The sequence below is a fragment of the Paenibacillus favisporus genome (assembly GCF_040545415.1).
Taxonomy (GTDB): Bacteria; Bacillota; Bacilli; order Paenibacillales; family Paenibacillaceae; genus Paenibacillus_AQ; species Paenibacillus_AQ favisporus.
The window spans coordinates 1-57,671 of the sequence record NZ_JBEPLV010000009.1 but is presented as its reverse complement, the minus strand read 5'-3'; the positions used below and the strand labels follow the sequence as shown (position 1 = coordinate 57,671).

45 protein-coding genes are annotated in these 57,671 nt (G+C 51.8%); 9 read left to right on the top strand and 36 right to left on the bottom strand.

Annotation, left to right across the window (positions count from 1 at the left end; translation table 11 throughout):
- Nucleotides 1–56: 56 nt before the first annotated feature.
- Nucleotides 57–1,763, bottom strand: coding sequence for an ABC transporter substrate-binding protein (locus ABID47_RS31260; RefSeq protein ID WP_354502860.1), 1,707 nt, complete (start codon nt 1,761–1,763; stop codon nt 57–59).
- A gap of 270 nt (nt 1,764–2,033) precedes the next feature.
- Here ABID47_RS31260 and ABID47_RS31255 point away from each other — a divergent pair, with 270 nt between their 5' ends.
- Nucleotides 2,034–2,903, top strand: a complete 870-nt coding sequence (locus tag ABID47_RS31255) for an AraC family transcriptional regulator (protein WP_354502858.1) — start codon at nt 2,034–2,036, stop codon at nt 2,901–2,903.
- Between the two features lie 17 nt (nt 2,904–2,920).
- Here the strand turns inward: ABID47_RS31255 and ABID47_RS31250 are convergent, their stop codons facing one another.
- The 5 genes from ABID47_RS31250 to ABID47_RS31230 form a co-directional block, all read right to left on the bottom strand.
- On the bottom strand, nt 2,921–4,432 hold the full coding sequence (locus ABID47_RS31250) for a glycoside hydrolase family 43 protein (protein ID WP_354502856.1): 1,512 nt from the start codon (nt 4,430–4,432) through the stop codon (nt 2,921–2,923).
- Between the two features lie 280 nt (nt 4,433–4,712).
- Nucleotides 4,713–5,711: a cation diffusion facilitator family transporter gene (locus tag ABID47_RS31245; protein WP_145945910.1), complete on the bottom strand. Its 999-nt coding sequence runs from the start codon at nt 5,709–5,711 to the stop codon at nt 4,713–4,715.
- Nucleotides 5,712–5,878: 167 nt separating this feature from the next.
- On the bottom strand, nt 5,879–6,541 hold the full coding sequence (locus ABID47_RS31240; protein ID WP_354502853.1) for a hypothetical protein: 663 nt from the start codon (nt 6,539–6,541) through the stop codon (nt 5,879–5,881).
- A 100-nt stretch (nt 6,542–6,641) separates the two neighbouring features.
- Nucleotides 6,642–7,784, bottom strand: a complete 1,143-nt coding sequence (locus tag ABID47_RS31235; protein WP_354502851.1) for an NAD(P)/FAD-dependent oxidoreductase — start codon at nt 7,782–7,784, stop codon at nt 6,642–6,644.
- A gap of 76 nt (nt 7,785–7,860) precedes the next feature.
- The gene (locus ABID47_RS31230; protein WP_354502849.1) at nt 7,861–8,010 is read right to left on the bottom strand and encodes a hypothetical protein; all 150 of its coding nucleotides are present in this window, start codon (nt 8,008–8,010) and stop codon (nt 7,861–7,863) included.
- 704 nt (nt 8,011–8,714) lie between these two features.
- Between ABID47_RS31230 and ABID47_RS31225 the strand changes: the two genes are divergently transcribed.
- Nucleotides 8,715–10,025 (top strand): catalase, encoded by a 1,311-nt coding sequence (locus ABID47_RS31225; RefSeq protein WP_354503106.1) that lies wholly within the window; start codon nt 8,715–8,717, stop codon nt 10,023–10,025.
- A gap of 237 nt (nt 10,026–10,262) precedes the next feature.
- On the opposite strand, the gene ABID47_RS31220 is transcribed toward ABID47_RS31225, so the two are convergent.
- The 9 genes from ABID47_RS31220 to ABID47_RS31180 form a co-directional block, all read right to left on the bottom strand.
- The gene (locus ABID47_RS31220) at nt 10,263–11,399 is read right to left on the bottom strand and encodes a glycoside hydrolase family 88 protein (protein ID WP_354502847.1); all 1,137 of its coding nucleotides are present in this window, start codon (nt 11,397–11,399) and stop codon (nt 10,263–10,265) included.
- Between the two features lie 112 nt (nt 11,400–11,511).
- Nucleotides 11,512–15,714 (bottom strand): glycoside hydrolase family 2 protein, encoded by a 4,203-nt coding sequence (locus ABID47_RS31215; RefSeq protein WP_354502845.1) that lies wholly within the window; start codon nt 15,712–15,714, stop codon nt 11,512–11,514.
- A complete protein-coding gene (locus ABID47_RS31210) occupies nt 15,707–16,387 on the bottom strand; it encodes a hypothetical protein (protein WP_354502843.1) in 681 nt (226 codons plus the stop codon). Before ABID47_RS31210 ends, ABID47_RS31215 begins: the two co-directional genes overlap by 8 nt.
- Before the next feature lie 251 nt (nt 16,388–16,638).
- Nucleotides 16,639–20,415 (bottom strand): Ig-like domain-containing protein, encoded by a 3,777-nt coding sequence (locus ABID47_RS31205; protein WP_354502841.1) that lies wholly within the window; start codon nt 20,413–20,415, stop codon nt 16,639–16,641.
- A gap of 137 nt (nt 20,416–20,552) precedes the next feature.
- Nucleotides 20,553–22,061, bottom strand: a complete 1,509-nt coding sequence (locus ABID47_RS31200; RefSeq protein ID WP_354502839.1) for an ABC transporter substrate-binding protein — start codon at nt 22,059–22,061, stop codon at nt 20,553–20,555.
- Between the two features lie 39 nt (nt 22,062–22,100).
- Nucleotides 22,101–22,985, bottom strand: coding sequence for a carbohydrate ABC transporter permease (locus ABID47_RS31195; protein ID WP_116230539.1), 885 nt, complete (start codon nt 22,983–22,985; stop codon nt 22,101–22,103).
- Between the two features lie 15 nt (nt 22,986–23,000).
- Entirely contained in the window at nt 23,001–24,035 is a 1,035-nt protein-coding gene (locus ABID47_RS31190) for an ABC transporter permease (protein ID WP_354502837.1), read from the bottom strand.
- Between the two features lie 221 nt (nt 24,036–24,256).
- Nucleotides 24,257–26,566 (bottom strand): helix-turn-helix transcriptional regulator, encoded by a 2,310-nt coding sequence (locus tag ABID47_RS31185; protein ID WP_354502835.1) that lies wholly within the window; start codon nt 26,564–26,566, stop codon nt 24,257–24,259.
- A gap of 62 nt (nt 26,567–26,628) precedes the next feature.
- Entirely contained in the window at nt 26,629–27,390 is a 762-nt protein-coding gene (locus ABID47_RS31180; RefSeq protein WP_354502833.1) for an SGNH/GDSL hydrolase family protein, read from the bottom strand.
- A 133-nt stretch (nt 27,391–27,523) separates the two neighbouring features.
- Here ABID47_RS31180 and ABID47_RS31175 point away from each other — a divergent pair, with 133 nt between their 5' ends.
- Nucleotides 27,524–28,390: an AraC family transcriptional regulator gene (locus tag ABID47_RS31175; protein WP_354502831.1), complete on the top strand. Its 867-nt coding sequence runs from the start codon at nt 27,524–27,526 to the stop codon at nt 28,388–28,390.
- A gap of 83 nt (nt 28,391–28,473) precedes the next feature.
- On the opposite strand, the gene ABID47_RS31170 is transcribed toward ABID47_RS31175, so the two are convergent.
- On the bottom strand, nt 28,474–28,857 hold the full coding sequence (locus tag ABID47_RS31170) for a YkvA family protein (protein ID WP_354502829.1): 384 nt from the start codon (nt 28,855–28,857) through the stop codon (nt 28,474–28,476).
- Between the two features lie 354 nt (nt 28,858–29,211).
- Here ABID47_RS31170 and ABID47_RS31165 point away from each other — a divergent pair, with 354 nt between their 5' ends.
- Nucleotides 29,212–30,564 (top strand): Rossmann-fold NAD(P)-binding domain-containing protein, encoded by a 1,353-nt coding sequence (locus ABID47_RS31165; protein WP_435530689.1) that lies wholly within the window; start codon nt 29,212–29,214, stop codon nt 30,562–30,564.
- On the opposite strand, the gene ABID47_RS31160 is transcribed toward ABID47_RS31165, so the two are convergent.
- Together ABID47_RS31160 and ABID47_RS31155 are read right to left on the bottom strand one after the other, a co-directional pair.
- Nucleotides 30,561–31,793: an RICIN domain-containing protein gene (locus tag ABID47_RS31160; RefSeq protein ID WP_354502827.1), complete on the bottom strand. Its 1,233-nt coding sequence runs from the start codon at nt 31,791–31,793 to the stop codon at nt 30,561–30,563. The genes ABID47_RS31165 and ABID47_RS31160 overlap by 4 nt on opposite strands.
- Nucleotides 31,794–32,045: 252 nt before the next feature.
- Nucleotides 32,046–32,246 carry a hypothetical protein gene (locus tag ABID47_RS31155; protein WP_354502825.1) on the bottom strand — a complete coding sequence of 67 codons (201 nt, stop codon included), beginning with the start codon at nt 32,244–32,246 and terminating at the stop codon, nt 32,046–32,048.
- A 239-nt stretch (nt 32,247–32,485) separates the two neighbouring features.
- On the opposite strand from ABID47_RS31155, the gene pdxR reads away from it, so the two are divergent.
- Complete coding sequence (gene pdxR / locus ABID47_RS31150; protein ID WP_354502823.1) at nt 32,486–33,922, top strand: MocR-like pyridoxine biosynthesis transcription factor PdxR; 1,437 nt, start codon at nt 32,486–32,488, stop codon at nt 33,920–33,922.
- 49 nt (nt 33,923–33,971) lie between these two features.
- Here pdxR and ABID47_RS31145 read toward each other — a convergent pair whose 3' ends face one another.
- Nucleotides 33,972–34,898, bottom strand: a complete 927-nt coding sequence (locus ABID47_RS31145; RefSeq protein WP_354503102.1) for a VanW family protein — start codon at nt 34,896–34,898, stop codon at nt 33,972–33,974.
- Nucleotides 34,899–35,082: 184 nt separating this feature from the next.
- Here ABID47_RS31145 and ABID47_RS31140 point away from each other — a divergent pair, with 184 nt between their 5' ends.
- Entirely contained in the window at nt 35,083–35,529 is a 447-nt protein-coding gene (locus ABID47_RS31140) for a MarR family winged helix-turn-helix transcriptional regulator (protein ID WP_354502821.1), read from the top strand.
- A gap of 66 nt (nt 35,530–35,595) precedes the next feature.
- Nucleotides 35,596–36,822: an epoxide hydrolase family protein gene (locus ABID47_RS31135; RefSeq protein ID WP_354502819.1), complete on the top strand. Its 1,227-nt coding sequence runs from the start codon at nt 35,596–35,598 to the stop codon at nt 36,820–36,822.
- 53 nt (nt 36,823–36,875) lie between these two features.
- Here the strand turns inward: ABID47_RS31135 and ABID47_RS31130 are convergent, their stop codons facing one another.
- The 6 genes from ABID47_RS31130 to ABID47_RS31105 form a co-directional block, all read right to left on the bottom strand.
- A complete protein-coding gene (locus ABID47_RS31130; protein ID WP_354502817.1) occupies nt 36,876–38,327 on the bottom strand; it encodes a sensor histidine kinase in 1,452 nt (483 codons plus the stop codon).
- Nucleotides 38,324–39,037, bottom strand: coding sequence for a response regulator transcription factor (locus ABID47_RS31125; RefSeq protein WP_354502815.1), 714 nt, complete (start codon nt 39,035–39,037; stop codon nt 38,324–38,326). The genes ABID47_RS31130 and ABID47_RS31125 overlap by 4 nt, the downstream gene beginning before the upstream one ends.
- A gap of 93 nt (nt 39,038–39,130) precedes the next feature.
- Nucleotides 39,131–39,253, bottom strand: a complete 123-nt coding sequence (locus ABID47_RS31120) for a hypothetical protein (RefSeq protein WP_354502813.1) — start codon at nt 39,251–39,253, stop codon at nt 39,131–39,133.
- 11 nt (nt 39,254–39,264) lie between these two features.
- Entirely contained in the window at nt 39,265–39,633 is a 369-nt protein-coding gene (locus tag ABID47_RS31115) for a YxeA family protein (RefSeq protein ID WP_354502811.1), read from the bottom strand.
- A 13-nt stretch (nt 39,634–39,646) separates the two neighbouring features.
- Nucleotides 39,647–41,578 (bottom strand): ABC transporter permease, encoded by a 1,932-nt coding sequence (locus ABID47_RS31110; protein WP_354502809.1) that lies wholly within the window; start codon nt 41,576–41,578, stop codon nt 39,647–39,649.
- A complete protein-coding gene (locus tag ABID47_RS31105) occupies nt 41,565–42,332 on the bottom strand; it encodes an ABC transporter ATP-binding protein (RefSeq protein ID WP_116230555.1) in 768 nt (255 codons plus the stop codon). Before ABID47_RS31105 ends, ABID47_RS31110 begins: the two co-directional genes overlap by 14 nt.
- A gap of 237 nt (nt 42,333–42,569) precedes the next feature.
- Here ABID47_RS31105 and ABID47_RS31100 point away from each other — a divergent pair, with 237 nt between their 5' ends.
- The gene (locus ABID47_RS31100; RefSeq protein ID WP_354502807.1) at nt 42,570–43,835 is read left to right on the top strand and encodes an AraC family transcriptional regulator; all 1,266 of its coding nucleotides are present in this window, start codon (nt 42,570–42,572) and stop codon (nt 43,833–43,835) included.
- 37 nt (nt 43,836–43,872) lie between these two features.
- Here the strand turns inward: ABID47_RS31100 and ABID47_RS31095 are convergent, their stop codons facing one another.
- From ABID47_RS31095 to ABID47_RS31060, 8 genes are all read right to left on the bottom strand, one after another.
- Nucleotides 43,873–45,288, bottom strand: coding sequence for an MFS transporter (locus ABID47_RS31095; RefSeq protein WP_354502805.1), 1,416 nt, complete (start codon nt 45,286–45,288; stop codon nt 43,873–43,875).
- A 75-nt stretch (nt 45,289–45,363) separates the two neighbouring features.
- The gene (gene uidA / locus ABID47_RS31090) at nt 45,364–47,169 is read right to left on the bottom strand and encodes a beta-glucuronidase (RefSeq protein WP_354502803.1); all 1,806 of its coding nucleotides are present in this window, start codon (nt 47,167–47,169) and stop codon (nt 45,364–45,366) included.
- A gap of 276 nt (nt 47,170–47,445) precedes the next feature.
- On the bottom strand, nt 47,446–48,669 hold the full coding sequence (locus ABID47_RS31085; RefSeq protein ID WP_354502801.1) for a cytochrome P450 family protein: 1,224 nt from the start codon (nt 48,667–48,669) through the stop codon (nt 47,446–47,448).
- Between the two features lie 14 nt (nt 48,670–48,683).
- Nucleotides 48,684–49,310 carry a TetR/AcrR family transcriptional regulator gene (locus ABID47_RS31080; RefSeq protein WP_354502799.1) on the bottom strand — a complete coding sequence of 209 codons (627 nt, stop codon included), beginning with the start codon at nt 49,308–49,310 and terminating at the stop codon, nt 48,684–48,686.
- A 160-nt stretch (nt 49,311–49,470) separates the two neighbouring features.
- Nucleotides 49,471–50,541 carry a glycine-rich domain-containing protein gene (locus tag ABID47_RS31075; protein ID WP_354502797.1) on the bottom strand — a complete coding sequence of 357 codons (1,071 nt, stop codon included), beginning with the start codon at nt 50,539–50,541 and terminating at the stop codon, nt 49,471–49,473.
- Between the two features lie 182 nt (nt 50,542–50,723).
- Complete coding sequence (locus tag ABID47_RS31070; protein ID WP_354502795.1) at nt 50,724–51,368, bottom strand: PspA/IM30 family protein; 645 nt, start codon at nt 51,366–51,368, stop codon at nt 50,724–50,726.
- Between the two features lie 3 nt (nt 51,369–51,371).
- Complete coding sequence (locus tag ABID47_RS31065; protein ID WP_354502793.1) at nt 51,372–51,875, bottom strand: hypothetical protein; 504 nt, start codon at nt 51,873–51,875, stop codon at nt 51,372–51,374.
- A gap of 293 nt (nt 51,876–52,168) precedes the next feature.
- Nucleotides 52,169–53,017, bottom strand: a complete 849-nt coding sequence (locus tag ABID47_RS31060; RefSeq protein ID WP_354502791.1) for a hypothetical protein — start codon at nt 53,015–53,017, stop codon at nt 52,169–52,171.
- 249 nt (nt 53,018–53,266) lie between these two features.
- Here ABID47_RS31060 and ABID47_RS31055 point away from each other — a divergent pair, with 249 nt between their 5' ends.
- The gene (locus ABID47_RS31055) at nt 53,267–53,794 is read left to right on the top strand and encodes a hypothetical protein (protein WP_354502789.1); all 528 of its coding nucleotides are present in this window, start codon (nt 53,267–53,269) and stop codon (nt 53,792–53,794) included.
- A gap of 99 nt (nt 53,795–53,893) precedes the next feature.
- Here the strand turns inward: ABID47_RS31055 and ABID47_RS31050 are convergent, their stop codons facing one another.
- The 3 genes from ABID47_RS31050 to helD all read right to left on the bottom strand — a co-directional run bounded on the left by ABID47_RS31050 (nt 53,894) and on the right by helD (nt 57,284).
- Nucleotides 53,894–54,373 (bottom strand): GNAT family N-acetyltransferase, encoded by a 480-nt coding sequence (locus tag ABID47_RS31050; protein ID WP_354502787.1) that lies wholly within the window; start codon nt 54,371–54,373, stop codon nt 53,894–53,896.
- 74 nt (nt 54,374–54,447) lie between these two features.
- Entirely contained in the window at nt 54,448–54,864 is a 417-nt protein-coding gene (locus tag ABID47_RS31045; protein ID WP_354502785.1) for an NUDIX hydrolase, read from the bottom strand.
- Between the two features lie 71 nt (nt 54,865–54,935).
- Complete coding sequence (gene helD, locus ABID47_RS31040) at nt 54,936–57,284, bottom strand: RNA polymerase recycling motor HelD (RefSeq protein WP_354502783.1); 2,349 nt, start codon at nt 57,282–57,284, stop codon at nt 54,936–54,938.
- Between the last annotated feature and the right edge of the window lie 387 nt (nt 57,285–57,671).

Below are 57,671 nucleotides of genomic sequence, written 5' to 3'. Positions count from 1 at the left end.
AAAGAAGATGCACAGAAGGAGTTCAAGACTCCTTTTGTGCATCTTTTTATGCGTGTTTATTTACCGCTCCACAGCTCCACTCTCGCTTTGACCAGCTCCGTATATTGCTTTTCCATCTCCACGGCGCCCGCGTCGTCGAGCTCCTTCAGCATACCGTCAAAAATTGCGTCGAACTGCTCGGGTTTCGCCAACACAGCTTCCGGAATTCGTTTGCGGATAATATCCTGCGTTTTCTGATAAATCACGTTATAATTGCCGTCCTGCGGAGCTGCAATATTCCAGGCAGCACCCCACGGCTTGACCGGAAATTCCTTGCTCGATGGGAACAGGTCTTTCCAGGTGGTTGCTCCGTATGCCTCAAGCGTTTCCTTTTCCGGCTTGGTGTATGAGGCGATAATTTGTTCCGGAAAATTCGTCGTGTAGTAGTTTCCTGTGGCGTCCTTGACACCGTCACCGTAGTGAGCCGACATGTTTCCGTACAAGCCGATACCGGTGGTTTTCGTAAAGTTGGCATTATCATTCACTTTCTTATCCAGCACTTCTTGGGGAATGACCCTTTTGCCATCCACCACATTATAGTGCTTGCCTTCAATCCCCCAGTTGATCAGGACCTGTCCTTCATCCGATGCAAGGAAGTCGAGGAACTTGATCGCCCGTACGGGATCTTTGCATGCAGTCGTAATGCCAACGCCCCAGCCGGACATAAATCCGGTATCCTGGAAGTTATGATCCTTGTACTCTTCCGACATGGTCACCGGAAAATGGGCGTAGGTGCGATCCGCCTTCCCACTGGACTTCAGGGCATTCTCGGCTTCCGCATATCCCCATTTGGCGTCAATCAGACCCAGGACGCGGCCGCTGGCGATTTTGGACTTATACTGATCGCTCTTTTGGACAAACGTCTCCTTATCCAGCAGCCCCACATTGTACATATGGTTCAGCCAGCGGAAGTATTCCTTTTCCTCCGGCCGCTTATAGTGCAGCTTGGCTTCAAAGGTGTCCGGATTAATGTAGTATTCACCGTCGTCCTTGAGTCCGGTAGCATACACTGCGGGGTTCGTGACCGTGATCATGATTCTCCAGTCATCGGCGTCCAAAGTTAACGGAATGGTCGGCTTGCCGTCAATTGTCGGATGCTTATCCTTATACTGCTGGAGAACGTTTTCAAAATCCTTGACGGTTCTGACTTTCGGATAACCCAGCTCCTTCAGCACCGCATTTTGGATTTCAAAGCCGCTGCCGGCGTCAAAGTCCTGCTGATCAACAGCCGCGTTACTTGGTATGACATAGATAGATTTGTCGTCGTTGCTGTATGGCAGGCGGTTCATATACTTGCCGTATACCTTTTTCAGATTCGGTGCATACTTGTCGATCAAATCGGTAAGATCGATCATGGCCCCGGCTTCCACCAATTTGTCGACATCGCCTTTGCCGTAAATCAGATCCGGATAATCACCGCTCGCCGCCATAAGCGATATTTTATCCGCTCCCGCGCCGGATACGGCGAATTCCGCATCCAGGGTCACCCCTGTCCTTTTGGTGATCTCTTGGCCAACCTCATCCTGCATTTTGTTCCAGTTCGAGCTCGCGTCCGCCCCAAAAAACGAAAATGTGATCGGGCTCGTATCGTCTGATTTGGAATCCTGCGTGCTGCCGGCCGAACCGGCTGGCTTGCCATCCCCTGAACTGCTGCACCCTGCCGAAATGAACAGCATGCCGGCAAGAAGAAGCAGCCCGAATTTTTTTCCAACTGTACCTGTCATGGTCATCGTTCCCCCTTATTTCTGTTAAGAATGCGTTTGCATTTTTGGGTTTAGCATAGCTGATTGATTTTAGCTCTCCCGGTTATCCTTCCGAATGTTCGTGAAGTAAAAACGTTTTCGGAAATATCCTCGAAAAACATCCCTCCTTTACAGGTTTCCGGTTTGATTAAAAGAATTGTAATTCGTAATCTGCTGGCAAACCTTGATTTTTAAGTCACGATTATAGGATGATATAGACATCAAACCATACTTTTTCGGGTGGGATCCTCCATGAGCATCAACGTGTATTTAAACTGGTTTACGACCGACGAGCAGTTTCCGTTTTTCATCCAGTATGGAGGTCATGACGAAGACATGCAGCTGCATAAGCACATCGACTTTTGCGAGCTGGTGATCGTACTGAACGGACATGCTACGCATATCGTCAACAACGAGGCTTCTTTCATCAAAAAAGGCAACGTGTTTGTTATTAATGGCGCCACGCAGCATGCCTATAAGGATCCGTACGATTTTAAAATTTGCAACATCATGTTCAAGCCCGATATGCTGAAATATGCCGGTCCGGATTTAAGGGCATCTCAAGGATTTCAGGCGCTTTTTATTTTGGAACCGCTTTATCGCCATCTGCATCCTTATGAAAGTAAACTCAATATTCCGCTGTCCAATCTCGAACATGTGGCTTCGGTCATTTCCGATATGATTGACGAATACCACCACCGGCACCAAGGTTACCAAACGATGCTGGCGTCACGGTTTATGGAGCTTGCCGTATACTTGTCCAGGCTGTATGAGCACCAGGATCAGGGCGTCGAGAGCAATCTGATGCATTTGGCAAATGCAGTATCCTATATCGAAGACCACTACCTCGAACCGGTGACCCTGGAAGAAATCGCGGATAAGTCCCGGATTTCCGTACGGCACCTGAACCGGATTTTTCGGGCATATTATCAGACGTCGCCGATGGCGTATCTTAAGCGGCTTCGCCTGGAACGGGCATGCATCCTGCTCAAGCAGACGAACCTTTCGATCACCGAAATCTCATATGAATGCGGCTATAACGACAGCAATTATTTGACACGCCAGTTTAGAAAAACTTACGGCATGACGCCCAAAGCATTCCGGAAAAGCGTGCAGCCGTAACGGGAGGAGCACTGGCGTCAGCCTGCCGGATCGTACTCGAACCAATCGAACGACGCAGGAGCGGGCTCCTCATAGGCAGATACCGCGTACATCGCGACGAATACCCCGGTGAATCCCCCGGCCACTTCCGTGGAAAGCAGGTGGGTCTCCCCCCAGCCGATTTCCGTCAGTTCTGCTCCCGCCTGCCCGTAATAAAACACGAACTTGTCAGGCTGCACTTCGATCTTCAACTCCAGCGGCCCTGCCGGACATGCATGTTCTTTCTCCACGCTTAAGGAACCGACGGTGCGCCGAAGCCGTATCTTCTTGACTCCATTTCTTGACGTAACGGCAAGATCATAGTGATACTTCTCATTCATATAAACGGTTAACCCGGATTCTTCCCCATCGCCGGCTGGTTCATATTCCATGGCTGCCGAAATATTGCAGGTAAAATGGCACAGACGGCGGCCAACAAACGCCGGAGCGCCGGTGTCGGACAGCGTCGTCCGATTTCCACGAAGTTCCAGGTGCCCTGGTCGTCGCTCCAAAGACCAGCTACCAGGAGCGGGATTACGTAAAAAGGTCCACTCCAACCGAAGCTGCGAGGCATCAAAGTCATCCCTGGCCGGATTCTCGTCCCAATGGACGGCAGGCAAATTCGGCGAGTCCATAACGGGTTCGATGTGTCCGTCTGCTCCGATGACCGGCCAACCGTCCGTCGTCCAGGTTACCGGCGCAAGCATCACTTCCCGGCCCAGGTGGTGGCGCATCGGATAGGACGGTGGCCGGATCCCCAAACAAACCGCCCACCAGCTTCCATCATGAGCTTGTACCAGATCGGCATGACCTGTCGCATGGATGGTGCTCTTCAGGCTCCGGTTCGACAGAATCGGATTATGTGGGCAAGAATCATAAGGTCCGTAAGGATCGTTGCTTCTGGCGATCGTCACCATATGTCCGAACTCCGTTCCGCCTTCGGCGATCATCAAGTAATAATACGCCCCTATTTTGTAGAGATGCGGCGCCTCCGGATGCGACCCTCCGGTTCCCTGCCAGATCAAGCGGCTTTCTGTGAGCATCTCACCGGTTTCCTTATCGATCTCGCATTGATAAATCCCGTCTCCCTCGTCTCCCATTCGGGTCGACTGGAAATACACACGGCCGTCCTCATCGAAAAACAAAGATGGATCGATCCCGCCCTGCGCAACGGGTATAGGATCGGACCAGGGTCCGGCTGCTTCAACACTGGTCACATAAAAATTCCCGATCCCGCTAACATTGGTCGTTATCATATAAAACATACCGTCATGGTAGCGAAGGGTTGGCGCATAAATGCCGCCTGAACTGCCTGCACCCGCCAGCGGCAGCTGCTGCTCGTTCGTCAGGCAATGCCCGATTTGCCGCCAATGCACCAAATCTTTGCTATGAAAAATAGGCACCCCCGGAAAATACTCGAATGTGCTGGTGACCAGATAATAATCGTCACCGACCCGGCAGATGCTGGGATCCGGATGAAACCCGGGAATGACGGGGTTGGTATACTGCATCAATACTCAGCTCCTAATCGTGATGATTCCACATTTGACTCTATGAGAGCGGTTACGCCACATTGTTCTGGGTTCAACCGACTCTGTCCCATATTCTAAACGGTTACCTTAAGTCAAACCTTGATGATCAAGTCAGGAAAATAGCATGATCTAGACATTCAAGCTACAAGAAAGCTACAAGATATGCACATTTGACACCCAGCCATCAATCCGGATTCGTGCAGCCCAACACAAAAAAGCCCGCACTCTGCGGACTTTTCAAATATCTTAATGCTAGCGATTACGAAAACTCATTCAAATGTTCCGGCGTCCAATTTTTCACACCGTTATCTTCGATGATGCCTAATACGACATCCGATATATCCGGATCCGAGCTGAGCTGGTCCTGAACACGGAACTTAATATCATCGGCATCGGCAAGCGACAGACCGCTCCGAAGTTCGATCATCGTATCCACATGATAGTATCTGCCTTCCTGAATAATCCGCAGTCCATTGATGTCGGTAACGTCCTGATCGGACAAGATGATGGAAGACACCTTCTCTGCCACGTCGCGCGGCGCAGCCACACCGATTAGTCCGACCATATTATCATAGCCTACACGAAAAGCCACGGCCACCATCAACACACCGATGATAACGGTCACGATGCCGTCCAGCGCTTTAAAGGCTGTAAATGTCGTGACAACAACAGCGACAAGAGCCAGAAACGCACCGGTGACCGCTACCAAATCCTCATAAAAGACCAGCCGCGTCGGAGGTGCTGAGCGTGATACATGCTTGAAGGCCATAGGGATGAGCGAGATCCCGGAGGCCTCGATCCTTGCTTCTCGGGCGATTTCCTTCATCACCTTAAATAAAATCGCGCCATCGATTACCAGGTTCAGAATGAGCGCACCCACGTTAATCCAAAAAGCTCCGCCCGCTTTGGCCGGATGATGAATCAAATGCCATCCTTCCCGAATTGTTTCATAAGCCATAATCGTCACTACAATGACGGCGACCATGCAGAAAATGTTGATCACGCGGCCGAATCCGGTCGGAAATTTACGGTTGGGCTTTCTTTCCGCAAGCACGCTTCCGGCAAACACAAACCCTTGGTTTACACAGTCCGCAAGCGAGTGCATCGCCGATGCAAACATCGCCCCGCTGCCGCTCAAAGCGGCCCCCACCCCTTTGGCTGCAGCGATGACCGCATTGCCGAGCATGGCGATCGCCGATGATTTGTTTCCCTTTTTGATGAGTGCCAGCCAATGCTCCCGTTCCTGCTGCTGTGCCATCTTTTGCCTCCTGCTTAAGAATCCGACATGTTTGAATATGTTCTTACGATGGGAAAAATAGCCGGATTTTATGCAGTTTAATGGGAAATAGACGTTGTATATTGGTTGCCGGGCAAACGATAAACCAAGAAAAAAAGCCCGCTATCAAGCGAGCTTTCAAATAATCCCTAATTCGAGCCGATCATGAGCCCGGTATCTCCTGGATCTTTCAGCCAAATGGATGAGATCGCCCATTGGTCATCAGCAGGTCCAAATCCCTTCTCAATCGTGAGCATGGCTTTGCCTGTACCTTCCACGCCTGCGGAAGTCACCAGCGGGTAATCGAAGGAGATTTGCACTTTGCCGTCCGACAATGTCTTGGTAGTCATGTTGGTGACCGTGCCCATATGAGGACTGGAACCCCCGGTAACCCAGAAATTGTCCTCAAACTGCTGTTTGGTTTTGGCCTGCAGCGCGGGAGTCATCACCGCGTACTGCATTGGTCCGCTACGCTTCTGGACACCGCGGATCCAGGTCTTGGCGGCATCTTCCGGCGTATCGGCCTGCAGGGCGTTCATGAAGCCGCTCACCTGCTGGGAGAGCTTGCTCGCCTCGGGCAAAGACACATGAATGCCGTCGCTCTTGTACTCCACTTCGCCTTTCAGCTGCTCCACGATGGCCCGCAGCGAGACCATGGCGGTTCCGTTTTCGATTTTCAATTTCATAAAAGTATTGGCGAATTCCGCCCCATTGATAAAAATCCGCGGCCCGGCCGACACCGCCAGCGCAGAGCCCGACAGAATGACAAATGCCGAACTCGCCGCAATGAACACCTTCAACCGTTTCTTCATGGATCATTCTCCTTTGTATACGCCATTGGAGACGTAATTATATGTATAGATGTCATTTCTATTGTAGAAGAATGGCGATCCATGAAGGGTTACGTTCGGGTTACGATTCGGTTAACGAACCCTCATCAATGGCTTTGCGGATATCGTAATCGTGTATGTCGATATCAAGCTCCACGCCTTGCGCCAGCTTAGCCAACTGATAGCCGATAAAAGGCCCCATCGTCAAGCCGGATGCACCGAGCCCGTTCGCAGCGAACAGGCCGCTCCAGCCCGGAACAGCACCGAGTACCGGCAAAAAGTCGGATGTAAACGGGCGGAATCCGACTCTGACCTCTTGAAAGGTACCGTCCGCCAATCCGGGCGCCAAGGTTAATCCTTTATTCAGAATTTCCTGCATACCACCTGCCGTCGTTCTTGTATCGTAGCCTTCCACGTCATTTTCATGCGTTGCACCGATCACGATCTTCTGCTCGTCGAAAGCCAGCAAATACTGATCCGAAGGCGGCATGACGACTGGCCATGTGCCTGTATCCTCATGATTCTCGAGCTGGAGGTGCATGATTTGCGCCTTTTGATAACGGACGTTAAAGCGGACACCGAGCGGCTGCAGTAGCTGTCCCGCCCATGCACCTGCGCAAACGATCGTGCGGTCCGCTGCATATTCGTCGGGTCCGACCGATACTCCACTCACCCGGTTCCCATCCGCCAGAAGCTTCGCATCCCCGTGAATCACTACAGCCCCGTGCCTTTGGGCAGACCGAATCAAAGCGTCGCGCAGGGCACGGCCGTCGACCCGGGCGGCGCCGCTGATCCGAACCGATTGATAGCCCCTCTCCAGCAGTGGAAAGGATTGATGGGTTTCTTCTTCCGAAAGCCGGGTAATACTGCCGATTTCCGGTGCATCCGCTTTACGCTGCAAAGCCCGCTCCTCCATTTTCCAGATTTTCTCGGGGTCCTGGTGAACGCTGAGGGCGCCGACCTTTGCATAGCCCGTCTGAGTCTCGCCTTCCGCTTCCAGTTCCTTGATTAACCCGGGATAAAAAGCCGCCCCTGCTTTGGCGAGCCTATACCAGGCCTGATTGCGGCGCTGCGACAGCCATGGGCAAATGATGCCCGCGGCGGCATCCGTCGCCTGTCCTGGATCCTTGCGGTCGATGAGAAGGACGTCCGCTCCCATTTTTGCCAGCTGATAGGCCGTCGATGCTCCCAGGATGCCTGATCCGATGATGATATATTTCTTCATAATTACATTCCTTTCTTGATGCCTGTTACCCCATTATAGCGAACACTTCTCTTACAGAGGAAATTCGAGCTGATCTTTAGGTTTTCCTGAATGTAAAATTGGCAGGGTCCATTCTAATTTTTTCGATTTGCTCTTCCAGCACATTCATTTTCTTGCTGTTCGGCACCAGCATTCTGTACAAGTTACTCAGTTGTTCTCTATCTTTGGATTCCGCTTCACGGATCATAATATATTCTCCCTCCGATCTATCTGACGGCTCTATTTTTAATATGTTTGACCCCTGTCGTATGATCTAAATGTCTGATTTCCGAAGCAACAAATTCAGGAATGACGGTATACTGATCAAGTTCATCGATATCGATCCACCGGTTGACAAATCCCTCTTCCATGCCTTGAAATTCTTCAACATGATGATATATGGAATGATCTCTTGGCAAATTCACAAGAAAAAACATTCCCAGCTCATGAACCTTACGATCCGGAAAGTCTATAAAATTTTCGATTATCCAGAAAAGCTTACGGTGCAAGCAGCCCTAAACTGAAATGTATTTGTGCCGGTCTCATAAGATATCATCATGCTATTTCATTCCCCATCCTCGATAATAATTTATAAAGTTTCTTTTTGAGCGGCTTATTTATGACATTCCAGCTAACTTATAAGCGACTATATTTCGATACACAGCGCTGCGAAACCTGCAACGACATATGGATGTCCACTCATATTTTCATTGGTAGTCGTCATAAACCATATAGGAGAGAAGTCATGAAAATGGAGGTTAAGGAATGAACGATTCCCATCACAACGGCGCTGCCCCTCAGGCAGGCAATACAGCGAACCGTGAACCAAATTCAGCGGTTCCATATGAGGGGAACGATAGACCCCATAGCGTAAACCAGTCTTTACCATGGGCAGAAGATCTGCCGGCCGCGATGCACTCGCAGACGGTTGGCGAACGCGGACCTGTTCTGGAACAGGATAACATTTTGCATGAAACGCTGGAAACCTTTGTACATAGCAAAATCATTGAGCGTCCCGTCCACGTAAAAGGCTTTGGCGCATTCGGTTATTTTGAGACAGTGCATTCCATGACCGACTATACGATGCTCAGCTTTTTGCAGATGCCCGGGCAGCAGGTGCCCGTCGCGGTTCGCTTTTCCCTCGCGGTCAGCAATAAAGGCACACCGGATACTTCGCGCAATGTGCGAGGATTTTCCACCAAGTTTTACACGGAACAAGGGGTATTTGATTTGTTATGTAATCATATCCCCGTCTTTTTGGTTCGAGATGCCGTCCGGTTCCCCGAATCGATCAAGGCCTTTCTCCCCTCGCCGAAAAACAATCTGATCGATCCCGAACGCTTCTGGAGCTTTGTAGCCAGGGCGCCGGAAGCTACCCATTTCCTCGTTTGGCTCTACTCGGACGTGGGCACGGTGAAGAGTCTCCGCCATATCAAGGGTCACAGCGTGAGCACTTACGTGTGGAAAAATGCACGGGGTACGCGTTTTTATGTAAAATACCACTGGATGCCATTAGCCGGCGAGCAGTACATCGATCGGCAGGAAGCAGCCCGGCTGGCGGGTGAGAACCCGGATATTGCCGGCCAGGATCTGTACGATACCATTGCCGCGGGCAAGACCGTGGAGTACGGGCTGTATGTGCAGCTGATGAATCCCGATGATGCGGCGCATCTTCCGTTTGACCCGCTGGATGATACCAAGGTATGGGACCAGCAGCAGTACCCTCTTCGTCCGGTGGGCCGCCTCGTATTGAACCGCAATACGGACAATTATATGGGACAGGTCGAAAAGATTGCCTTTGCCCCGTCCAATCTGCTGGAGGGTGCCGAGCTGTCGGATGATAAAATGCTGCAGGGCCGCGCCAACATTTACTGGGACTCCCAGCGCCGGCGGTTAGGCCCTAGCTTTCGCAGCATACCGATCAATCACCAGGAGAATTGGTCTCCGGCTTCCCTGGTGACCAGCGGAAATGGCAGATACGTAGAGGGCAAGCTCGAACGGGCCGACATATCCAAACCGGATAATTTCTCCCAGGCCGGGGAGTTTTACCGCGCCATTTCACCAGCGCAGCAGGAGCATTTGGTGGATAACTTAGCAGCTGATCTGAAAGGAATATCCCATGAAACGCAGCGGATCGTATTAAGTTACTTGTACGAAGCATCTCCGGAGCTGGGTGAAAGGGTCGCAAGACACATCGGTTTGAAAGGAAAAGACCGAGACTGAACAAGGAATCATTTCGTGGCTTTTATTTGAGGGTATGCCATACATCTGAGCTTGGTAGCAGGAGGAGGGATACGTTCTTTAGCGTGTCCCTTCTTTTTTGTGCTCAGCAGTCCATCTCAGCGTACGCTTGTCGTTCAGCGGAAACAGGAAACAGCATGAACAATGGCAAAAGGCGGCACAATGGCCGCCACCTTAGATCATACTCCATTATAGTTTACATTGACTTCGACCCAGCGTTTAGAGCGACCTTTCGTACCAATACCCGGTCGATCGGCCATCCAGACGCATCAGTGCTTCAAGGAAAAAGTAATCGCCCCAAATGACGAAATCATCCGGCGAAATTCCCCCTCTGACAAAGTAGGAGCCATGCCGCAGGAATCCCTCTTCCTCCGTGCTGCCGGCCGTGAAATAACCGTTCGCCATGGAGATGACGGACTGCTCCGCGAACTCCTGAAAAGAAGCGCGCTCAGGATCCGATTCGTCCAGATGCTGCGCCAGCTCCAGCATTCCGCATGCTGCAATAGCCGAAGCAGAGCTGTCCCTCGGTTCACCCTGCTGCTGCGGGGCGTCAAAATCCCAATAAGCCACAAGATCCTCAGGTACGTGATCTATGAAATACCGGGCCAGCTGCCTGGCTGTATCCAAAAAATACGGCTCTCTCAAATAACGATAGGCAAGTGCGAAACCGTAAATGCCCCAAGCCTGCCCGCGGGACCAGGTGGAACCGTCCCTGAAGCCCTGATGTGTACCCCCGCGGATCGAATCGCCCGTTTGCGGATCGAAGTAGAACGTATGGTATGAGGATCCGTCCCCCCGTACGAGAAATCTCCGGCTCTTGTCCGCATGAATGCGGGCGATCGCGGCATAGTGAGGGTCCCCGGTCTGCTCGGACGCCCAATAAAGAAGCGGAAGATTCATCAGGCAGTCGATGATGATGCGCCCGCCGTTTTCCGGGTCCCCTTCCGGACCCCACGCCTGAATGATTTGCGCGGACGGCCTCCATCGTTTTAAGAGCAGGTCGGCTGCCTGCAAGGCGGTTTGCCGGGCATCTTCATTCTGCTCGACCATCCAGCCTGCCATGGCGGACAGAGAATACAGGAAGCCGATATCGTGGTGCTGCAAGTGACTCTCCTGCTGCAGCCTCTCCTGAAAAGAACGGACGCTTTGTACCGCTGCATGGTGGATATCCGGATCTTTACCGTATTCGTAACTCAACCATAAAATGCCGGCCCAGAAGCCTTCCGTCCAATCGGTATGATTCACCAGCTGATATTTGCCATCTCCGTGGCTGACATGCGGAAATTGACCTTGAAAGCGGGCGATGTTGGCTTTCGTGGTTAACAGCGTTTGCTCGATCGTTGCGCTCCAGTTCATAACAACCTCCTGAAAAATGATGAAGTAAGGATTTCCGTGTTGGTTCTGCGGGAAGAAGCCTCCCTATGAAAAATGTAGTTCAAACCGATCGGCAGCATGCCTGCGTACCTGCCTATTTCGGCTCGACTTCGTCCAGCGTCAGGCGGAACGCCAGATCCTTCATGTACGTATCGTCCCGATTCAGGAAGATCATGCCGAAAAGAAGGTCTCCTGCTGTCCCGCGAACGATGGCGATAAGCCTGTTCAGCCCGCCCTTCAGGATGATTTCCTGCTCAGGCTTTGAGACCTTTTCCCCGTTTATATAAATCTCGAACGACGCCTCGGTGTTGATCCGCAGCTTCCCCTGGCGCAACTCATTTTCCTTCCCGGGCACCAGGATGAAACTGCTGAGGAACCATGGCGTATCCCCAGCGTCCGCTATGCGAAGCATGCCGTCATCCGGGCGCCGTTCCTTTTTCTGCATCCATCCGTACAAGCCTTCGCCCAAATTGTTCAACGAAAATTCGGGTTCCGTGTGGTAAGCCTTCATCGCTTCGTAATCGACATGCGGCGGACAAGGCAGGGCCATCACCGCTTCCACGGCCCAATGTGCATCACCCTTCTCGCTCGTAAGCAAGCCGTCATCGAAGGCAGCTCCGAGATTGGCGAGCAGGCGCGAATACAGGCGCAGCGCCTTGTCGCTGCCGGGATCGGGCAGCAGCTGTGAGCATACCACGCTTCCCCCGCCAATCTTGGCTTCGATCACGAATGCCCCTGCGGGCACGGCCTTAGCGCGATTCAGTTCCACCAGCGCCAAACGGCTGTACTCCGCCGTGTAGCCGTTCACGAAGTAGTCCTTCCAGGCGGTGCCTTCGACGCTGCGGCACAGCACCTCCGTGCCGGGTGCTTCGATTTTGTGGCTGGCCAGCACCCGGTTGACCACGTCTCGCGGTGACAAGAATACCTTGTCGTAGCCGAACAGGTCAACCGGGCTGATGCCGCGCATGGCGGCGCCGTCATCCGCCGCCAAGTGATACGCCTCGTGCGGCGCTACCCGCACGGGGCGGTCCAGCAGGCGCGCCAGCGCCGCCTGCTGCGGGGCCTCCGCCGGCAGGACGAGCACGCGTCCGCCGGCTTCGGCGTGGCGCCGGACGGCCTCGGCCGCGCCCGGCGCCTCAAGCAGGCAGGCTTCGGCCACCAGCAGGCCGAAGTCCTGCCCGGGCGGCATGGCGGCATGCCGGCCATGCCCGCCTGCGTCCGGCGCCGGGGCGATGCCCTGCGCCGGCATCCCTTGCGCGGCGGCTGTGCCCGCCGACGCCAGAAGCGGCGCTGCTTCGCCAAGCGCCGTGTAGTTCAGCCGCAGCTTGTCGAGGAAAGCTGCGGCCGCTCCGCCGGCGCGTACCAGCGCGGCCGTGCGGGCGGTTTCGCCTGCGCCCGCGACATCGGCGCGCCCGGCGTAGGCGATCAGGTTCCGCAGCAGCAGGCAGGCCTGCGGAACGCGCGCGACGTTCGCCATAAGATCCAGCTGGCTCGCGATAAACATGCCTGTGCCGCTGCGGTATTCCAGCAGCGGCGACCACAAGTCTCCACCGTCTCCGAAATCGCCTGCACCGCATTCGAGCAGCAGCGTAAAGTCGCCGATGACCGGCTTTTCAAAGGCCGCATGGATAATCGGCAGCGGTCCTTCTTCCCGCAGCTCTTCATGCCAGAACATCAAATCCTCGTCGCCGATTCCCTTCAAAACCGGATGGCTGTAGCTGCCTGCATGGGCGCGGATGAATGGCCTGCGCGACAGCGTCAGCTTGCCGAGCGACAGCTGGTTTTGCTCCAGCAGAATGAGACGGCCGCCGCGTTCCACGAATGCCTTCAGCTGCGCTTCCAGCCCGCCGTCCGCATCCTCGGCGTAGGTGCCGATGATGAGTAAGCTGTCCGCCGGCAGTCCGGCCAAGCTTTCCCGCTCTATGGCTGCGCATTCAGGAATCATCCTGCAGATCATGTCATATTCGCCGGCCGGACCCCAAAAGAATGCTTCCCGGCCGACTTCTACCGCTTCGCTGCGCATCCTGGCGGAAAACAATCTGTAATCGATACGCAGCTCATGCACAAGCTGCCCGTCATGCATCAGTTGCGCGGTCAGCTCAGCCCGTTCTTCTGCATCCACAGATTCCGGGGTCCATTGCAGCGAGATGATTTGGTGCTCAGCCGGAGCTTGGCGGAAGTCAAAGCTTTGCTCGTGAACCAGCTTCCCTCCCTGCCTGATCTTGCATTCCACCCGGACGTCCTGCGCGGCAAGTGTATCGTTGTACACGTCGAAGCTGCGGTGAACTGGCGCATCATCGTAAAAACAGCGATTGTATTCGGCCGCGATGATGGTTGCCGGCTTGAATGCTCTGGCCATGATAGCAAAGGCCGGATTTGGTGAATAAGCCGGATACTCTTCAGGCAGCAGACCGTTGTTCAAGGTCAGTGAATAGGCGGGAATCCGCTTCGGCTTGACGCCGGGCTGGCCGAGTTCGCCGGGACCGGTTGGCGGTAAAATCACATCGCGGTCGGGTATAGCCCGCATGAAATAATGCGCAAAGTTGAAGGTCGAAATGCCGGCTACGCCCTGGCGCCGGGCGTATTCCACAAACAGCCGCTCCTTCTCGGCAAGCCCGGCCGTGCTCTCATCTGTCCCGCAGTAGGCTCGCAGTCCGACATACATACTGCTGTTCTGCGGGCAGATGTACCACCACCCGCCATGCTCGCCGAACGTCAGCGGAACGTCACGGTCCCACTGGCCGATCGTGCCGTCAATATTGTAATGGCGGCTCTCCACCTCCGTATCTTCTTTCGACAGAAGACGGTTGTCTCCTTCAGCAAGAATCGACCGCGTCGGGTCCAGCTCGCGGATAGCGGCCATCAGGCCGGGGATATGCGTTTTGAAAGCGTCACGCCCGTCGACCCAGCGCATCTCATTCTGTACGCTCCACAAGATGACGGACGGATGGTTTTTGTCCCGCTGCACAAGGCGGCGGACATGGTTCCGGCAGTTTTCCAGGTAAGCCGGATGGTCTGACTGCATCGATTTGCCCGAGCCGTATATCGCGGTTTCATCCACGATGAGCATGCCTTCTTCATCGGCGATACGCACGTAGTCCTCAGGGTACGGCTCGGCATGCAGTCGGATGCTGTTCACGCCGACGGAGCGGCACATCCGGTACCAGTTCCGGATGTAGGCTTCCGTCTGCTGCACCCCGCCTTGAAAATGCCAGGAATCTCCGCGCAGATTGACCGGAATGCCGTTCAGGACAAACTGCGGTCCTTCGCACCAAAACTCCCGGAACCCAAACGTAATATGACAGCGGTCGATGACCCGCTCATCCACCAGCAGCTCAAGCTCCGCCCGATAGAGGAATGGGAAATCCGGACTCCACTGATGGGCGTCCGTCCAATCCAGAATGAAGGAGGCGCGGTATGCGGCCCCGTCCCGCTCGTTTTCGCACAGCCTTGGAAGCTGAATAACGGCACCGTCAACAGGTACGGCCGCTGCACTCGCTGCCAGAACCGGGTTTGAATCCGGATGAGTCGCGGATGCTTGGGCATGCTCCACATGATGCTCATTCCCGCTCAACACGCCAAGCTCCCGTACGACAAGCCTGATCTGCACCGTATTCTGCTCCATCTCTCCCGAATTGTGCTCTATCTCGGTGGAAGCTCCTCCGGCAATTGCATGCACCTCCAGTTTCCCTTTCCGGACGGACGTGCGGATGGTGACGTCTTCCAGCGACAATTCCGGATAACCTTCCAAATAAACATCCTGCCAAATGCCGCGGCAAACGGTGCCGAACCAGGAACCGGTAAGGCCGGTCACTTTTTGTGATCCGGACGGAAGGGTTACACGGTCAAAGCTCCCGCAAACGACGTGCAGGTGGTGTTCACGATCCACCTGCACCCGGGACGTAATATCCAGCCTGAGTGGCAGGTAGCCGTCCTCCCATTCGGCGATTTCCTCCCGGTCCAAATAGATAACGGCCTTCTGCATGATGCCGTCCAGGCGCAGCACAATCCGCTGGCCGGCCATCTGGTCCGGAAGCCGGAAGCTCCGGTGCAGCACGCCCGCCTCGGCGGCGTCCCATTCCTTCGGATAATCGTACAGGTCCATCGGAACATATCCGTATTCGGGAATGTTCCCGAACGACCGGCCGGTGCCCTGCTTGTAGGTCCTTCTCCAGCTGGATGGGACCTGAACTTTGTGCTGATCGTATACGATGTTCTCCGGCAGCTTACGGGATTGGGGCTGATCGTACAGCGGCATGAAATCCCAATCTCCGTTCAGACATAGCGAGTTACGCATGTTGTTCACCCCTTCTTTTGGCCGGGCAGCGGACTTCTAGCACAAGCATCAGCTTGCGCCAAATGTCCTGCCCGTCAGGAGCCCCCTCCCACTTGATAAAATGGGGCTCCATCACCTCGGCCCAGTTTTCAGGCTTCAACGACGTTTTCAATCGGCCCTCATAGAGCACGGGCGTGATCGTCTCCGGCAGCTCCGAATAGAAAAACAAAACGTTCTCGTGCATGCCGATCATGCCGTACTTATCGCCGTCCCCCGGCTTTTCCTCCTGGTATTGGTAGTGATAATATATATAGCTTGCCGTTTGCTCCGGTTTTAGCAGAGCGATTCTTCCGTAAGGGGTGCGTTCCTTATGGACACGGGTCCACTGCGAATTCGACACAGGGTGCTGGTAATGAAAAATATCAGTCATCGGTACCCAACGTCTTCCCGGTGCGCCTCCCGGCCATTCCGCCAGCCGCTCTCCAGTTTCAGCCAGCAAGCTTTCCGGGAGAACCGGCGTGTCCAGACATTCATAATATAGAAACAGCTGTTCTTGATCGGCAAATAGGCTTAGATTGGCGACCTGAAGCTGCTCCATCGCATCAGCAAGCGAATGCTCTCTTTCCTGGGCTCGAAAAAAAGAGCGCGGACTGCCTTCTCCGTTCCAGACGGCTCGAAATAAACATCGAATCATGTTGTCCCTCCTTGAGGTGGTTTTGGTTTTGACATGCTAAAAATCTTAAGGTATCCGAGAATCGCGCTTATCCATGAATTTCGCGCTGCTCACATTTAGCACGATTTTGCCATGGAAGGTATACCGTATTGTCCTTGAATAGAATTGAATTGAACTGAACCTCTTGATTGCTGCACCGGACCTAGAATTGTAAAAGCGCCCCCTCCATGCAGGGAGAGAGCGCCGAAGAAACCCTTAAACACCAGTAAGCTTTAAGGCACTACCGAGAAACGAATGTCGTCGAACAGCATGTAATCGAATCCGCTCACATAAAAGCCAACTTTGCCGGAAGGTTTATGTCCCGGATCGGTGCCGGACAGCCTCAGTTCCCCGTTCACATAGAGCTGGATGTCGCCGTCTTTGACGACCGCCTTGACGTCATATTCCGTATCCGGCTGCAGGTCTTGCGTGGGCAGCGCCTCTTCCTTGATCTTCTGCCAGGCGGTGTCGTACAGCATCCATGCCGACGTGCCGTCGGCCCTTGTTTTGTAGCCGATTCGCGTCGATCCAGTGGCATCCTGGCGGTCAAAAATGTACAGCACTCCGTCATTTGGCATAACTGCAGGCGTCTTCAGCTTGAATTCAAGCTGGTAGGACGAGAAGTTTCGGTCCAGCAGACCGGTGGCGCCGTTTAAGATTTTATAGCGGCGGTTCCCGTCGGGATCGGCTGCAATGCTGCGATTGGGATCGACAGGCCAGCCGTTTCCTCCGGTTTCAAAATCGGTCTCATGCATGACGTTCGAGACGGTGACCGCGATATCCGCCTTGATCAGCGGGTTTACCTTGGATACGGCCGTGATGACCGTTTCGCCCTCGTACACGGCGCTCACGACTCCCGTGTCGTTCACTTCGGCCACCGAAGGATTCGCGGATTGCCAGGTCACATCCGTATCCGGCGTATCCGCGGGATCAAACGTCAGCTGGAGCTGCTTGCTCTCTCCGGCAGCCAGCCGAACCTGGTTATCCGCCGGAATAATACCGGCCAGATCGGTGGTCAGCGCCTTGAACTGGATGTCATCGAACATCATGTCGCTGACGTTGTTAACGTAGAACCCGACCTGACCCTCCGCGTTATGTCCCGGATCGGTGCCTTTCAGCCGGAACCCGCCGTTCACGTACACGCTGATGTCGCCGCCCTTGACGAGCATTTTGACGGCATATTCCGTGCCCGGCTTCAAATCATGCTCAGGCATCTTGACTTCCTTCAGCACGGACCACGCCGAGTTGTAGAGCAGCCATGACGATGTTCCGTCCGCCCGGGTTTTATATCCGATACGGCTTGAAGCGCTGCCCGCCTGGCGGTCGAAAATATACAGCGTTGCGTTTTCGCCGATGGTCGCCGGCGTCTTCAGTTTGAAGGTCAGCTCATAATCGGAGAACTTTTTGCTGCTCAGCGCGGACGCGCCGTTTAGTAACTTGTACCAGCGGTTTTCATCCACTTTCACGATGCTCCGGTTAGCATCCACCGGCCACCCATTTGCACCGGATTCGAAATCGGTGAAGTCCATAATGCCGTCGCCGGCTTCAACGGTTACTTTCGCTGATGCTGTCAGCTGCGGATTTTCCACAGATGCCACAATGATCTCGGTTTGGCCGACAGACTGTCCTGTAATAACGCCGGCGTTATCGACCGTTGCGATTTCCGGATCGGCGGATGTGAAAGACAGTGCCGGATGATCTGCGTTCCATGGCAGGACCGCGGTTTGCAGTTTGACCGTTTTCCAGCGGTCTACCGTCACATCGTCGTTGTATACGGCAACCCCCTGGACAGGATGGCTGTCCTGACCTGTGCTGGTGCCGGCTCGGCCGTTAATGCCGATTTCTCCAAACGGGATGTTGGGAAAGCCTGATATGGCGCTGAATACGGCCGCATCCGGACGCAGGGACAAATCTCCGCCTGCCAGATCCACAAAGCCCGGATCCTCCGTCGTAACGAAGTTATTGGCATACTGAACCAGCCCGAATTTGTCATACGCTCCGTTGGCATTGGTCGTCGTGCTGCGTGGAATGGTCGGGTTGTAGATGACATTCCCCTGGAACGTGTTCGTATCGGGATAATAACGGTTTTCTGTAAAGAAGTTGGCCAGCTCTGGATACTTGGTCAAATAAGGCGTGCCTACAAAATCGTTGTTAGCGGCGAACAGCGCCTGCCATTTGGGCATGTAGTTTTTCGGGATTTGATTGTCCGGCTGATCCCCAAGGTAGATGTCCGCGTAATCATACGGAACTTTACTGTCTACGAAAATATTGTTGCGGGACAAAATATGTGCGCCGCCGTTGTTTTTGATCGCCGAGTTGCCCATTTTGTAGAAAATGTTTTCGTCGATCTGAAGCCCCATGGTGAAGTTGTCGGGATAGACGCCCTCCACGCCGGCCTTGCTTTCTCCAATATGGTGAAAATAATTTCTGCGGATGACGGTACCCCGCTGCTGCGGTGTTTCGCCCGCGTTCATGTAAATAGCCCCGAGATCCGAGAAGGTTTTGCACACATCGTAAATGTTGTTGTACTCTACGACATGGTCGTTGCCGAAGATCAGCACGCCGGGATGTGGCGCGTCATGCAGCTCGTTATGCACCATGCGGTTGCCAACCCCGGAGAGAAGAACGCCCGGATTGTAAGCTTTATGGTAATAAGCAAAGTCATGGATGTGCGAATTTTCAACGATGTTGTTTCCCGGCTGCAGGGTCGTTTTGTCACCCCCCGTCAGCGTGACCGCGGTCCCGCCGATATGGTGGATGTGCGTGCTGACGATAGCATGATCCGTTCCCGGCACGCCCTGAAAATCATTGTAGTAGAACCGGCTTTGCGTATTGACCAACACGCCGCTGTTCGTGAAGTTGCGGATTTCGCTGTTCAGAATACGCACGTGGCTGCCGCCCATAATGACCGCTGCCGAGTCGCGTCCATCTTCCATGACCAGCTCGGAAAAGTCGATGTACGAAGCGTTCAGCGCATTGATCATCGGCGTTTTCAGCATTGTAACCTCGATCGTCGGATTCGCCGCTGTAAATTCTGCGTTCGGCAAAAAGTACAGCTTTCCCGCCTGGCGGTCGATGTAATACTCGCCCGGCATATCGATCTCTTCCAGCAGGTTTTGCGCAAAATGAAAATCCGGGTACCAGTTTTTGAGCAGGCCGCTCATCTCTCCGTAGCGGAGGGTGATGGTTTTGGCGGCTGTGTCAATGGAGGCGATTTTGTTGTAGGACCATTCCCAGCTGTAGCCGAATATTCCATCCAGCCAAATATCGTCCGCCTGGGTCCAGTACTGTGGCCGGTCATACGTATACGAAAAAGTTCCTCCGCGCGTATGAACTTCCCCGTTCGGATCTTTCCGCGTCGGGCCCGGATCGATGATCTCATCCATTTGTACCGTCCCTTGGTTCGGCCATCTCGCCAAGGTCATTCCTTGTCCATTGACGTACAGCTCCATCGGCGGAACTTTGCTCAGATCGTTGGCAAGATAGTAACCGTGGCGGCTTTGCTCGCCGTAATCGGTAATGCCCTCGCCTGCCAAGTCGGCCACCAGCACTTTTTGTCTCGCCTCGGGACTGATGATCCGGTTAAGAACCGCTTGATCGGTGACCGGTGTGAAGGCAGATTTTTCAATGCGTTTCGATCCGGACAAGATCACCTTTTCGCCTGGATAAGCCGTATACTTAATCGGCTTTCCGGCTTCGCCGGAGTCCTGCTCGTTCAAATCAAAGCTGCCTGATCGTTCGTACCGCCCCTCCCGCAGATACACCGTCACGCCGCCGGCGGGCAGGCCATCTTTCGCTTTCAGCTTCCGGATGGCATCCCTTGCCTTCTCCAGCGTTTTAAACGGATGGCTTTGGGATCCATTATTCGTGTCGCTGCCATTGGTGGCTACATACAGCGATTTTCCCGTTGGTTTGGCGACTGCTTCTTCCGCTGCAGCTGGCGGCGGAGACGGGGTAAACGTGATCAGCACGATGGCTGCGAGAACCGCGAGCAACCGTTTTTTTGCCATGGCTTCTCTTTCCTTTCAGCATGGATTAGGGCCGGCCCCGGTCCCGTTGTATGCTTCCATTGAAGCCGCCCATGACAGCAGGTTTCTCCCCGTTATCCGTGCGCCGCTTGCGCTTCTCTGCCTTTACAATGAACTTCTTACTTTTTCAACCCCTTGTCTTTCAGGAATTGTTCAAACTGTCTCTTCACCTCCTCCACATACTTATCCTCGCCCGCTTCCTTCAGCTTGCCGTAGAGCACCGGCCAGGTTTCGTCAAAATCAAGCGTCCCGGTCACAAGTCCGCGTTTGTATTCGCCCCATACTGCGTTCAGGTTGGCAATCTCCGTGCTGACCGGCTCCGAATTGAATTTGAACGCCCCGACCGGATTGATTTCGGCTGTTTCGTTGATCTTCTTCGTTTCCTCCCAGACGTTCTCCGGCTGGCCTTCCTTCAGATAAGAATTGAATACGCTGCCGAACACCCAGTCCATATTCGGTTTATACCGGGAATCCGGGAGTGCGCTAATGTATTCGCCGGACTGCTTCTCGTAATGAACGCCTTCCAGGCCGTTGCAGAGCAGATTGTACAGCTCCTTGTCGGTGTTCACGAGGTTCAGCAGCATCATGGCCCGGTCCGGATTCGGCGAAGTGCGGCTGATCGATTGGTTGGTGGTCGCCGAATAGCCGTTGGAAAACCAATCGCTGAGCGGGATGATGACCACATCATGGCCGCCGTTTCTTGCTTTGATTTCCGCTTCGACACCCGGTTTCAGGACGATATGGTAATCCACCGCGATCTTGCCTTTGAAGTCGGCCGATTTGACGGTCGCCGCATCCTTGTAAATGTAACCTTCCTTGTACCATTTGCTGGCCAGGCGGAAATTGTTCAGTTCTTCTTCGGGATAACGTTGAAGCGTATAGGTCGGGTCATCCGTCTTGATATAGAAGTGGTCATCGAGCCCCGGAACGATCCAATATTTGTCGTCATGCACCTGCGGATTGATGAAGTCGTTGCCAAAGATACCGAACGGGATCATATCCGGTTCGTTGTCCTTGATCTGTTTCAGAAACGGCTCGATATCCTCAATTTTCTTAATTTTCGTGGTGTCCAGTTTATACTTGTCGGCAAGCTCCTTCAGCACGATAAACCCATAGCGGGAACCGTTGATCTGCTGGTTGGGGATGCCGTAAATCTTGCCGTCGACAGAGAGGCCGTCCCACATCACCTGCGGCACATCGGATTTCAGCTCCGGCGCGTATTGATTCAGCAGATCGTCAAGCGGCTGGATGGCTCCTTTGCGTACCAGCTCCTCCGGCTTCAGCATGTAGCCGGTCCAGAGAATGTCGAACTTCTCGCCTGCTGCAAGCACGGTGTTCATTTTTTGCACGTAGTCGCCGATGGAGACCGGCATCAGCTTGACGGTAGCGTTGATCTTTTCTTTGACGATTTTGTTGACTTCGTCCTGCACCTTCTGCTGATCGGGCTGGAGCTGGGACAGCGGATAATACCAGGTCAGCTCGACGGGTTTCAATCCGCTCTCGTTCTTCACATCCGTTGATCCGGCCGATTCTCCGCCGCCGTCCGCGCTTTTTCCGCCGCCGCATCCGGCAAGGACGGTTGCTGCCAGCAGGATAAACGCCAGCACGCCAAACCACTTTTTCTTCATCTGTGTGACCTCCTGTTTTTATAATCGCTTGCGTGTATGTTAACCCTTGAGGGAGCCAACCGTAAGCCCTTTCACGAAAAACCGCTGGAAGAACGGGAAGATGATCAGCATCGGTCCGCCGGCCAGCACGGCGATCGCCATCCGGGCGGAATTGTTCGGGAAGCTCGCCAGGTCGATGCCCAGCTGCGTCGCAAACTCGGTATTCGTCGTGAGAAATTCAATGCTGTTCAGCGTCCGGACCAGCAACAGCTGCAGCGGTACCTTACCCGGATCGTCGATGTACAGCATCGCGTTAAACCAGTCGTTCCAATAGGAGAACGAGATCAGCAGGCCCAGCGTAGCCAACGCCGGCGTGGACAAAGGGAGAATGATGCGGAAGAAAATCCGGAATTCCCTCGCCCCATCCATTTTCGCCGATTCGATGATCTCAAGCGGTATCTTGGACATGAACCCTTTCATGACCATGATGTTGAACGGCGACAGCAGCACCGGCAAAATGAGTGCGAGCAGACTGTCTTTGAGATGCAGGTACTGGGTCATTAGAATATAGGAAGGAACGAGTCCTCCGCTGAACAGCATCGTGAAAAATACGTAAAAGGTCGTCATCCGGTTGTAGCGGTAATCCGGCCGGGAAATGACGTAAGCGGTCATCGCGGTCAGTAGCAGGCCGACGAGCGATCCGATCACCGTGACGGTGATCGTAACCCCGTATGCCTGAATCATCACGTCCGGGGCATCCAGCAGATAGCGGTACGCCTCCAGGCTGAACGATTTGGGGATGAATTGATAGCCGTCCCGGGACAATGCCTTCTCATCTGTAAGCGATACGGCGATGACGAGCAGAAACGGCAGCACGACCATGACGGACAGGATGATAAACAGCAGGTTGATCAATACTTTCGACAGCTCCAATGTTTTTGTCACCTTTACGTCACCTCCTTACCATAAAGAATGGTCGGGATTGATTTTGCGCACAATGCCGTTAGCCAGCAGAACCAGTACGAAGCCGACAAGCGATTGGTAAAAGCCCGTTGCCGCCGACATGCTCACGTTCCCGATTTCCCGCAGTGCGCGGTACACGTAAGTATCGATAATATCGGTGGATCCATACAGGAAACCTGAGTTGTTCGGAATGAAGTAGTGCAGACCGAAATCACCGCGGAACATGTTGCCGATGGACAAAATCAGCAGAATGATGACCAGAGGCGACAGCAGCGGAATGGTGATCTTGCGGGCCATCTGCCATTTGGTCGCCCCGTCGATCCGCGCCGCTTCGTAATATTCTCCGTTAATCCCCAAAATTCCCGCGAAATAGATGAGCGTATTGAAACCGACGGCCTTCCATAAATGAACCAGAATGAGAATGACCGGCCACGGCGCCGCGTTCTGATACCAGCTGACCGGATCCATTCCAAACGCTTGCAGCGTCCGGTTGATCAAACCGTCTGCATGGTTCAAAAAAGCATACGCGACGTAACCGACCAGCACCCAGGACAGGAAATGCGGCAGAAACAAGGCAGTCTGATAAAACTTGCTCCATTTCTGCTTGATTTCGTTCATCAGGATGGCAAGCAGCAGTGCAGCCACGGTGGTCACCAAGATGTAGGCGGCATTGTACAGAACCGTGTTGCGCGTAATCCGCCAAGCCGTATCGGTAGAAAACAAATACCGAAAATTATCGAGTCCCACCCATTTGCTGCCGAAGATGCCCAGATCGTACCGATAATTTTTGAAGGCGATGATGAGCCCCACCATGGGAATATAGGCGAATATCAGCTTATACAATATCCCCGGCAATGAGAGCAGGAACAGCTCCCGGTTGTTACGGAAATGGCGCAGCTCCCTCCGGATGAGCGATTTTTGCTTGCGCTGCTTTGGCGGCACGTCCGGCGAGGGTAGCGGTCCGGTTTGTCCCGGTTCTGGCGCCACCCGTCTGTTTTCTGCGTCACCCGCCAGTGAAACCTTATTCAACATATCGTAAGCCCCTTTCCTCCTTTGCGCTCAGCCTGGTGTCAGGCTTTGCACTTCTAACGATAACGTAAAACCCTTGCTGCTGCGTACTGTACAATTGCAGGATCACTGTACTGGCGGGCTGTATAGATGCCGGATTCCTGTATTTACAGGCCTGCAGCCGCCCTGGAGCAGGCAAAAGACCCGCCAGGGAAAAGGTTCTCCCGTGCGGGTCTTCATCAGGTTCATATGCTTCTCTCTATGGCTGATTTCAGGCGGTACTCCTTGGGTGTGGTTCCGTATCGGCGTTTGAACAAGCGGTAAAAATAGCTTTCGTTGCCGAAGCCGACCTTTTCCATAATTTCCACAACGGTCAGCTCCTGCTGCTCCAAATACGTTCGGGCACGGGCCAGGCGGGTGGCATTAATCTGATCGACGACCGTCGTTCCTTCCTGTGCCTTGAACACCTGCCCGATGTAAACCGAGCTCATCTTCAGCATGTCGGCGATCCGCTGCACGTTGAGATCCGGATCGGCAAAATGCTTGTCGATAATTTCTTTCACGGTATCGGCAAGCAGCCTGTTTTTGTCTTCACGCCCGTTCCGCCGCTGTTCGAATACCTCGCGGACGACCTCGAGCAGCACCGTTTCGATTTCATCCAACGTTTCTTTCTCGAGAATGCGCCGGTTGATGGCCTGAACGTTGACCGATACCGGGTTCAAATTGTGATGGTTCATCTCTCCCAGCGTATTGCTGAGCGTCACTGCCAGATGCAGCAGCGCAGAGTACATATTCTCGAAGCTGAATCCGCCGATCAGCTCTCTCCAGCTCCGGATCGCCTGCTCCGTCTCTTCCAGATCGCCGCTCTTTAATCCTTCCGTCAGGCGCCGCTCCAATTCCTGCGGAATGCGGAACGTATCGTTTGCCTCGCAGCTTCGAACCCGTTCCGGCTCTAGCACCGCCCCTTTGCCAAAAACCATGCGGTAATTGGCGTGGCGGACAGCCAGGTTATAATGCGCCGTGATTTCGCGGTAGTCTTCAAACGGGTCGCTGAGCGTTACCGTGAAGGTAACCCGATAATATTGAAGGATGGTGTGCTGAAGCTCCCGAAAGCGGTCAGCAAGCATAGCTAAATCCCTAGATTCGCCGCCGACGATAAAGACGAGATGCCCGCTTTTCATATCTGCGGCTTCGCAGGATCCGTGTTTGTGGAGCAGTTCCTGGCCAATATTGGCTATGGCGAAATACAGCAGCGATTCTGCTTGCGATCCCTGGCCGCGGACCAGGCTCTGTACGTCGTCAATCTGGACCAGAGCCAGACGGAGCCGCGATGGATACGCAATATCGAGCCCATACTGCTCTCTGATCCGCCGAAACTCCAGTTCGTGTACGCCTTCGCTGAGACCGATCAGGCTGCGCAGGTGATAGACCTTGGCGATGTTCCACTGGGATGCCCTCTCCTGCTCGAGCCCTTTCAGCTTTCCGATCATTTCCGTGACGTTGGCGGCAATGACCGACAGCTCATCCTTCGCCGGGGGAGCATCGCGCCGCTGCGGCGGAACGAGCGTCAGGAGCTGTCCGACCGGTTTATACAGCCGCAGCGAAAAGAACACGGACAGCAGCACAGCCAGGACTGCAACGGACAGCGTCACGGCCATCTCCGTCCACTTCATCTGCCGGACGCTGCCGAGCACGTCGTTATAATTCTGGAGGCTGACGATTTGCCAGTTGTTCAGCCCTTTGCTCAAATACGTCACCTTGTATTTATGCGAACCGTGCTTATAGATAAAAGAGTCCAGCGTACTCCCCGTAGATTGGATTCGCGGAAGCAAATCCTTTTTGACGCTCAGCCCCTCCGGCAGCGACCGGTCGTTGGAGATCAGCATGCGCCCGTCACCGTCGGCGACGAACAGCATGTCGTTCTCCCGCTCCGCGACACGATTAAGCGCTTTCACGTTATCCAGCATCCATCCCGGCTTGACGGTCAAAATCAGGACATTATCATTTACGGAACCTAAGGACGGTCCGTCATAAATGAAGAACGCGAACACATCGATCCCTTCATTTCCGCCGTCCAGATCCATCGGAATCAACTGGAGCTTCGGCAGGTCGCTGCGGGACGACATATAATCCCCCAGCCTTTGATACAGCAGCCTGTTGTCCATATCATGGTTGAGCGATGAGAAAAACCGGTGCTGCGCCCCGTTGTAAAAAACAGCAGCGTGGAGATACGGAGACGCCGCTACGGTCTGATTCAGGCGCTCGATCTTCAGAATGCTCTGCTTGTAATCCGCTCCGGATTTCAGTGCGATCAGCTCTTCGTCGTTGTACAAGGATACCGCCAGGTCCTTGACGATGCCGTTCATGTTTTCAATGTTATAGTTGATTTGGGTCAGCAGCTTGCGGTCGGCTTCGTTCTGAAGGCTGAGCACTTTGTCGCGTGCGAAGGCGTTCATAAATAGGGAGGCCACCGCCAGCGTGGCGACTACGAGCATAAAGCTGAGCAGGATCCGCTGTAAATATTTCCGCGTTCGCAGCATTTGCAGCAAGTTCATCGTACCTCTCTCCCTCCCGATTGTTGGAGTGACCTAACTATAATCCGGTTGATTTTTAGGTGTCAATCCGTTTCTTCAGCAAGCGATCTCGAAATCGCATCCACATCGGGAATAACACCGGGTGCCGCGCCAAACATTGCCTTGAGAAACGTACGCGCCATAACCCAGTGCCCGGCACGATTCGGATGAATACCGTCCCCCGAACGATAAGCAGGATTCAGTGCCCTTTGTTCCTTTATATGGTCCAGCAGCGGACTGCGTAAGTCGATGATCCGGTCGGCCACATCACCCGCAGACAGAAGCCATGCGGAATATTGCTCGAGGACGCGGTCATACTCCCGGAATGGTGTGAGATAACTGAAATCCGGCGCGCTTTCAGGCAGAAGCTTGGCGTTCATGGAGGGTGGGTCAAACGGCGGCGGCGTCATGAGCACCACCTTGGCTCCTGCCACTCGGCTGCTTTCGTCTAGACGATACATCCCCTCTTGAAAGGCAGCAAAACGATCCTCGGAGTAAGGATGGTAAATCCCGTCGTTCATCCCGTAACAGGCGGCCACGATCCCGGGCGATACCGTATCCAGCGCGTTCCGAAGCCGATCGTGCACGCAAGGACGCGGAAAAGGGTGTGCCGCCTCACTGAGTCCCGACACGGTTTCGCTGGGCACGCCGCATGGAACCAGCTTCATGTCCATCGTCGGCCGGTGCTGACGGAGCCAAGCTTCGGTATACCGGATATAATGACCGCTGGCCGTAATGCTGTCCCCCAGAAAAAGAATAACCGGCTTCACGGGTTGATTCGTCCTTTCATTCCACCATAAATCCATAGGTACCTCCCCACTGACATTCTCTAAGCCGATGACATATCGATCTGCAATACGTCGGCCCGTAATCTTAATGGTATCGCGGGACGTCGCTCTTCGCCTTGACGATGCCGACATTGTTTAGCATAATATGGACATGATGACCAGACTGTTTGCCACAGACATCGGGCTCGAACCGGGATTTACGTTCCGCATCCAGAAATGTCCGCTAACACACGAATATTTTGTACATAGCCACGATTTTTCCGAACTCGTCGTCATTTTGCAGGGCAGCGCCGTTCATATCATTGAAGGGAGGGAATACCCCGTTACAGCCGGCCAGGTATTCTTGATTCACAGCGGCGTATCCCACGGCTACAAAAACGTCGACGGGATTGAATACATCAACGTCATGTTCCAGCCCGAGCAGCTACTGCAGCTGTCCGAGCTTAGGCTGCTTCCGGGCTTTCAAGCGCTCTTCTACATCGAACCGTTTTACCGCAAGGAAATGAACTTCAAGGGCATGCTTACGCTGAACGAAGCGCAGCTGCAGGAAGCGACAAGGCTGCTTGACCTGATTTTAACCGAGTATGAACTGCAGCCGCAGGGCTATCGTCTGATGATTCGCTCTTATTTTACCGCTCTCGTCGGCCTGCTCTCCCGCTATTATCAGATCGGCAGCGGAGCTGATGATAACAAGGCGTTGCGGATCGGTGAAGCCGTCACTTACATTGAAGAGCACTTTCTCCAGCCAATCACCCTGCAAGCAATGGCCGACAAAGCCTACCTGTCAACCCGCCAGTTTCAGCGCGTCTTTACGCGCAACTATCACACAACACCGATGGATTACGTCATACGCAAGCGTCTGGACTATTCCTGCACGCTGCTTCGCCATCCAAGCCTGTCCATTTCCCAGGTGGCGCTCGAAAGCGGCTTTCGTGACCAGAACTATTACGCCCGCCAGTTCCGCAAGGTGTACAACTGTACGCCATCCGAGTATCGGGAGAAGCTGCAGGATTCATAAATACGGGGGAAGGGCCATGGTTTAAGCAGCCGAATAGGCGTGCGACCCGAATCCTGCCGGAAGGCCCTTCTGCGAATCAACGGTTACATCAAACGGTTGTACAGGTAAGTCAATACCGCTGCCAGTACAACAGCCCATAATAAAATAATCATGACACCCGCAGCCCAATTCACCGGTTTCCCTTGGTTCATGCGAGCATCCGCTTTTTTTTTGGCATCCTCAATGACCTCACCAGGCATCATTTTTATAGCAGCCAATACTCCCAGCGGAATCAAAACCAAATCGTCCGCATAGCCAATGACGGGTATGAAGTCCGGTATTAAATCTATGGGGCTGAATGCATAGGCAACGACGCACATGGAAAACAGCTTTGCATACCATGGCGAACGGTTGTCCCGATAGGCGAAATAGAGTACAAATACCTGCCTTTTTAATTGTTTGGCCCAAGCTTTCAGCTGTTCCATCATGTCTTCCATTCTCCCCTTGGCTTGTTATGACTCATTGTATTATCTTCATATTAACTTGCTGCAAGACTTGCCTTATGTATTCTTCGCCGCCTTAAACTGACAAACCTTTCTCCAATTCATTACCATGCCATACTGCGAAACAAGATCCAGCAGAAACAGCAATCCTCTATATCATCATTTCCAGCCAACGGGAATTGAAATCACTGGTGAATATCAAATGGAAGCAGCCGAATCCCCTTTGCTTTTCATATTTTTTATAGATGTTGATGACAAAAAAGGCAGCTGTGATAGGTTCACGAACAATCCTTTCTATCAATCTATGAATACGGTATAGATAGAAAGGAGTTGAACATCATGAAGAAACCGAGGACTGTGATTACGATACTTGGCAGTGCAGGCGGTGTCGCGAAAGCGATTCTATCCGTTTTGGAGAAATCCCTCGGGGACGCCCGGGATCCGATCCATTCATTCATTTTGCACAGCAAAATTCTTCTGATAGATTTGAATCAACAGGATGTGGCATATTACAGCTCATTTATGCCCCGCTTGATTCAACAAGCTTCACTTTACCAATTCGATCTAACCAATCTGGAACGTTTCCGCCTGCATTTGTCTGAAACCGGTACGACGCATGTGATTGATGTGTCATGGGCCGATACGGTTGATATGCTACATTGCTGCGATCAAGCGGGAGTCCATTACATCAACACGGCGCTGGAATGTCCTGCCGTTGATGAGATCGAAAATCTTGCTGAGTATTCCCTGCTCGAGCGCTATCATGTGTTTCAAGAAGGACGGAAATCAGTTGCGAATTCGAAAGCCATCATTGGCTCAGGGATGAATCCGGGTGTGGTGCAGTGGATGGCTATTCAGCTCATGAAAAAGCACTCCGGTGAAAAGCCGCTGGCTTGCTATATTGTCGAACATGACGACTCCCTGTATAAAAACCGCTCTCTGCTCAAAGACAAAACGATTTATTCCACATGGTCACCGGAATGCTTTCTCGATGAAGCGATTCTGAACTATCCGGTATTTATGAAGCGGCGGATTCCATTCATCATGCAGCTTCCCGTCTATGAGCTTGAATTTAAAGTTACGCTTGGGGATAAGCAATTTTACGGATCTCTTATGCCGCACGAGGAGGTTCTGTCGCTTGGACATGCCTTCGATCTTGAAACGGGCTTTATATACCGTGTTAGTGAATACACGATTGATTTAATTCGCGGGCATTTGGATACGATCGACGACTTGTGGGATTGGAATCATCAGGTGCTGGATCCTTCCGTCGGGGAAGTTGGCGGACAGGATCTGGTGGGTGTTCTGCTCGTTTACCCGGATAAGGAACGCTATATGTACAACGTCCTTAGCAGCGACGAGATTTATCCGATCTATCATACCAACGCCACTTATTTTCAGGTTGCGTGCGGGATTTATGGCGCCCTAAGTACACTGCTGAAAGACGATATACCTCATGGCGCTTATTTTGTGGACGAACTCCTCATGCAGACGGACAGCCGCTATGGGGACTATCTCAGTTATTACATGAAGGATTTTGTAGTGGGAAAGAACCCGTCTTCCGACGGAATGCTGTTAGATCGAATGAAGCGGAAGCCTGATTCCAGAGGCGGAGGGCCAAACGGTCTGTCAGCTTCAGTCTCGTATACACAAACAAGCAGCCCATATGTGGACTGCTTGTTTGAGCCTTAATTGATTTTGGTCAAAGCCCATTTCTGGGCGTCCGTTCCGTTATCCGTCCACTGCTGAACGGCCGCGCCATCCGCCGTGGATGAACCGGACACGTCAACGACGAGTCCGTTTGCTTTGGAAACCAGCTTATAATACCCTCCGCCTACGTCGACAATGCTCCACCTTTGCGCGTTCGTCCCGTTATCATCCCACTGCTGCAGCTGGACGCCGGATGCCGTTGACGAATTCGGCACATCCAATACTTTGCCGCTGTGCACGGCAGTAAGCTTGTAATAACCGTCTCCCGTGCTTTCGATCCGGAATTGCTGGTTGGTGGCGGTATAATTCGTCCACTGCTGGATTTTGGCTCCACTGGCCATGGACACGTCAACGACATCCATTACTTTTCCGCTCGCCTTGGAGGCCAAAGTATAAACTCCGTTGCTGATTGCGCTGGACTGGCCATTGTCCTGATATACACGGACGTAGTCCACGAGCATTTGAGCAGGAAACGGCGTCGAATCGTTCGGAGCCCCCGGCCAGTTGCCGCCGACCGCCAAGTTCAGGAGCAGGAAGAACGGCCGCTGAAATTCCTCGGTATTTCCGGTGCCATTCTCAATATAAAATTCATTGAATTGCTGTCCGTCAACGAACCAGCGGATATACTTCGAATCCCATTCGACGCTGTACACATGGTATTGAGAAAAATCGAGGTTGCCCGATACTCTGCCGTATTCCGCATGCCCTCCCGCATCCCAGTGAACGGTGCCGTTAACATATGGGTTGTTATTAACCCGCTCCATGATGTCCGTTTCCCCGCTGTACGGCCATCCCACCGTGCTGATGTTGCTGCCCAGCATCCAGAACGCCGGCCACAGCCCTTGTCCGGAAGGCAGCTTGATCCTAGCCTCTATTTTGCCATAGGTAAAGGATTTCAGGTTTTGCGTTTTGATACGTGCCGAAGTGTAGTTCATTCCGCCGTATGATTCTTTTCTTGCCGTAATCACCAGATTTCCTCCGGTAACCTGCAAGTTCTGCGATCGGTCCGTATAGTATTGAAGCTCGTTGTTTCCCCATCCGCCGCTGCCCGTGCCGATCTCCGGAGTCCAATTGGAACGATTCAGCGCGGTTCCGTCAAATTCATCGCTCCACACCAGCTTCCAGTTCGGAGCCGCACTCACCTGTTTGACAGGAAATAAAGCAATCAAAAGACTGACTATGATGATTCCGCATAATCCTTTTTTCAGCATCTTGTTCCCTCCTCATCAAATTGGGAAAACGTCACAGACACTATAAGGAAAATCAGACCTGCATCATTAAGAGTTCGCCTTTGGGACGTTAATCACCTCGCTTTATGCTTGGTATGGGACAGCGGCAGGGAAATCTAGAAGTCTCAATCTACTAAAGCAAGCGCTTACATTGCTAGTATATCCGGTTTGGATAACATTAACAACCTTTATTTATATATTTTTACATTTAACTCATCATTTACCTCTCTTTATTCACTTGATCAAAATCACAATCATTATAGCTGCCGCAACGATGCTAATTACGTAGAAGCCTAGAAGCTTAAACCATTTTTTGCCCGTATCCTGGAAGTATTGTGGATTTTGTTCTTTATTGCTTTGGGATTGTCCTATTCTCATCGTTGCAAAGAGTCCCCATATTAATACGATCACGGCAAAAACCATCAGCCAGACCATGCTGTTCACCCGCCCGTCAAAGTAGATTTATTGCAGTTACATTATAATCACCATCGGACGTGAACACACCAGCCATTGCAATCGTTCCCTGACCATCCATTTCACTAAATGAAACGGGCCGTGTTCATGAAAACGCAAAACTTTCGGTGAGAAAAAGTCGGAAATCGTTAAGCGAATAAGATATATTGGAAAGGATGATAAAAATGTGTCGTAATTGTTGTTCGAGGAAGTGAAAACGTATGTGGGGTCTTGATCGAGAAAGTAAAAAACCATTATATCAGCAAATCGCCGACCACATCGAGCGGCGAATTTCGTTTGGGGAATTTCCGCCCGGCAGCCTGCTGCCTTCAGAAAGGAAATTGGCTGAGCAGATCGGCGTAAACCGGAGCACGGTCGTACAAGCTTTTGCGGAACTCCGTTCGCTCGGGATTATCGAAAGCCGTTCCGGCAGCGGAACTCGGGTGAGCCAGTTTAAGTGGGGCGCTTCACCGAAACATACACCAAACTGGAACAGGTATGCCGAAGGCGGGAGCTTTCTTCCGAACCTTCCGTTTCTCCGGAGAATTCGGGAAGCTCTAAGCCAGGATCCCTCCCTGGTCGATTTTGCAAGTGGAGAACTTGCGGCCGATCTGGCCCCGGCAAGCGAAATCAGCGAAATCATGAGCAGGCATCAGTACGCATCGTATTTAGGATACGACAACCCGCAGGGATATATCCCGCTCCGGCAAGCTCTCGTTCGATATTTGGCCGAATACCGCGGGGTTCAGGCGACGGAATCATCCATCCTGATCACCTCCGGATCTCAGCAATCGTTATTTTTAATTACGCAATGCCTGCTGTCCCCTGGCGACGCCGTTGCTATAGAGGACCCATCCTATTATTATTCGCTGCCGATGTTCCAGTCGGCGGGACTGCGGATCTTCCGGCTTCCCGTAGATCAGGACTGCATGAGGCCGGAGGAAATTCGTGGACTGTACAAAAAACACCGCATCAAGATGATATTTACGAATCCGAATTTTCAAAATCCTACCGGTACGCTGCTTGCCGACGACAGGCGCCACAAGCTCCTTCAAACTGCAAGCGAGCTCGGACTGCCGATCATCGAAGACGATCCTTACAGCCTAACCGATTACGAAGGCTTACCACGCATGCCTTTAAAATCAATAGATACGTCCGGGTCTGTCATTTATATCGGATCCTTCTCCAAAATCGCCGCTTCGGGACTGCGGATCGGTTGGATGGTTGCCCCGAATTCTGTCGTGCAGAGATTGGCGGATGCCAGGCAGCAGATGGATTTTGGACTTAGCGTCATTCCCCAGCAGGTGGCGGCGCAGTTTTTGGAATCGGACTTTTTTGAACCTCATCTCGGTCGCCTGCGGACGAATCTGATGTATAAGCGCGATCTTCTGATCGAAGCGCTGCGGAAGGAGCTGCCGGGGGAGATTCAATTCCATATTCCGAAAGGCGGTCATCATTTGTGGTGCAAGCTGTCCGAACCAGTCAATGACGCGAAGCTGCTGGAAGCAGCGATCCGGAACGGTGTCGTATTCGTGCCTGGCAGCGTGTACGGTTCGGATGCCGGATTCGTCCGGTTTACGTTCGCGCGTGCAAAGACGGAATGCATTGGACAAGGCATCGCCGGATTTGCCCGTGCGCTGCACAGCTTAAGGAATTAATTTGTTCCGTGTTTGGACTATGAAAGCTGCTTTAAGGCAAGCCTGTGGTCTAATTTTTCTTCTGATGGCCGGGGCTTTGGCTTGCGGTAATGTCGCGCACCTCTTCCGGCAGATGATGAGATATGCTGGGGACCTTTTTCGGGAAGTATTCGATCACATCAGACGACAATATGGACACAGCCATGCTGCCGCCGCCTGCAAACGCGCGAAGAAGGACCGGCTGGTTGTACGCGTTGTCAAAAACAAAATCCGGTCCGCCCCAGCTTACGGTTGCATCTCTGCCCGATGGCACATAGGGAACGTGACGGCTGTGGGAATATCGCTGAACGATCTTCAGCCCGGCGCGATCGGCGGCATTAAACAAGGTGGAGGATACCTGACAGATGCCGCCTCCTACGCCTTCAGATAATTCGCCCCGCACAATGACGGCGGCCCGGCGGTATCCTCTGCCGGTCGTTCGTATGCCGACTACCCGGTTAAACGAGAACCGTTCACCAGGAAAGATGACCGTACCGTCAATCGCTTCGGCCGCCAGAGCAATATTATGCGAGCGGTCTCGGTTGCCGGCGTTGTAGTAAGTAATATAATAACCGATTTGCTTCGAACGCAAAGACGCGAGCAGTTCCGTATCGACCTTCGGATATACCGGGTACGTCGGAACCTCAATCACGGCCGGCCCTTTCGTTTCGTACAGATACGCATAATACTTCATTAAAAAAGCTCTACGGTCGAGCTTGTACCCGTTCTTCCCCTCGACAATGCGCCCGCCGGCGTCAAAACTGGCGTTTTGCGCTTCCTTATAGGTTTTCCGGTCCAGTTCGTTGACCCACGCATTATATTGTTCCTTGTCCAGTAAGGGAAACACCCCCAAGCTGTGCGCGTCGCGATTGAGCACGGAGATGGTTTTTCCTTCATGGGTGACCGTAAGCTTGTCCTGTGCCTGTTCTTGATCTGCGGTCGGATTATGCAGCAGCATGAACAGGAGGCATGCCGCGGATGTCCATCTCAAGCCTCATCACTCGTTTCATCATGGTGTTTGGAGCAGATCCTGCTTTCATCCTGCTATTATGATGCGATTCCACCAAAATCATTCACCTCCAATTCTCATCCATTCCCAATTTATATTAGACATTTATATAAGTTTCTAATATATTAGTGACATGAAACCTAAACATCTATCCAAAGAATTGGATGTCGCCGATTTTGTTCGAGTGATTGAAAATCTGACCCGGATTAATATTCGACTGCCGTCCATTGAAAAGCTCAGCTTCACCGCCCTGTCGGTCCTGCACACGCTAACCCACAACAGTCCGATGCGCCTGACAGAACTGACTGCCACGGAGCAGGTAACCCAGTCGGCGATCACGCAAATTGTAACCAAGCTGGAGAGGGACGGGCTCGTCGAACGAAGATCCGATCCAAATGACGGCCGCGTTGTTCTCGTGCATATTACCCCCCGGGGAGCTAACGTGATCGATTCCCGTCGCCTGGAACGGATCGGTCGGATTGCCGGTTTTGCGGAACATCTCACGACAGAAGAGAGACAAGCGATAGCTGATGCCATCCCGGCATTGAGGCGCCTGGTCGAAATTGCTGGCGACGCTTAGCGGATTTTTCCCGCTTGAAACGTTCACCTTTTCATCGGCTCCAAATCACGTCAGAGGAGGATCACTATGTCCCATGCCGAATTTCCGTTTAAAGCAAGTCCCGTTCATGTTTCCGAAGAGGTACTGAACGATCTGAACCGTCGTCTTACCTCCGTCAGATGGCCCCTGGATGCAGGCAACGAAGACGGTTACTACGGCGTACGCCGCGATGAACTGAAAGCGCTCGTCGATTACTGGATTCACGAATTCGACTGGCGTCAATCCGAGAAGGCCATCAACGCCTATGAGCATTATCAAGTCAAAGTCAACGGTGTGCCTGTCCATTTTATGCGCAAGCCCGGAGTCGGTCCAAACCCGGTCCCCCTCATTTTGTCCCATGGCTGGCCATGGACGTTCTGGCATTGGTCCAAGGTGGTGGATCCGCTCGCTGACCCGGGGGCGCATGGAGGTGATCCCTCCGACGCTTTTGATGTCATCGTCCCTTCGCTGCCGGGCTTCGGCTTCTCTGCTCCGCTTCCCGACCATCCGGACATGAACTTCTGGAAGATCGCCGATCTGTGGCACACCCTCATGACGGACATGCTCGGATACGAGAAGTATGCTGCTGCCGGATGCGATGTCGGCGCGCTGATCACCGGTCAACTCGGGCATAAATACGGAGCTGAGCTGTATGGTATTCATATCGGTTCGGCTCTCAAATTGGACTTCTTTAACGGGGAACGCGCCTGGGATTATGCCGGCGGACGTCCGATTCCGGATGACTTGCCTGAGAAGATCCGGAATCAATTGTTGGAGCTGGACCGCCGGTTTGCTTCGCATCTTGCCGTGCACGTTCTGGATCCCGGCACGCTTGCTTACGGGCTCAGCGATTCACCTGTCGGCATGCTGGCCTGGATTCTTGAACGCTGGATCAAGTGGAGCGACAACAAAGGCAGCATTGAACAGGTGTTCTCCAAGGATGACCTGCTGACGCACGCCACGATTTTCTGGGTCAATAACGCCATAGAAACGTCGATGCGTGTGTATGCCAATAACAACCGGTATCCATGGGAGCCCTCCCATTCACGCCAGCCTGTTATTGAAGCGCCGACCGGCATCACTTTCGTGGGTTACGAAAATCCGCCGGGGGTGACTACCGATCAACGCGTAGAGCATTTTCTCAAGACCGACCGCGCAGCGTGGTATAACCACGTCAATATTACTGCCCACGAAGAAGGAGGCCACTTTATTCCGTGGGAAGTGCCGGAGCTGTGGGTTCAAGATTTACGCCGGACCTTTCACGGCCGCCGGTAACGGAAGAAGGACCACCCTTTCAGGGTGGTCCTTCTCTTGAGATTTGAATAGGATTATAGGATCTCATCGGATTTGTGAACTTCTGGAAGCGGATGAAGCCTGATTTCGATCCTCGTTCCTTGATGGAGCTCGCTGGTGACGCGGATCTCTCCTCCATGTGCCTCCACGATATCATGCGCGATGGCCATCCCCAGTCCCGAACCTTTATGCTTCTCGCCCGTATGGGTTCCGCGGTAATAGCGGTCAAAAATCCGGTCCAGTTCCTCTTTGCGGATGCCTTTCCCATGATCCTCTACGATCATCGTCACCGAATCCGCCGTTTTCTCTACCCCAACCTCAATGACCGTATCCTCTGCATTGTGAACCATCGCGTTGTAGATCAAATTGCTGACGGCCCTGCGAATGAGGAGGTCGTCCACTTTTACCTGAATCGTCTCTTCACTGTAGCTGAAATCGATGTTCCTGCCGCTGTATCGGGGATCATTCAGCACGTCGATAATTACGCTGCGCACCAGGCTGACCAGATTGATGCTCTTCAGGTTAAGCGTAATATTTTTGTTTTTAAGGCGGGTGGACAAGTTCAAATCTTCAATGACGTCTTTCAAGTAGTGGGATTTCTGTTCGATGATTTCCGCGTAATCGCGCATTTCTCCGGTCGTAAACTCATATTCCTTGTCCCTCATCATTTCGGCGTATCCTTGGATCGAAGCCAGCGGCGTTTTGATATCATGCGTGATGTTGGCAATCCATTCTTCCTTCATGCGGTCCAGCTTTTTACGTTCGGCCTCGCTGGCTTCCAGCTCCGCACTCAGCAGGTTGACATGATGGAACACGTCTTTGTAAACTCCCTGGGGCTCGTAATGAACCCCATATTTTTTGTGGGCGAGCTGCTTGATCGCATCGATCAGCTTATGAAGCGGCCGGGTCAGCTTTTTGCTGAACAGATATGCGATGCACAGCGCAATAAATCCATCGACCCCAATGACGGCCAAGCTTCCGATTTTGAAGAAATGCACCACGGAGCGCATATCATACGTGAGGACGTTCCGCTCCAGATAAGTATTTTGGAAACCGATTAAGTAGCTGTAGCGCTGCTGTTTGCCCTGCTTTTCCCCCACAAAAACGGTCGACATGAGCTCTTTTTCCATATACTTATAGGTCTGAACCATATCCATCGGCGTATATTTGGTCTTTGCATCCGGTGGGACGTGGTACCCGTAGACCTGCCGACCGTTCTCATCCAAAACTTGGATCCAGGCCTGGTTACGGTCAAGAAGTTCCTTCCCTTCACCTGTAATGGTCATCCCCGAATTGGAGAGAATAATTTCTTTGCCGAATGACCGGGTAATCAAATCCGGATTATTCTGTTTGCTTTGAAAAGAAAAATGGGGAAAGGCAAACTGGTTTAAATAAAGACCGGTCACAACCACGATGTTCATGAAAATGACAATCACGACGATGAGAACTACAGATACCAGGTATCTTCCGGTGAGCCTCCATTTCATCGCTTCGCGCCCTCCAGCGCCAGCTTGTACCCCAGACCCTTCACTGTGACCAAATACTGCGGATTGGAGGGATCGTCTTCGATTTTTTCCCGGAGTCTCCTAATGTGAACCATCACGGTATTGTCGTAGCCGAAAGAATCTTCACCCCAAACCTGATCATACAGGCTTTCTTTGCTGATAATTTGGTTCGGGTGCTTCAGCAAGTGGGTGAACAATCCCAGCTCTTTCGGCTTCAGCTCGATGATTTCACCGTTTTTCTTCAGTTCGATCTTTTGCTCGTCAAACACAAACGGACCTGCTTGCACGATATGCTCTTTTTCCACATCTTCAGAGGCAGCCTCCTGCCTGCGAAAGCGGGCTTTGATCCGGTATGCTACTTCCTTCGGGCTGAACGGTTTGGTGATGTAGTCGTCGCCTCCGATGGCAAAACCGAGTATTTTATCGATTTCCTCCGTCTTGGCCGATAGGAAAAAAATCGGTACGTTCGAAACGCTGCGGATTTGCTTGCAGACGTCATAGCCTTCTCCGTCCGGCAGCATAATATCCAGGATGACGACGTCAGGGCGTTTGTCCTGAAACTGTTCCCAACCCTCTTTCGCGGAAAAAGCAGCAAACACATGCTCGAAGCCTTCCTTCAGAAGAACGGTTTTCAAAAGCTTCACGATATCTTCCTCATCATCGACGATCAGTACTTTCTGACTTTGCGGCATACGTTCTGTACCTCCTTTCTTCATCATTTCCACCCTGCCATCTACTATAACTCTATTTTCAAGCCGCTGTCCCCTTTTGAAACGCTGTCCATCTCATTCCTGCGCGAAAGACTTAGCCATCGGATTGGCGGTTTCCCGGTCTGACGTGATTTTGCCTGTCGGATCCATGACATCATATTGGTAGTAATCCGCGCTGAAGCTGAGTGCATTCAGCATCTGAGCAGGGATTAGTTCCCTGCACCGTCCAGCTTCTGCTTCGCTCCTTCCGGCAGCTCATCGGCCTTCACTTCTTGGTAGGAACTGACCTCATCTCCTTTGACATAAACCCGCAAATAAGCGTCTTTGCGCAGTTCCTTCTGTGCCGTAAAAGTCAAAGCTTTTTCTTTTCCGCTTGGATTATAGCCATCCAAGGTGTATTCGTAGTAGACGTACTTCTCCCCGTTGTCCGATTTGTCTTCGAAACGTTTTCCGTCCTGGTTAATCTGCACATAATACTGCTGCGCGCCGAGGCGGTTCAAATTCACGTTTTGGATGAATACGACGAATCCGACCAGAACGATCAAAATAACCGCTATTGCGATGAGCCCTTTTTTCACTTCAATCCACTCCTCACTTTACATTCGTAACGATTTTGTAGTAGCTGTTGACGGTCAGGAAATAATAAACGAGATAAATGCAAATATAAATGCCCATGCAGCTGACGACGGGAACGACCAGGCTGGTCATCATCAGGTTCGATAAGGCCGATAAGGCCACGGCGCAGTGGGCAATGCCGGCTGCAAGGGGCAGCGCGAATACAAACAGCACCTGCTTGGCGACCGATTTGCGGATTTCGCTTTTTTTGACGCCGATTTTATGCAAAATCAAATACCGTGCTTTGTCGCTGCTCGCTTCTGTCAGCTGCTTGAAATAAATGATGCTGCCCGTCGCCGCCAGGAACACGAGCCCAAGGAATCCGCCCATGAAGATCATCAGTCCGGTAGACTCCATACCCCGCGCATAATCGCTATAGAAGCTTGCCAAACCGGCGTTCTCCGGCAGAATATTCTCCAGCTGCTTGGTCAGGTCCTTAGCCTTGTCCTGATGCATAATTTCGTACGCTTGAGCAGTCAAGCTCTTGGCTTTCGGCTGGAGCGCCGCAAACAAATCGTCGCTGACGACCAGGGTTGAATAAACGGTCCCGTGGTTCAGCACGCTGTACGTTTTCAATGCGGTAAAATGGATCTTTTCATGGATTCCCTTTCCCGTCAACACAATGGTGGATCCCTCGTATGCCGGCGAAATCCCCTTCATATACCCGGGCTCCAGCACCGCGGCATCGCTGCCTTGTAGGCTCAGCACGTCGTCCCGCCCTTGAAGCTTGGCCAGCTTGTTGAAGGTGTGGTTCGATATCACCGTAAACGTCTGCTCATTGGATCCGGCAGTTTGCCCCAGTCCGGTAGTATCGGCATCCACTTCAAGCAAAGGAATGGATTCATGGTAGATCACCTTGTGACCCGCAGCTTGTTCGATAGCCTGATTCGCTTTGTTCTCTGCAGCTTTGTCTCCCCCGATAAACATGTAGCTGTTCGGGTTCGCCAGCGCCACATTGATCCGGTTATTGTAATAAAGGCTGTATGCCGTTCCGACCGCTGTCAGCGTCGTTGCGCTCAGTACGGCGATGATTGTCAGCGTGCGTGCGTTCCCTTTCATCCGGTACAAAAGCTGGGAAGTTCCAATTAGATTCAGTCCCCGCCAATAGCTTCTTTTGCGTTTGCGGGCCAGCTTCAGCAGCGTAACGGTCAATGTGTTAAAGAGCAGATACGTGCCGAGAATAACCGAAACGAGGATAACCAGCGGAGTCACCAGCACACCGATTGTCTTCCACGCCTCTGATGTCAGCATGTTTTGCAGCGCAAGCCAGTAGCCGAAACCAACAAGCAATACGGAGAGAAGCGCAATCCATACGGATGACCGCGGTTCCTTCTCCCGCTCCTGGTCCGCCTTGAACAGCTCAATCAGCTTGAACCGGTAAATCAGGCGATAGCCTTGAACCGAAGTGATCAGCGTAATGATCAAGAACACGCTAATCGTATTCAGGACGGCTGCCAGCGAAATGGCAAAGTTCGGCATGGCGTCGTAACCCATCACGTTCATCAGAAGCATGACAAAAAAACGGCTGAGCACCGATCCGAGCGCAATGCCGAGGAGCAGCGCCAGGACGCCCATCAGGAAATTTTCATAAAAGAGCATGCGGCCGATCTGCTTTTTTCGGACGCCGAGTAATGAATACAGACCGACTTCCTTTTTGCGCTTACGCGTAAAAAACGAATTCGAATACCAGATAAAGATGGCGACGAAGACGATCAGGACGACGGCTGCTCCGCTGAACGCCGAGCTGATTTTCGGCGATCCGTCCGATGCCGATTGAATGGTATGATCGTACTTCAACGACACAAACGTAAAATAAATAACGATGCTGAAAATCATCGATGCAAAATACAGAAAGTAATGTTTGAAGTTATTCCTGATGTTTTTGCCGGCGATATTAAACAGCGTCATCTTCCTCACCTCCAAGCGTCGCCAGAACCTCGAGTATTTGACCAAAAAACTGTTTTCGTGAGAGATCATCCTTCCGGAGTTCCATGAACAGCCGGCCGTCGTTAATGAAAATGACCCGCTTGCAGTAGCTCGCCGCATTCGCATCATGCGTAACCATCATAATGGTAGAGCGATTAGCCTGATTCAGCCGGCTCAAGCTTTCCAGAAGACGGGTCGCCGACTTCGAATCGAGCGCGCCGGTCGGCTCATCCGCCAAAATCAGGCTCGGATTGGCCACGATCGCCCGGGAAGCCGCTGCCCGCTGCTTTTGTCCGCCCGAGATGTGGTACGGGTACTTATCCAGGATTTCACGGATTCCAAACGTGTCGGCAATCTCGTTAACCCGCTGCTCGATCTCCGCAGCCGGTACCTTGGACAGGGCCAGCGGGAGCAGTATGTTTTCCTTGACCGTGAGTGTATCGAGCAGGTTATAGTCCTGAAATATAAAGCCGAGCTTATTCCGGCGGAAATCGGACAGCTTTTCTTCATTCATAGTCACGATGTTGTGCCCATCAATGATGATTTCCCCGGAAGTCGGCGTGTCGATCGTCGAAAAAATGTTCAACAGGGTGGATTTTCCCGCACCGGAAGGTCCCATGATGCCGACATATTCGCCTTCTTCGATGCTAAGGCTGATATTATGCAGTGCCGTATATTGGTTTCCTTTGGTGCCAAAGGTTTTATTGACGTTCTCCGCTTGCAGTATCGTTTTCATGAGTATCTCCTTCAATTGGGTTGTATTCGTTCCTTATTGCTTACATCATTTATGTTAAATCCCGAACCTTTCAGCATGTTAATCCCAACCTTACAGGAACCTTAAATTTATGGAAGGACGCTAAAAAAGGAGAACGCTTGTCGCGTCCTCTGTTGGAGGCATGCATATGAAAACCTTGTTGATTGGAAGAAGCCTTTACCGATAAAATATATAGAGATCAACTTCGGGGTGAAGAATATGCACAGCAGAATGGCCGAGCTGCAACAAATTTTCCGTTTCGCACATGATTACTCGAATATGGATACGGTATTTACCGATCCGTCCCGCGGGATTTGCTGGGAGTTCATGTACAGTCAAATCCCCGATGCCCTTCAGCCTTATTTCAACAGCATAAGACCGAACCTCAATCCAGGCGATTCCGGTCCCGATCCCAGCATTAAACTCCATTCAACTTCTTTTCGATTGAACTTCATTTCGGTTCATTTCTATGCGGACGGGACAAGCTTTGGTAGCCTCATCGTGGGCCCTTTCCTTCTGGACGAGCCGTCCGTATCCAGTTTGAATACCGTATTACTTGAACATCATCTGCCTATCACCTTTATGCCCCTGATCGAGCAGTATTACTTGTCCCTGCCATTAATCAGCTCGAACAAGACCGATCGTCTCGTTGAGTTTCTCAGTTTTCTTTCATTCCATTTTCATCAAAGGAAACAGCAAAGCTCACTGAAAACGATCCAAATCGATGTTCAAAACGAATTCGTTAGGCTGCCGGAAACCGTCAAAGAGAAAACCGATGAGGCTATCCTGACGATCAATGATCGATACCGGACCGAAAACAAGCTGCTGTCCGTCATCGAGAACGGCAGTATCGAGAAGTTGGAAGCGATGCAGGAAGAACTGGCGATCTTCAGCAAACTGCCGGACCGTATCCCCAATAATCCCTTACGCTCGCGCAAAAACCTTGCCTTCGTCACCAATACGCTGCTGCGGAAAGCTGCGGAGCAAGGCGGGGTTCATCCGGTGTATATCGACAGCATTTCCGAGAAGTTTGCCATCCAAATTGAAAAAACAACCTCCATACAGCAATTGTCAAACTTGCACGACAAGATGCTCTACGAATACTGCGAAACCGTCCGTAAACTCTCTCTGAAATATTACAGTCCGGTGATCCGCACAGCGATCGAATATATAAGGCTGCATCTCGCCGAGCCCCTCCGGCTAGAGGCAATTGCGACTGCGGTTCATGTCAGCCCATCCGATCTGTCAAGGCAGTTCAAGAAAGAGACCGGGCAGCCCCTTACCTCATACATCAACAGCCTGCGAATCCGGGAGGCGCTGCAAATCATCCGCAGCGAGCCGATCTCCATCACGGACATTGCGCAGATGGTTGGTTTCAGCGACGTCAATTACTTCACGAAAGTGTTCAAGCAATTGCAAGGGGTTACGCCGAGCGATTACCGTAAAACGCTGCAGTGCAAAGCAGCAAAAAAGCCACAGACTTGAATCTAAGTCTGCGGCTTTTTTCCTTTTTTGGAGCATGCTATTTCGGCAGGGCTTCCTTTTTCTTCTTTAGATCGGCTGTAAGGTGCAGTGTCCGTGTTTTATTCAGCGGATACAAAAACACCACAATCAGGAAAATAGCCGATAAAATGACTGCCGGAACCAAAGTGGACAGCGTGTAGATTCCATGCAGGGTGGCTGGACTCTGGACGTTGAGCTTGGCATCGTATCCGACGGCCGCAATGGCAAAACCACCGAGTCCGCCGGCAATCGCCTGCCCGACCTTACGGGCGAAGGAGTATATGGAATAGATCGTTCCGTCCTCGCGAAGTCCCGTCAGGAACTCATGATAATCGATCACATCCGTAACAAAAGCCCAAATGACCAGATTAAAAAACGCGTAACCGAACATGGCGACGGCAAGGAGAGCGATAAACGCTTGAACGCTCAAGCCCGGCATCGCATACATGACTGCATAGACTGCAGCTGCAAGCAGTATTCCGGCCGATGCGGTTTCCTTTTTGCCGAATTTGGATACCAGCGGTTTGACAAGAGGCATCGCCACAAAGACGGTAGCTGCTTGGAGGAATCCCACCAGGCTTAGAGCCGCCGCGCTGTGAAACACATTTTTGAATAAATACACGTTGACAGCACCGACCAGCATGAAGCAAATCATAAAAGACAGGGAAGCCGCCAGAATGACGACCAGCGGTTTATTGCGAATCAGCCCTTTTAGCGTCCTGGCGAGATTGGCTTTATCCCCCTGAACATCGGGATCCACAATCCGCTCGACCGATAAACGATAGCAGGCCATGTAGCAAGAAAGCGAGAGGATGCCGAAAATGACCGCCGCCAGCAGAAAGCGGTTGGCATTGGCTTGATTATCCACAAATATGATGAGCGGACCGGCGACATTAATGATCAACCCCGCGAGGGAAGCACCCAGCGTCCTGAAGGTGGATAAGCTCGTGCGTTCCACCGGATCGTTCGTAATGACGGATGCCATAGAGCCGTATGGAATGTTGACCGTGCTGTAGAATGTCCCCCACAGGATATAGGTCACAAACGCATATGCTTCGTAGAATCCGGTGGACATGCCTGGGAGATGAATGAACATAAGCACGCCCGTTGCCACGAGCGGAAAGGACATTCTCAAAACCCACGGCCTGAACTTTCCCTGCTTTCCCGATTTTCGGGTATCGATAAATCTCCCCCAGGCCACGTCGGCTACAGCATCCCACAGCCTTGCAATGAGGAACAGGCCCCCGACCAAAGCCGCACTCATGCCGAAAATATCCGTGTAATAGACCATCAAGAATGAGCTGACTAGAATAAAGAAAAAATCATTGCCGAAATCACCGAACAAATACCCGAGCTTGTCTCGAATTCCGAATTTTCGCGTTTCCTCCCGGACGTTTAGTTTCTCTGCCGTCTTCAGTCCAAATTGTGGTTCCATGTGATCCCCCCGAAACAAAATGTTCAGTATGATCCAATCTCCAAATTCGTATACTGGGCAAACGAATCCCGCCCTCTACATCTTTTCTTTATAGTAGAAATCGGGGATGCCTAACCAGCGCTTGCGCAGTTCGTGCGCCGCAATTTTAGGCTTGCGGTCACGGGTAAAGATGCCCTTTTTGTTACCTTGTACACGAATGATGCCCTGGCTGGTGGCGAAATCGGCAAAGCTCCAGACTTGTTCGCCGGCAAAATGACGGAACTCGTCAAAGACTTCATGGTATGCCTTATAAAATTCCGCTTGAAACTCTTCCGTAAACATAACCGGCTCAACGTCGTGAAAACCGGTCACCGTGTCGGCGCCATATTCGGTCATCAGAATCGGCACGTCCGGACAACGCTGCGTCCAGGCGTTCAATTCGGCCCGAAGTTTCGCTTGTGCTGCGTTCAGGTCGCCGCCGTCCACATACCAGCCGTAATAGCGGTTCAAGCAGATCACATCCAAGAGATTAGCGACCTTGTCCTTGTCAGGCGTGGCGCCTAAATGTGTGACCAGTGTTACTGGACGGTGCTGCGGGTCCAGCTCTTTCAGCAGACGGATCAATGGTTCGAAATATTCATTCGCCCCTTCCTCTTCGGATGCCGGCTCGTTAGCGACGTTCCACATAACGATCGAAGGGTGGTTTTTATCCCGTGCGATCAACTCCCGGATGACTTCTTGATGGTGCTCAAAAGTTTGCAGCTCCTGCCAGGTGCTTCTGCTTCGCGGGCCGCCAGACAACATCACCATGAAATTCAAGTGCAGACCTACCGCAGGCACTTCATTGATCACGACCAGCCCTTCTCGGTCCGCAAGGCGTATTAGCTCCTCCGAATATGGGTAATGGGCTGTGCGGAACGAGTTCGCGCCGATCCATTTCATTAAATGAACGTCCATGGCGTTTACGGCTTCGTCAAAACCGCGGCCATGGATCGGAGCATCCTCGTGTTTGCCAAAACCCTTAAAGTAAAAAGGCTTATTATTGATCAGGAATTTCCCGTCCTTCACCGCGACGGTTCGGACTCCGAAAGGCTGATCGTATACATCCATGATCTTGTCATCATCCAGCAGTTCGATGCGAAGCGTATACAGATACGCATGTAAGGGCTCCCAAAGGTTTACGCGGGATATCGACAAAGTTCCTGATGCACCGTCTCCGGCAGCGGCAACCTCACCTTCTTCATCAACGATTTTCACTCGGGTCTTTAGTCCGCAGGATGCCTTGACCTCATATTTCACGAGTCCAGAATCGCCATTCGTTTCGGTGACAATGTCTACATCTTGGATGTACAGCTGCGGAGTCGTATAAATTTTGACCGGACGCTGGATTCCGGCGTAATTAAAAAAGTCAAAATTGGGCTCATTGCACGCTTTTTTCCCTATTCCCGGAATTTCTTTTTCATAATGGAATCCAACCGGGAGTGTGGACTGATCAACGATATTGTTGACAGCCACGTTTAAACGGTTTGGGCCTGCCTGAATGAAACGGTTGATCTCTGCTTCAAAGGGTAGGAAGCCTCCCTTATGCTCCATGACGAGTTCTCCGTTCAGGTATACTTTCGCCGCATGCGTAACCGATCCAAAGCGCAGTACGATCCGCTCGGATGCAAGCAGGTTCGGCACGACGATGTCCCGTTCGTACCATACCCAACCAATATGATTCCTGATCTCAGCCAAAACGCCGATATCGTTATAAGAGGCGGGTACGGGCATGGTCATCGCTTCGAATAGTCCGGACCGGTACCACTCCTCCTGGAATCCGGTGCCTTGGTCCAGCTTGAACTTCCAAATTCCGTTTAAGTCGATGATACTTCGGGTTGACGTTACGATTGGATACAACATATCTAGTGATCACTCCTTTTCAGAACCATCCTAAATGAAAGCGCTTTTTATTTCTCGTAAAAAATTGCTCATAATCGTAATATTCTAAAACAAGTTTGTATGGTACGCTGGATTGTTGAATGAATAATAGGATGATCACTGTGGTATTACAGTTGATTCAGTGCCTTACGGATAACAAATTGAACCACCAGAAAGGCAATGCATGAGAAACGGATTCCAAAATATAAAAAGTCCGCATTTCGCGGACTTTTCCTCTAACATGGATATGAAGAAGCTTTAAAAGCTGACGGGAAGACTCACCAATGATCGTAGCGTGCTGTAGTGATAGGCCAGGTCTTCCGGTTTCACGTCGAGACGCAGGTTGGGAAAGCGCCGCAATAGCGAGCCGAACGCGATTTGTCCCTCCATGCGGGCAAGGGGTGCTCCCAAGCAAAGATGGATTCCTCTGCCAAACGCCAAATGATCGGTTTCTTGTCTTGTGATGTCCAGCCGCTCTGGCGCGTCGAATCGGCTTGCATCCATATCCGCTCCGGCCAGCGAAACCATAACCATCTCGCCTTTTCGAATGAGTGTACCATGGATCTCGATATCTTCATCTGCTACGCGGCCCGTAATCATAACCGGACCCGCATACCGGAGCAGCTCTTCAACCGCAGCCGGCAGAAGGACCGGATCCTCGCGAAGCAGCTGCATTTGTTCTGGATGCTGAAGCAGTGCCAGGATTCCGTTGCCGATAAGATTCACGGTCGTTTCATGTCCTGCCGTAATGAGCAGCCAAATGGTAGAGAGCAGCTCGTTCTCGTTAAGTTTATCGCCCTCGTCATATGCCTGCAACAAACCGCTGATAACATCGTTACCGGGGCGCACCCTCTTTTCGGAAATCAAAGATTGAATGTAATCAATAAACTCCTGGAGGGCTTCTTGAACCAAGTTTGTTTGGCCGGGATTCAGCGCGCCTTGGGCCAGCTTGTGGGTCCACTCGCGAAAGCGCGCCTGATGATGGCCGGGGATTCCCAGCATCTCCGAGATTACGATGATAGGCAGCGGATAAGCAAATTCTGAAATGAGTTCCATCCTGCCCCGGCTAGCCACCTTATCCAGCAGCTCGTCGGCGATTTGTTGGATGCGCGGGCGCAGATCCTCAATCATTCGGGGCGTAAAAGCTTTGGAGACCAACCGCCGGAGCCGGGTATGGTCGGGCGGATCCACCATGAGCATATTAGGCATGTTTTTGAACCATTCGAGCAATTCATTGACGGAGCTTTTCTCACGTGAAGATTGTTGCTGTGAAGGGAACTTTCGCCGGTCCGAAAGGAACCGGGGATCTTTCAAAATCGCTGAGACATCCTCATACCGAAAAGCTATCCATGCTTCGCCCATGCCAAAAAAGTCGTCAAGCCGGCAAAGTCTTTCCTGACGATTGACCAGTTTTTGGTAAAACGCGTTGAAATCACGCATCGTTTCCGGTGCCACTAAATCACTGCTGGTGATGTCTTTCACGGCAGCTCACCTCTTCACTTTAGTTTTTCCATACCGTATCGGATCATGTCGCAAAATGCTTCCAATTCCTCCATAAGGGTGCGGGTATAGGCTTCGTCAATATGGCTCATCCCCTTGGTCTCATTCAGAAACTTCGTTTCGAAATGTCTGGTTACGGACATGACAAGCTCGAATGCATACGTTCGATTTACGCCTTCACGAAGGGGAACTTTGTCAAAAAGCTGTGCAAACATCGCATTCCGGGCTTCGCTCACCTGGCCGTACTTATCCTCGATTTCCTCCTTCAAGCCATCAGGTGTGGCATAAAATGCCTCATATACCAACTTCCATTCATCCGGATGATCGCGAAAATAGCCGAGCTTCGTACGGCTTAACTCAGTGATGGCTGTAAAAAAATCAGCATGGTCCGTAGTCCGCTCATCAAAATGGATACCGGTTCGGACCTTCTCAAAGCAGTGGTCCACTAAGCTAAGATACAGTTTCTTCTTACTCGTGAAATGATGAAAGATCAAAGCTTTGGAGATCCCGGCAGCAGCCGCCAGCATTTCCGTTGAAGTGTTCTTGTAACCGTTGCGCGCAAACACAGTTAAGCAGGCTTGCAAAATGTTCTCCTGTTCGTAGAGCTGTATCGGCAGTCTCATCACCTCTTTTTGAGTATGCTGACCAATTGGTTAGTAAAATCATACAACATGCTGACCTCTCGGTCAATATAAATGACAAAAAAATCCACCTGCAGAATGCAGAAGGATTTTTTGAAGGTACAGGGGTACAGGTTTCCTAGTTTCCTAGTTTCCTAGTTTCCTAGTCTCCTCCCCCTCCACAGGAACTGCAGGATGAGGAGCTGCACGAGGACGAGCTGCAGGAAGAATCGCTGGACGAACTGCAGGACGAGCTGCAGGAAGAATTACCGGAATCATCGCCACTAGAGCTGTCATTGTCCGGAGATGGGCCTGAATCGTCCACCCCTGGATCGGTCGAAGGATCGCTGTCTGAAGGATTCCAATCGCCCGAAGGGTTGTCATCATTCCAAGGATCCGTATCCATGGCCGTCAGAAACAGAATGGAGCTGAACGGATCTACCGTCACCCCGCTCTCCTCACTGCGGCGGATGCCGGTGGATTGACCACGGCGGCTTCTGGGAGGCAATGGACGGCTTGCCCTCAATGTGCCGGGTTTTGCTGACTTGACGTCACGATAATGTTTTCGGATCGAGCCGATGATGGCCAGTTGAATAGATTCGATTGCGGCATCGGAACTGCTTTGAAAATATCGGCTGCGGATCTCTTGATCGTTTAAATTGTCGAAGGTTTGAATGAATTCCTCATCGATTTTAAATTGGAAAAACGGATTCAGAAGTGCCTCGTTTGCCGGATAAATGTGAAACAGCATGCTGTAGATCAAATCATACCGTGCCCTCTCTTCTTCCGGTAACTTTTTATCATTCGTGTAGGCCACGTTAGGTTGATGATGAATAAACCGTCCTGCAAATGTGGTGCAGAAGCGATCATAATCGCGGGTAAACATCAGCATTTCATGCCAGATCAGGTCGGCATCTTTACTGAACATGGGAACCTGCTTGAGAATCGCGCACATGAGAAAGAACCTCTTCACTTCAAGCAGCATCCATTGATATTGGGTTTGGCTGATGGGATGGCGCTCCATAACCCGCTGCTTTACGTGCTCCATATAGTCCGTTCCCAGCGCGTTCTCCAAACGTATGACGAGATCGGATAAGCCTTGTATCTCTTTATTGATGCCTATGTATGATGGTATGGGTGTATCAAACCCGTGACCCTTATTCCCTTCTTTTGAGCTATCTCCGGAAGCCGAACCGGAACCCAGCAATCTTTTCAAAAATGACAGCAAACTCATGTTTCTCCTCCCTATGCCGTGGATTTCGGTCCCCAATGGAAATGAATCCCCTTAAATGAGATTACCATATCACGGGAAGGAAGCAATGACACTTTCGTTACTGGAAATCCGTTTCCTATAAAAAGGCAAACCCCCGCTTCTCTCAAAAACAGGGGTTCACCATACACCATTCACTTCTAGGATTAAGAGCTTTGTTTGGCTGACTTCAGTCTGGCCAGTTCTTCCTGAACTTCCTGCTGACGCGACCAATTCGTTAATTTGTCAGCCGCTTGATAAGCCAGCGTCCCTGCTTCTGCGAGCATCAGTTTCTCCTCCATGCGCTCAAAACCGCGGGAGATTTTGCTGATATCGGAGACCGGAGCGGTTCTTGCCGTATCCCGCATCGTATTCACCGCATTGGCACGAACAAGCAAAAAGGTGAGTTTGTCGGTGAGCTCTTTGTGCACGTCCTGCAGCCGTTGAATTTCACCGCGAAGCGATTCGGCCTGTTTTCTGACCGTTTCACGCTGCTCCGTATAGGTCTGCTCCAGCTTGGCGTGATGCAGCTTCTCTTGAATGGCCATCGCCGCGATATCGTCTTCATTGCGTTCGACGGCTAGCTGAGCTTGGCGCTCCCGCTTTCTGACGATTTCAGCGGTTGATGCCAGCAGCAGATCATACCGCTGCTCCGCCGCTATCTGGGTTTGCAGCGCCCCGCATGCTTGATCGATCTGGTCTTCAAGCTGTCTGATATAATGTTTGGCCATGCTGACGGGATCTTCGACCTGATCCAAGAGACGGTGCACGTCTGCTGCGGCTATATCTTTGATTCTCGTAAAAATTCCCATATATTAATCCTCCTTATGTTGTCTGCGTTCCCATTCATCCAGGAATTGTCCTCGGCTTGAACTATGCTCATATGATAACGGCGCCACGTCGGAAAAGCTCGGATTGGAAAGCAATTTACGCTGGCTGACAATCCTTTTATACAGCAGGAAAACGGCGATCAGAATAATCGTGCCCCATAGCGGGGTGAATAAGCTGAGTGTACACAGTGCAGCCAGGATGACTCCGGCCCATTTCAGCCCTCCCCTGCTTTTCAGGATCAGGAGCATCCCGCCGATCATCAGAGTGATTTGAAGCAGTGCTGTCCACACAGGGTTCATCCCCGCTTCCGAGCGCCCTCCCGGTCTCGTAAATCCCGGATACCCATGATGCCCCTGTTCGACAAGACCGTGCCAGGTTTTTCCGGGAACATCATGCCCGATAAAGAGGCTCCATTTCATGAGCAGCACAAGGAGAAGGACAGAAACCGATCCGATGACAATACCGGTAAGTAACGAAGATTTTTTCAAGGAACTCACCTCCTTTCCCGCATCCGTTTTGGTCATGTATGTTATGCCTTGTCCCTTTGCGTATATATAGCTTAAGAGAACAAGCTTTAGCGAATCTTAATTGTGAAAACAGGATGTTGACCGGCCCGATTCCCGGCACCGGGAAGCTGTGGAATATGGACGTGCCAATGCTGCGAGAGCACTGCAAACTCCAATGGCCGAACCTGTCCAAGCAAACGAAAAAGTCCGCGTTATCCGCGGACTTTCAATTTGCTCTATTTAATTGCTTTTTTGGTTTTGCAAAACACAGACTATTAGCTGTGCAAAGTGTGTAGCTTCCGGAACAATTTACGGATCCACCCGACGATCACGGGTACCAAAAACAGCATGACGAATCCGGCAGCGATGAGAACCCCGATTTGCGTTTCCTTTTCGTTGGAGAGCATTTCCTCTACACTGCTTCCAATCAAAATCATACGCTGATCTTCTCCCTCGCCGGGCAGATGAATGGGCTCCAGATGTCCGTTAACGGCCCGGCCGATCACCGTGATCCTTTGCCCTGGGCTAAGCGCGTGATAACCGTAAGCCGTTTCCTTAGGGCTCTCCACAAGCAGCGGGCGGGATGTATTTCCCTCATGGATAAAGGAAAGCTGATCCGGATTCACAGTTTCGGAATCAAGAGGCAGCCAGTCCGAGTAGAATTTGAACCGCTCACTTTCTACCTTAACGCCTTGAATGGTTAAACTTCCCCATACTTGAGGAGCGACGTCTTCATTCCACATATAGTTACAGCCGCTTTTGCTGCAGTGCCAATTAAACTTTTCCTTTTGAAGCAGCAGGTAACGCTGCATTAACTTGCCTTCATCCGCTGCAGCGGCCTCCCCCTCTGCGTTTCCTTCTACTCGGACGATTCCGTTCGTGTCTGCCGTCAGCTGCTGAACCGAAGCCGCATGTGAGATTAATGAGGCCAACCTGGCCGAGTCCCAATACAGCAGCAGTAAGCCGGCTAATATGAAAAAACCTAGGAATTTCAATAAACCCAGCCAAAAACGGGTAGCCCGGCTTCCGTCCGGTTTCCCCTTCCGCTTGGATTTACCTTTGCGAACCTCATGATGACGCTTTGCGCTGCTGTGTTTTGATTGACTTTTCGAATGCCTAGACACGCGCTCGTTCCCCCTGTGACCTCAAAAATGTTGTCTTTGTAACATTACGGAGCCGTACTAGATCGGGTTTCAGCAGCGTGCACCTATGCGCCTGATGAATTCACGTTCGTTTCCTGTTCCTGATATTCAGGCTTGCAATTTGCAGGATCTTCCATTACTTTTTGAATGATGCCGGTGAGTGCTGAGTCCTGCTTGCAGGTATCGGCTTCGATAAGACCAACTATGTTCGAATGACGAAAGGAGATGCCTATGAAGGAGTTGGGAGCTCTAGTTACTCCACCAAGGGTCTGGTACCAAAAGAAAAGAAACCTCCTGCGGATTGTCCTGCTGATGCTATGCTTGGCAGAACTGGCGATTGTCGGGGTGAAGTATGATGGTCATGTCCGCCAATTTTTGTGGATGGGAATCGCTGGATACAGCGCGGCATTGATATTTTTCAGCTATATTTTTACATATGTGGTGCTTCGGTATGGCAAACGGCAATCCGTTACGCGAAGAGCAGACTTGCTATTCGCTATTTTTATATTCTTCCTATCGTTATTCCCTTTAATTATGCTTGGGAGAGTAACAGCGGATATCGTTCAGGGGCCGGTTGTCAAAACCGTACACGTCGTCGAAATATGGGATCCTAGACGTGGCGGGGACCGCGTACGAACAGAGGACGGTAAGGAATACGAGCTCGCGGACAAGCATATTGTCATCGAAACTGGCGGCACATACCGAATCCAGGCTCTGGAATATTCGGGAATGATTCTGGCAGCCGAGGAGCAGAACTAAATAAAGGAATCGATAAACGGAGAGCATACCGAGCCCGCTGCAAAGCGGGCTTTCTTTATATGCCTTGTCAAACCGCCGCTTCCGATAAATTGGTCGAAATCAGCCCAGATTCTTTTTCATTTGCACCGTGATGATTTTGCGGCCGTCATCGAGCTGGGAAATTTTCAAATCAAAAGGTCTGAAGGAATGTTTATGGTAAAACGCCAGCCCTCTTGAATTCGCGTGATGACAGGAGAGGAAGAGTTCCCTCACCCCGTAGTTCTCTTTTGCCTTTTGCATCATTGCATACAATAAAAATTCACCGGCTCCTCGCCCCCTGTGACTTGGTGAGACCATGACGTTGCCAAGCCAACAAGCATGACCGCATCGGTTATATAAATTAGCGTAAGCGGCGATTTGACCGGAATCTTCTTCTATAACAACAGTTGGTTCAAAGCGGTTCATGAGTGAATCCGATATTTGTTCTGGTGTTAACGGAAACCTAAAACTTGGACCAACATAAAGCAGCTCCTGTTCCGTTTGCGGGAACCCGCAAATGTCTGTCAAATCCATCGTGGATAATGCTCTGTGAGTATACATATGCTTCGCTCCTAAAGCGGCGTAGCGTGGATAAAATACAATAAAGATCGTCCGCCCAAGCACTGATACAGGAATTAAATTAATTCGGGAAGCGCAAAGACGCCATGCTTCGTAAAGTCGCTGATGATCGCCTCAGGCAAATATTGAACGAGCTCCGACTTCGTGGCCCATCTATACTCGTCATGCTCGTGCGAGAGGGTTACACGCGGTTCGTCAGTCCTGCACAAATAAGATAACAGCACGATTTGCCTCCCCGGATCCGTAAAAAACGTCGTTGCAAACAGCAATCGATCGATACTTGCGTGAATCCCCGCTTCTTCTTTAATTTCGCGAATCAATGCGGTATCTAAATCCTCGCCAAACTCCAGATTTCCACCGGCCGTTTCCCAGCCTCCCGCGCCTACTTCGTCTGAACCGGAACGTTTGAGGATCAGTATACGGCCTTGATGGATAATTACAGCTTTTAAAACGACAACGATCTTACCTGTCATGATATGGTCCTCCCCCCATGCAGCGTCTCTCATTGTGATTGACGATACATGAAATGGGGATGGTTTTCAATTCATGAAATCGAATCTACCGCAATCCATGAAGCTGCCTCTTGAACAAAACGGCTCGGTTTCCCGATGCTGTACAATTGCAGTTCATGCATGGCCCGGGTACAGGCGGTATAGAACAGCCGCCGCAAGCTCTCTTCTCCGTATTCTTCGTCCGAAGCGTTATAGACGATCACAGCATCGAATTCGATTCCTTTGGCCAAATATACCGGAATGACAACGATTCCCTGTTTATATTCGATCGAACCGCTGGTAACGAGCTTGATATCCTCCAGATCGTGAAGGGATTCGAATACGGATGCGCTTTGGGCTGCGGATTTGCAAATAATCGCAACGGTCCGGTGCCCCTGTTCCCGGAATTGATTGACTTTTTCCCTAATGGACTGATGCAACTGCTCCGCGTCGGCAGCTCTCGTGAGGACGGGGCGGCTTCCGTTCCGGTCAAAAGGGATGATCTCTTCTCCGTTGGGGATAAGCGCCCGTGTAAATTCGACGATCGGTCTGGTGGACCGGTAGCTTCGGTTCAAGATAATGGCATCGGTTTGTTCCTCCCCGTATAATTCGGCCAGCATGCCGAAATCGTCCGTACCGTCGGCGTGGGCGAAGACTGCCTGGTTGAAGTCGCCAAGTACCGTCATTTTCGCCGCCGGGAACAGCCTTTTTATAAATTCGAATTGAAACGGCGAATAATCCTGCGCCTCATCCACGAGGACATGCCGGATTGAAACATTGGTCTGAAAGCCTTCGATCAGCTCTTTTAACAGCAAATAAGGTGTTGCGTCCTCATATAAAAGCTTCCCTTGGTCTATCAGTTGAGACGTCATTTCGCCGATTTCATTCCATTCGGGAGGGAGTTCTGCTCCTTCAACCTCGTCGTCAGTCGGATGGGAAACCAGCATTTGCTTATAGATGGCCGGCGTATCGATAAAGCCCATATCTTTAATTTGTTGCCGAATACGTTTGAATTTCCTGCTGACGATCCGGCGCGCAAGCTCTTTACGGACAAGTTCCAGATCCACATCCTCTTCCGATTCTTCGGTTAACCCGTGTTTTTTTCGAAGATGCGCATAAGCTTGCTGGTACTCATCATTGTCGACCAGCTCAACGGCGTCCTGCACCCAAGGCTTTCTCCGCTCGGCCTTCTCCGCTTCTTTGACCAGCTCCTTCAACCAATCCGACAACTTTTCCAGTCTGTTGGCAAAGCGAAGCGTCGTGTGCTCACTGTAGAATCTCTCCATGATTTCCTCGGCGGAAACGAGCGTTTTGCCTTTAATGGATATATCCTTGAATACCATTCCGGATTGTTCCAGCGCCTGGCGGCAGGATTGGATCCGATCAAAAAACGCCTTTGTCGCCTTAAAGCGGATACCCGCCATCCGCACCCGGTAGTTCGGGTCTTCCGAAGCCGTAAGGACGTACTCCAGCTGCGTGTAAGGATCTTCAACGTCGAAGGAGCTGCTCAGCCGGTGGTTCAGGTACTCCTGAAACGTAACCTGCTGCATATTTTCTTCCCCGAGTTCTGGCAGCACGTTGGAGACATAACTCTTGAACATGGCATTTGGCGAAAATAAAAGCATTTGGTCCGCCGTCAAACGGTTCCGGTATTTGTACAGCAAATAAGCGATCCGCTGCAATGCCGCCGACGTCTTGCCGCTCCCGGCCGCGCCCTGAACAATGAGCAGACGTGCGCTGTCATGGCGGATAATCCGGTTCTGCTCCTGCTGAATCGTCGCCACGATGCTTCGCATGTGCGTGTCCGCGGATTGACCGAGCACCTGCTGGAGAATCTCGTCACCGATGGTGAGCCGGGTATCAAACATCGACTGAATAACTCCGCTGCGGATGATGTACTGCCATTTCTGCTCCAACGTGCCTTGAATCGGCCCGCCGGGCGTGATGTATTCAGCCGGACCCGGTGTGCAGTCGTAATACATGCTTGAGACCGGGGCTCTCCAGTCATAAATCAGGAACTTTTCCCCGGTGGCATCCGTGAGTGAGGAAACGCCGATGTACACGCACTCTGTCTCGTTCATACCCTCTTCGGCAAAATCAATCCGCCCGAAATACGGCACATCCTGCATGCGCTGAAGCTGGGACAGCCGCTTGGAGGACTGGCGATGGCTGCCCTGGCTTAAGGAGAGGACCTCGGACTGCTGCCTTAAGCTGATAATCGTTTCTAGAAAATCGTCAAAATTGTCCGTGTTCACCGTAACGTCTTCCCAGAAATGCTTACGGATGTCCACAACCTCTTGCCGGCGGCGAGCCGTTGCTTCCTCATATTCGTTGATCTGATCTTGGATGATGCCAATCACCTGATTCACCCGCTGCTGCTCCTGTTGAAGTTCTTGACTCATTAAGAAACACTCCTTTACACAAATGATTGTGAGTTCCTGAAAAACGGGGGTTGACGGGACCGACGCAATGGTGTAAGATATAATTAGGAAATACTGATTAAATACATATACTTTCACATGACGCATATTTAAATTTATCATGTTGCTCTCATTTTGGCAACTCTATTTTTGTTTGCTTTCTAACTTCGCCTATTACGGGATAACGTTCCGTCTGGCGGAGTTTTTTAAAGATTATAGAATTTATAAATTTCAGCAAAGCTGAACCATTCTATAATCGCAAGAAAAACTTCAGCTAAATGCGGTCTGTCTTCTTTGAAGGTACGTCGATAGACGTTTTTCTTAAGATTATAGAATTTATAAATTTCAGCGAAGCTGAACCAACCATTC

Bases quoted from the DNA above. Each gene is read 5' to 3' on its own strand.
- ABID47_RS31190 (WP_354502837.1), bottom strand. From the start codon at position 24,035: ATGTTGAATAAGGTTTCACTGGCGGGTGACGCAGAAAACAGACGGGTG.
- ABID47_RS31245 (WP_145945910.1), bottom strand. From the start codon at position 5,711: ATGGCACAGCAGCAGGAACGGGAGCATTGGCTGGCACTCATCAAAAAG.
- ABID47_RS31235 (WP_354502851.1), bottom strand. From the start codon at position 7,784: ATGAAGAAATATATCATCATCGGATCAGGCATCCTGGGAGCATCGACG.
- helD (WP_354502783.1), bottom strand. From the start codon at position 57,284: ATGAGTCAAGAACTTCAACAGGAGCAGCAGCGGGTGAATCAGGTGATT.
- ABID47_RS31225 (WP_354503106.1), top strand. From the start codon at position 8,715: ATGCACTCGCAGACGGTTGGCGAACGCGGACCTGTTCTGGAACAGGAT.
- ABID47_RS31105 (WP_116230555.1), bottom strand. From the start codon at position 42,332: ATGAAAACGATACTGCAAGCGGAGAACGTCAATAAAACCTTTGGCACC.
- ABID47_RS31120 (WP_354502813.1), bottom strand. From the start codon at position 39,253: ATGCTGAATGCACTCAGCTTCAGCGCGGATTACTACCAATATGATGTC.
- ABID47_RS31095 (WP_354502805.1), bottom strand. From the start codon at position 45,288: ATGGAACCACAATTTGGACTGAAGACGGCAGAGAAACTAAACGTCCGG.
- ABID47_RS31055 (WP_354502789.1), top strand. From the start codon at position 53,267: ATGAAGGAGTTGGGAGCTCTAGTTACTCCACCAAGGGTCTGGTACCAA.
- pdxR (WP_354502823.1), top strand. From the start codon at position 32,486: ATGTGGGGTCTTGATCGAGAAAGTAAAAAACCATTATATCAGCAAATC.
- ABID47_RS31050 (WP_354502787.1), bottom strand. From the start codon at position 54,373: ATGTATACTCACAGAGCATTATCCACGATGGATTTGACAGACATTTGC.
- ABID47_RS31075 (WP_354502797.1), bottom strand. From the start codon at position 50,541: ATGAGTTTGCTGTCATTTTTGAAAAGATTGCTGGGTTCCGGTTCGGCT.
- ABID47_RS31255 (WP_354502858.1), top strand. From the start codon at position 2,034: ATGAGCATCAACGTGTATTTAAACTGGTTTACGACCGACGAGCAGTTT.
- ABID47_RS31170 (WP_354502829.1), bottom strand. From the start codon at position 28,857: ATGATGGAACAGCTGAAAGCTTGGGCCAAACAATTAAAAAGGCAGGTA.
- ABID47_RS31165 (WP_435530689.1), top strand. From the start codon at position 29,212: ATGAAGAAACCGAGGACTGTGATTACGATACTTGGCAGTGCAGGCGGT.
- ABID47_RS31260 (WP_354502860.1), bottom strand. From the start codon at position 1,763: ATGACAGGTACAGTTGGAAAAAAATTCGGGCTGCTTCTTCTTGCCGGC.
- ABID47_RS31185 (WP_354502835.1), bottom strand. From the start codon at position 26,566: ATGAACTTGCTGCAAATGCTGCGAACGCGGAAATATTTACAGCGGATC.
- ABID47_RS31215 (WP_354502845.1), bottom strand. From the start codon at position 15,714: ATGCGTAACTCGCTATGTCTGAACGGAGATTGGGATTTCATGCCGCTG.
- uidA (WP_354502803.1), bottom strand. From the start codon at position 47,169: ATGTTGTATCCAATCGTAACGTCAACCCGAAGTATCATCGACTTAAAC.
- ABID47_RS31145 (WP_354503102.1), bottom strand. From the start codon at position 34,898: ATGCTGCTGCATAATCCGACCGCAGATCAAGAACAGGCACAGGACAAG.
- ABID47_RS31045 (WP_354502785.1), bottom strand. From the start codon at position 54,864: ATGACAGGTAAGATCGTTGTCGTTTTAAAAGCTGTAATTATCCATCAA.
- ABID47_RS31220 (WP_354502847.1), bottom strand. From the start codon at position 11,399: ATGAACTGGAGCGCAACGATCGAGCAAACGCTGTTAACCACGAAAGCC.
- ABID47_RS31230 (WP_354502849.1), bottom strand. From the start codon at position 8,010: ATGATCCGTGAAGCGGAATCCAAAGATAGAGAACAACTGAGTAACTTG.
- ABID47_RS31205 (WP_354502841.1), bottom strand. From the start codon at position 20,415: ATGGCAAAAAAACGGTTGCTCGCGGTTCTCGCAGCCATCGTGCTGATC.
- ABID47_RS31155 (WP_354502825.1), bottom strand. From the start codon at position 32,246: ATGGTCTGGCTGATGGTTTTTGCCGTGATCGTATTAATATGGGGACTC.
- ABID47_RS31110 (WP_354502809.1), bottom strand. From the start codon at position 41,578: ATGACGCTGTTTAATATCGCCGGCAAAAACATCAGGAATAACTTCAAA.
- ABID47_RS31125 (WP_354502815.1), bottom strand. From the start codon at position 39,037: ATGCCGCAAAGTCAGAAAGTACTGATCGTCGATGATGAGGAAGATATC.
- ABID47_RS31140 (WP_354502821.1), top strand. From the start codon at position 35,083: ATGAAACCTAAACATCTATCCAAAGAATTGGATGTCGCCGATTTTGTT.
- ABID47_RS31240 (WP_354502853.1), bottom strand. From the start codon at position 6,541: ATGAAGAAACGGTTGAAGGTGTTCATTGCGGCGAGTTCGGCATTTGTC.
- ABID47_RS31200 (WP_354502839.1), bottom strand. From the start codon at position 22,061: ATGAAGAAAAAGTGGTTTGGCGTGCTGGCGTTTATCCTGCTGGCAGCA.
- ABID47_RS31135 (WP_354502819.1), top strand. From the start codon at position 35,596: ATGTCCCATGCCGAATTTCCGTTTAAAGCAAGTCCCGTTCATGTTTCC.
- ABID47_RS31175 (WP_354502831.1), top strand. From the start codon at position 27,524: ATGATGACCAGACTGTTTGCCACAGACATCGGGCTCGAACCGGGATTT.
- ABID47_RS31130 (WP_354502817.1), bottom strand. From the start codon at position 38,327: ATGAAATGGAGGCTCACCGGAAGATACCTGGTATCTGTAGTTCTCATC.
- ABID47_RS31210 (WP_354502843.1), bottom strand. From the start codon at position 16,387: ATGATTCGATGTTTATTTCGAGCCGTCTGGAACGGAGAAGGCAGTCCG.
- ABID47_RS31180 (WP_354502833.1), bottom strand. From the start codon at position 27,390: ATGGATTTATGGTGGAATGAAAGGACGAATCAACCCGTGAAGCCGGTT.
- ABID47_RS31250 (WP_354502856.1), bottom strand. From the start codon at position 4,432: ATGCAGTATACCAACCCCGTCATTCCCGGGTTTCATCCGGATCCCAGC.
- ABID47_RS31080 (WP_354502799.1), bottom strand. From the start codon at position 49,310: ATGAGACTGCCGATACAGCTCTACGAACAGGAGAACATTTTGCAAGCC.
- ABID47_RS31160 (WP_354502827.1), bottom strand. From the start codon at position 31,793: ATGCTGAAAAAAGGATTATGCGGAATCATCATAGTCAGTCTTTTGATT.
- ABID47_RS31100 (WP_354502807.1), top strand. From the start codon at position 42,570: ATGCACAGCAGAATGGCCGAGCTGCAACAAATTTTCCGTTTCGCACAT.
- ABID47_RS31070 (WP_354502795.1), bottom strand. From the start codon at position 51,368: ATGGGAATTTTTACGAGAATCAAAGATATAGCCGCAGCAGACGTGCAC.